The sequence below is a fragment of the Bacillus sp. CCB-MMP212 genome (genome assembly GCF_022748145.1).
GTDB classification, from domain to species: Bacteria; Bacillota; Bacilli; order Bacillales; family Bacillaceae_G; genus Bacillus_A; species Bacillus_A cereus.
The window spans coordinates 632310-685483 of the sequence record NZ_JALDQE010000002.1 but is presented as its reverse complement, the minus strand read 5'-3'; the positions used below and the strand labels follow the sequence as shown (position 1 = coordinate 685483).

Genomic DNA, 53174 nt, shown 5'->3' with positions numbered 1-53174 from the left:
CCTCAAGGCGTTCAAGGTAACACAGGTGCTACCGGCGCTACTGGACCTCAAGGTGTTCAAGGTAACACAGGTGCTACCGGTGCTACTGGACCTCAGGGCGTTCAAGGTGACACAGGTGCTACTGGCGCTACTGGACCTCAAGGCGCTCAAGGTAACACGGGTGCTACCGGCGCTACTGGACCTCAAGGCGTTCAAGGTAACACAGGTGCTACTGGACCTCAAGGTGTTCAAGGTAACACGGGTGCTACTGGACCTCAGGGTGCTCAAGGTAACACAGGTGCTACCGGTGCCACTGGACCTCAAGGCGTTCAAGGTAACACGGGTGCTACTGGACCTCAAGGTGCTCAAGGTAACACAGGTGCTACTGGTGCTACCGGCGCTACTGGACCTCAAGGTGTTCAAGGTAACACAGGCGCTACCGGCGCTACTGGACCTCAAGGTGTTCAAGGTAACACAGGTGCTACTGGACCTCAGGGCGTTCAAGGTAACACAGGTGCTACTGGCGCTACTGGACCTCAAGGCGCTCAAGGTAACACGGGTGCTACCGGCGCTACTGGACCTCAAGGCGTTCAAGGTAACACGGGTGCTACTGGACCTCAAGGTGCTCAAGGTAACACAGGTGCTACTGGTGCTACCGGCGCTACTGGACCTCAAGGTGTTCAAGGTAACACAGGCGCTACCGGACCTCAAGGCATTCAAGGACCAACGGGTGCTACCGGCGCTACTGGTATAGGAGTTACTGGACCTACTGGACCTTCTGGTGGACCTACCGGACCTACTGGGCCAACTGGACCTAGCTTCCCTATAGCAACAATTGTTGTAACAAACAATATTCAGCAAACAGTACTGCAATTTAATAACTTTATTTTTAGTACTGCAATTAACGTAAACAATATTATCTTCAACGGCACAGATACAGTTACTGTTATTAACGGTGGTATTTATGTAATTAGCGTATCCATTTCTACAACTGCGCCAGGATGCGCTCCACTCGGAGTAGGAATTTCAATTAATGGAGCAGTCGCAACTGATAATTTCTCTTCAAATTTAATAGGCGACTCACTTTCATTTACTACAATCGAAACATTAGCAGCTGGTGCAAGAATTTCTGTTCAATCTACTCTTAATGAGATTACGATCCCTGCGACAGGAAATACTAACATCCGCCTTACTGTATTTAGAATCGCTTAAATTTCATCATATATTGTTTATGACAAATAAAAAAAGAGCGAGGAAACTCGCTCTTTTTTTGTTATGTACAATAATTCATTACTATTCTAATTCAATTGAAACATTTTTTTGTGGTACAAATGTAGAAATTGCATGTTTATAAATAAGCTGTTGCTTACCTTCTGTTTCCAGCAGGACTGTAAAATTATCAAATCCTTTAATTAGTCCACGAAGCTGGAAACCATTTAATAAGTACAGCGTAACAAACGTATTTTCTTTACGGAGTTGATTTAAAAACTGATCTTGAATATTGATTGATTGCTTCATGTCGAATCCTCCTCTTTTTCTCTACTTACTATTATTCGACTTTACTTGTAACTTTCCTTCTATGTATCGTAAAATTTCTGACGTTTTTTCACCGTCTGTAACATCAAACCACGTGACATCCATTTTATTACGGAACCACGTTAATTGACGCTTTGCATAACGACGCGAATTCGTCTTTAATTGTGATACCGCATCTTCTAAAGGGGCTCGATTCTCAAAATAATCATAGATTTCTTTATATCCAATCGCTTGAATAGATTGACAATCTCGTATCCCTCTATTATACAGACCTTCTACTTCCTCTAATAGGCCTTGTTCCATCATCAAATCCACTCGTAAGTTAATGCGATCGTATAGCATTTCTCGATCCATTGTCAAGCCAATTAATGAAACATCATAGAGTAACTCTTTTTCTTGTTTCTCAATTTGGTCACTCATTTTTTCACCCGTCGTGTGGAAAATTTCTAACGCCCGAATGACACGTCGTACATTATTTGCATGAATACGCTCCGCACTTTCCGGATCTACTTCTTGCAATTTTTTATGTACATATTCCACACCGCGTTCTAAAGCTAACTTTTCCATTTGCTCTCGGTATATCACATCACCAGCATCATCTGTAAACTGATAATCGAATAAAACAGATTGTATATAAAGACCGGTCCCACCAACTATAATTGGTAATTTACCACGTTCTGTAATTTCTCGAATATGTTTGCGAACACGTTCTTGAAATTCCGCGACAGAAAATGAATCTTCCGGATTTTTTATATCGACCATATAATGTGGAATTCCGTCCATCTCTGCTTGTGTTACCTTTGCAGTTCCAATATCCATCGTTCGATAGATTTGCATGGAATCACCACTAATAATTTCACCGTTCAACGCTTTGGCAAGATCGATACTTAACTTCGTCTTTCCAACAGCTGTTGGTCCAATGATGACAGCAACTTTTTCACGTTGCACTTCTCCCATAGCATTCAACTCTCTTTATGTAATATACTCCATCTATTGATTATACCCAATCTTACCAATTTTAACGTCATGATTGCAAGTTCTTTCATTTCGGTACATGAAATTACATATAAAAAAGAACATAGTTTGTCCAATTCTGCATATACATGATAAAAATAGTTTCGAGAGGATGAGTTAACTATGAAACAATCCACCATCAATTTTTCATCTTTGACAAAAGACCTCATTTTAGCTACTTCTACAAAAGAACAAAATTGTTCACAAGAGGAATTATACTTCGCCCTAAATTGTTTACTACGGGCTTTTCATTCTACTCTCCATGAAACAACATCACATCCAGAAAATAAAAATACAGAATATATACAAACACAATTTTGCAGTGCATATAAAATTATTACAGGTAAAACTATTTATCCCTTTCAATAATCCATAAAAAGCGGCTGCTTACATAATTTCAAGCAACCGCTTTTTATATTAATATCGATAACCTATTGTATAACTTTCACTTTTACAGATTTGCGCCCCCAGCTATTAGCACTACCATCTGAACCAACTAATACATCAATACGATTTCCTTTAATCGCACCACCAGTGTCTCCAGCAATCGCTTCTCCATATCCTTCTACCCATACTTTTGATCCAAGCGGAATTACTTTCGGATCAACAGCAATTACTTTCATATTTGGATTTGCTGTTAAATCATGCCCCATTGCAGTTAATACACGACCACCATACGAACCATTCTCACTCGGATCTGCTGTATATGCCGTCGCTTCTACTGTAATTTCACGACCACCAGTAGGCGCACTTGTTTCAGTAGATTTCGCAACTGGTTTTGCAGCCGGCTTTTCTTTTACCACAGGTTTACTTGATTCTACATTCTTAATAGAATCGTTACTCTTAACAGACTCTTTATTCTTAACTGCTGTATTATTTTTAACCGGCGCTTCTTCTTGAGCTACAACCTCTTTCTTTTCAATTACAGGTGCCGTTCCTGTTAAAAATGGCACGTGAACATATCCGACTTTTCCATTGTAGTCGAATTGTAACCATTCATTTTGAACTTGATTCGTCGTTTCAATCACATCATTTTTATTAAGTTTACCTAAAATTTCAGAATCAGTATTCGCTCCAGCACGAACATTTAATACGCCCGCCGTTACATAATATGTGCTCTTTGTAAAATCAGCACTTACAAACGCTTCCTTACCGTTTAACTTAATTTTTGTCCATCCATTCTCTGTATTTATAACATCTAGTGTATTCCCACTTAACACTTTACCTACAAGCTTTGACTCTACATTTGGGTTTTCTCTAACATTTAATACGTCTGTTGTTACAATTGTTTCCGCTTTAGCAGAACCCGCAAAAATTCCAAGACCAAAAACTGCTGCTGTTGCTATACTTAATAATTTTTTCATGAATAGCCTCCATTTGCTTTGTTTTCGTATTTTCATTATAGCAACAGATTTTTAGAATTTTTAGAAATCATACAATTACAAAGCATTCGTAATATACAATTAACGAGTTGTAACATAAATTTCCATATTAATAAAATGTATTTCTCATACAATCTCCAGTGGTTTTCATATATTTTTCATATACGAGCACAAGAACTTTTTTCCAGAAAAAATTACAGTGTTACTTTTTTGTTACAAAAAATTCACAATTCGTTACATCTTTTACCAAAAAACATCAATATTCCATTGTTAACTTATTTTTTTGTAATAAAAAGAGAGCAGCTACTAAAAGCTACTCTCTTTTTATTTGTTATTGAACTTTCTTTTTCCAAACACCTAGCATAATAGCCGAGACAATTGTTCCAATTAATATAGAGAAAATATATAGTAACGGTTTATTTACTAACGCTATTACAAATAATCCACCATGCGGTGCCGGTAATGTAATTTGGAATAACATAGATAACGCACCTGCAATACTAGAACCAACAACACAACTTACGATTACTCGAACCGGATCTGCAGCTGCAAACGGAATCGCACCTTCTGTAATGAACGATGCCCCCATAATATAATTTGTTAAACCAGATTTACGTTCCGCTTCTGTAAACTTTGATTTAAAGAATGTAGTTGCGAATGCAATCGCAAGTGGCGGTACCATACCACCAGCCATAACTGCTGAGTGCACTCCAAAATTCTGTGCTTCTATTGCAGCAATACCAAACGTAAATGCCGCTTTATTAATTGGACCACCCATATCAATTGCCATCATACCACCTAAAATAAGACCTAGTAATATAGCATTCGTACCATTTAAACCATTTAACCACCCTGTCAACATTTCATTTAATGCTACTACAGGCGGAATTACTACTTTTTGCATTACAACTCCTGTAATCAATAATCCAAAGACTGGATATAACAAAACAGGTTTAATTCCTTCTAATTGTACTGGTAGTCCTGAAAATAATCTTTTTAACCCTAAAACAACATATCCAGCTAAGAAACCAGCAATTAATCCACCTAAAAATCCAGCATTCGCATTCGCCGCTAAAAATCCACCTACAACACCAGGCATAAAACCAGGACGATCAGCAATAGAGCTTGCAATAAATCCAGCTAAAATTGGTACAAGGAATAAAAATGCACCTGTTTTTCCTCCACCAATTGACATGAACAATTCAGCTAAAGGACCTTCCGCCTTTATACCACCAAACGAAAATGCTAGCGCTATTAAAATCCCGCCACCAACAACGAATGGAAGCATATTACTTACACCGCTCATTAAATGCTTATAAATTCCTAATCCTTTTTCTCTCTCAATACTTTCTGTTTTCCCATCCTCTTTTACACCTTTAAAGATTGGTGCATCTTGTTTGACAGCTCGTTTAAGCAGATTTTCCGTTTTTCTAATCCCATCAGCAACTGGCACTTGAATGACATGTTTACCAGCAAAACGATTCATTTCTACTTGTTTATCTGCCGCAACAATAATAGCTGTTGCACGTTCAATATCCTCTTTCGTTAAACCGTTTTTAATACCTGTTGATCCGTTCGTTTCAACTTTAATCGCTATTCCTAACTCTGTCGCTTTTGCTTTTAAGCTATCCGCCGCCATATATGTGTGAGCGATTCCAGTTGGGCAAGCTGTAACAGCAAGTACGTACGGTTCATTTCCTTCTGGTTTTGCGAATTCAATCTCTTCTTCTTTTTCATTCTCTTTTTCATCAAATAGTTGAAGAAGCTCACTTTCATCCTTCGCTTCTAATAGTTGCTTGCGAAACCCTTCATCCATTAATAATGTCGATAAACGAGACAACGTTTCTAAATGAGTATTATTCGCTCCTTCACTTGCAGCAATCATAAAGAATAAGTGTGCCGGTTGTCCATCAAGCGACTCATAATTGATACCGCTTACACTTCTACCAAAACAAATCGATGGTTGTTTAACAGCCTTTGTCTTCGCATGAGGTATTGCAATACCTTCCCCTATTCCAGTCGTACTTTGGGACTCCCGCTTTAAAATAGCTTCTTTAAATTCCGTTTTACTATTTAAACGATTTGCCCCGTTTAATTTCTCAACTAATTCATCTATGACAGCTTCTTTATTTGAAGCTGTCAAATCCATAATGACTGTATCCCTTTTTAATAGTTCTGTAATTTTCATATGTTGCTTCCCCCTATCGCTTAGCTACAATTACTTGCGACAATAATTCTTCTACTTTTTCCTTCTTACATAAATCAGCTGAAAATGCTGTTGCACTCCCTGTTGCAACGCCGTATTGAAATGCCTTTTCAATATCTTTTGTCTGTTCATATTTGCCTACAAACCCTGCAACAAGAGAATCTCCGGCCCCAACTGAATTAATTACAACACCTTTTGGAACAGTCGCTTCATATATACCTTCTGCCGTAAATAATAAAGCTCCCTCTCCAGCCATCGATACGATAACGTGTTTTACACCTTGTTCAATTAATTTTCTTCCATAAGGTAAAACGTCCTCTACTGTTGAAAGCTCCACTCCAAACAACTCACCAAGTTCATGATGGTTTGGCTTAATTAAAAATGGCTTATTTTTAATTACATGTTGCAGTGCACTTCCACTTGCATCTACTACTACACGAATACCTTTTTCAGCTCCAAACGCAGCAATTGATTCGTAAAAAGTACTTGGAATAGAGATCGGTACACTCCCAGCGAGTACAACACAATCTCCAGGTTGCATACTCTCAATTTTTTTCATTAACTGTTCGAACTGCTCTTTTGTTACAATAGGACCTTGGCCATTTAATTCTGTTTCTTCTTTCCCTTTTATTTTCACATTAATGCGAGTATCTTCATCTACTTGGACGAAGTTTGTTGTTACACCTTCGTCATGTAATAACTCTTTAATAAATTGACCAGTAAATCCACCAGTAAATCCAAGTGCTATATTTTTAACACCTAAACGCTGAAGAACACGAGAAACATTAATTCCTTTTCCTCCAGGAAACTTCATATCTTTCTCCGCTCGATTTATTGTTCCTAAATCAAAAGAAGGAACTTGCACTACATAATCAATAGATGGGTTTAAAGTAACTGTATAGATCATTGTTTATCAGCCTCAATTACATTGGTTTGTTTTTTATATTTTTCTAAATCAATTTCTAAATGGTTTGTAATAATATTTGCATCTTCAACATTTGCAATTTTCGCAAACGCAACTTCTGAAAACTTACTTTCATCAATTAAGAAATATCCTTCGTTTGCTAATGTTAGTGCCATTTGTTTTAGGAGCGCTTCTTCTGGATCTGGCGTTGTAAAGCCAAGCTGTTCATGTACACCATTTGCACCTAAAAAACATTTATCAAAGCGATACTTCTGCATACTTTCCTGTGCCATAGCACCGATTAAAGCTTTCGTCCTACTCTTCATCATTCCGCCTAGTAAATACGCACGAATATTATTTTCAACTAAAGCTTCAATATGCATAAGTCCATTCGTAACGACAGTAACATCTTTATTGATTAAAAATGGAATCATTTCAAATGTTGTACTCCCTGCATCTAAATAAATACAATCACCTTGTTCAACAACGCTAGCCGCATAATTAGCAATTTGTTGTTTTATTTGAATGTTTTTGGATGATTTTTCAACCATCGTTGGTTCTTGCCCTTTTCCTGTTAAAACAGCGGCACCACCATGAACTCTTTTTAATAACCTTTGCTTTTCCAATTGTGCTAAATCACGGCGAATTGTCGACTCAGAGCTTTCTGTTCTTTCAACTAATTGCTGTAATTTTACAACTTTCTGTTCTTTTACAAGTTGCAATATCATTTGATGACGTTCAGGAGTTAACATTTTATTCACCTCTTCTTTGATTACAGTATAATGAAAACGGTCACAAAAATCAACCATAAACAATCAAAAATAATCACAAACATTCATAAACGTTTATAAAAAGCAAAAAAAGAAACCTATTCGATCAAACAATCAAATAGGTTTCTTTTCTAAATTCACTTATAAAGAAGCTTTATATATACTTAGAACATCATCTTTATTTAATTTTTTAAAGTTACCAAATTCACCATACGCCATCGCTTTATTAGCCATTATATCAATTTCATTTTCTCCAATACCGTAATCAGCTAATGTTGCTGGCGCTTCAATCGAAGTCCAAAATTGACGCAGTGCCTCAATTCCTTCTAACGCCACTTCTTTATCTGTTTTTCCATCTGTTTCTATTTCAAATACACGAATAGCGAACTGTTTAAAACGACTTACATTTTCATCTACGACATGCTTCATCCAGTTAGGGAATAGAATTGCTAAGCCGCCTCCATGCGGTATATCATGAACAGCAGAAACTGCATGTTCAATATTATGAGTTGCCCAGTCACCTCTTACTCCCATCGCTAAAATACCATTTAACGCCATCGTTCCGCAATATAAAATTGTTTCCCTATGCTCATAATTTTCTAAATCACTTAAAAGCTTGGGAGCTGTCTCCATTACTGTTTTTAAAACAGATTCACAATAACGATCTTGTAGTTCTGTATTCGTTCCATGATGGAAATATTGTTCTAATACATGTGACATAATATCTACCATACCATAAATCGTTTGATCTCTCGGCACAGATGCAGTATGAACTGGATCTAAAATTGAAAACTGCGGGAATGTAACTGAGCTTCCCCATCCATACTTTTCATTCGTTTCCCAATTTGTAATTACCGAGCCTGCATTCATTTCAGAACCTGTCGCAGCAAGAGTAAGTACAGTACCAAATGGTAATGCCTCACTAGCAAATGCTTTTTTCGTTACAATATCCCATACATCTCCATCATATTTACTACCAGCAGCAATCGCTTTCGTACAGTCGATTACACTTCCTCCACCAACTGCTAAAATAAATTCGACTCCATTATCTTTACAAATTTGAATCCCTTTCTTTACAGTTGATACACGAGGATTCGGTTCAACACCCGTCAATTCAAATACTTCTGCATTAATATCCTTTAAAATAGAAATCACATTATCATAAATACCGTTTCTTTTAATACTGCCTCCTCCATATACGAGAAGAACCTTCTTACCAAACTGTGGAATTTCAGTTTTTAACTGTTCTAATTGATCTTTACCGAAAATAAGTTTCATTGGATTACGAAATACAAAATTTTGCATATTTCTTTACCATCCCTTCTATTTGAAAAGCAACTATACTTTTGTATACCATATTTTTTTCATTTCACAAAAAGATTTGCTTAACAAAAAAGCCCCAGCCTAAAGGCTGAGACTTTTATTGATAATAAGGTGAGATCATTAAGTACACAATAACACCAGATAAACTTACATATAACCAAATTGGCATTGTCCAACGTACAATTTTACGGTGACGTGTTAATTGATTTGTAAAACCAAATACAAGTGCAAACAATGCAAGTGGTACGATAATTGCTGCTAGGATAATATGTGTAATTAAAATGATGAAATACACATATTTAATGAATCCTTCTCCTCCAAAATGTGTTGCCGGTGCTAAGTAATGATACGATAAATACGACACACAAAATAGTAAAGTTGTCATAAATGCTGCAAGGATGAAACCACGATGCATTTTCACATTCTTTTTAATAATAGAGAATAACGCTGCTAATAAAAATACGAACGTAAAGCTATTAAAAATCGCGTTTAACATTGGTAAAATCGTTACATCAAAATGTACTTCTCCTTCATAGCCAACAGGTCCAAAGAACAAAAATAAAATAATCGCATTTACAATTACAGAAAGCGTTATCACAATAGGAGCATAGCTTTTCTGATTTGTTGATTGATCCACCAAAATGGTCACTCCCTCTTCCTTCAAGTATGTATACGTAACCTCACTATTTTAACATATTATTCACAGTGTAAATGTGACAATAGTTTGACACAGCAAGACAAAACAAAGAAAAAAATCCTTCTTAATAAAACTTCTTAAGAAGGATTTTATCGCTTTATTATTCAAATAGCAACGCGATTAATTTTTGTTAAAAAATGTATCGCTATATGCTTGAAAAATTTCAGACACTTGATATCCCATTAATGAAATTGCTGTTAATGAAAAGAAACCAATCATAAGAAATCGAAACCACATATAAATCTCCTCCTTGTATTTAGCTTAAAAAACGTTAGCTACCTTACAAGTTGCGTGGCACTCTTCATCATCACTTTCCTTCTTCTTTACAATTGCTGTAATAAATCGAATCATAAAGAAAACTACAAAAGGAAATTGTTCGTAATTCACATTGGCATAGTTTAGCAACGGCTCGCGCTGCACATCGAACGGAGATGAGAAGGAATAGAACATACCTTGCTCTTCCATATATACAATTACAATTTTCATGCAAAATACTATTCCTAGAAACGAAACAATATCTTGCCATTCTGTCGTATATAACAGGTTATACAGCTCTAATACGTACTCTTCCATCATCATCCCCCCTTCCTTTTTTACCATTTTGCTCGCCTTCGTATAAAAAGTCAAGAAAAAAGTTTATATCCACTATGACAATAGTAATTACTTGTTTCTATGATTATATATGATTCTTTTATAGCAATGACTGGGTGTAACTCTCTTCGAAAATAAGAAAATTAGAATCGAACAGATTCCTCATTCTTACTTTTAGGATTCAAAACTGTGCTATTTTTATTTCTATTAAAAATAAAATAAGAAAGTATGATAAGAACTGTAACAAACATTGTTAAAAGTGCTTGTGAACGTAAAGTATCAATTGCGAACATCGCAACTAAAACTGCTATAATAGCAGCAATTGTAACATACGTAACATACGGAAAAAGCCACATTTTCACTTTCAAATTTTGTTGTTCTACTTTCCCCATTTTTTTACGCATCTTTAAATGAGAAACTGCAATAACGAGATAAACTAGTAACGCAATCCCGCCAGATGCATTCACTAAAAACAAAAAGACTTTATCTGGAGAAATATAACTAAACACAACTCCAATATAAGCGAAGAAAGTTCCAAATAAAACGGCTCGAACAGGAACACCACTACTGTTCAATTTTAAAAATGACTTTGGCGCATCTCCTCTTTCTGCCATTGAAAAAAGCATTCTTGAATTTGTATATAATCCTGAATTTAAGCAAGAAAGTACAGCTGTTAAAACGATAAAATTCATAATTTGTGCTGCCGCTGGTATTCCTATATGTTCAAGTACAGCTACAAATGGACTTTTTAATATGTTTGCTGAATTCCATGGCAGTAGTGTAACAACTACCGCTATAGACCCAATAAAAAATACAAGAATACGCCAAATCACACTGTTTGTTGCTGTTTTTACTGCTTTTACAGGTTCTGCAGATTCACCAGCCGCTACTGCTACAATCTCTGATCCCATAAATGAAAATATAACAACAGTAATTCCAAGCAATACCGAACTTATACCGTTTGGCATAAATCCACCTTGTCCAATTAAATTCGAAGTGCCGGGTGCTTCTGTTCCTGGAACAAATCCTAAAATAACAGCAAGACCTAAGCAAAGGAACAAAACAATACTTATTACTTTAATAAAAGAAAACCAATATTCAAACTCTCCAAATGATTTCACCGAAAAAACGTTCGTCAGCGTTAATAAAATTGTTAATATTAAACTTAATAACCAAAGCGGTATTTGTGGAATCCAATATTGGATAATACCAGCACCTGCTGTGGCTTCTATTGCAATAACAATTACCCAGAAAAACCAGTATAACCAGCCTATTGTATAACCCGCCCATGGACCAATTGCTTCTCTTGCATACGTTGCAAATGAACCACTTGTCGGATTTACAGCTGCCATTTCTCCTAGCATTCTCATGACGAAAATGACTAGAAGTCCTGCTAATGCATATGAAACGATAGAACCAGGTCCTGCCGAATGTACAACGGCACCACTTCCAACAAACAAACCAGCCCCTATTACGCCGCCAATTGAGATCATTGTAATGTGGCGTATTTTGAGATCTTTCTTTAGATTTTTATCCAAATCTTGTACATCCCCTTCCAAACTAAATTTTAAAATTTATGTAAGAGTACTGTGCGAAAGATTTTGTCCTATACTTTAAAATATATCAAAATATTCTGAATTTAACAATTACAATTCAATCTCCTTCAAAGATTATTACATTAGGTTTAATACTTTCCCATACACAATTGTTGAGAAAATTATAGTCCTCTTACAAAAGAAAGAATTTTCAGATATTATTAAATAAACAAGATTATACATCTAGACAACTTTTTGTATAGGAGTGTTGATATGTTAAACAAGTTCAAATTTTTTTGTTGTATTTTAGTACTGTTCTTACTACTACCGCTATCCCCTTTCCAAACACAAGCAGCAAACAATTTAGGTTCAAAATTACTCGTTGGATACTGGCATAACTTTGATAACGGTACTGGCATTATTAAATTAAAAGACGTTTCACCAAAATGGGATGTAATCAATGTATCTTTTGGTGAAACTGGTGGTGATCGTTCCACTGTTGAATTTTCTCCTGTGTATGGTACAGATGCAGACTTCAAATCAGATATTTCTTATTTAAAAAGTAAAGGAAAGAAAGTAGTTCTTTCAATAGGAGGACAAAATGGAGTCGTTTTACTTCCTGACAATGCCGCTAAGCAACGTTTTATTAATTCCATACAATCTCTAATCGATAAATACGGTTTTGATGGAATAGATATTGACCTTGAATCAGGTATTTACTTAAACGGAAATGACATTAATTTCAAAAACCCAACTACTCCCCAAATCGTAAATCTTATATCAGCTATTCGAACAATCTCAGATCATTATGGTCCAGATTTTCTATTAAGCATGGCTCCTGAAACAGCTTATGTTCAAGGCGGTTATAGCGCATACGGAAGTATCTGGGGTGCATATTTACCAATTATTTACGGAGTGAAAGATAAACTAACATACATTCACGTTCAACACTACAACGCTGGCAGCGGGGTTGGAATGGACGGTAATAACTACAATCAAGGTACTGCAGACTACGAAGTCGCTATGGCAGATATGCTCTTACATGGTTTTCCTGTAGGTGGTAATCCAAATAACATTTTCCCAGCTCTTCGCTCAGATCAAGTTATGATTGGGCTTCCAGCAGCACCAGCGGCCGCTCCAAGTGGTGGATACATTTCGCCAACTGAAATGAAAAAAGCTTTAAATTATATCATTAAAGGAGTTCCGTTCGGAGGAAAGTATAAACTTTCTAACCAGAGTGGCTATCCTGCATTCCGCGGCCTAATGTCTTGGTCTATTAATTGGGATGCAAAAAACAACTTTGAATTCTCTAATAATTACAGAACATATTTTGATACTCTTCCCTTGCAAAAATAATAAAAAACAACAATAGGTTATAGGTCCTATTGTTGTTTTTTATTTATGAAAATTACTTTGTCACATCTAAAGTTTTAAGAAACTGTTTTCCATCGACCTACATCGCACGTTCCTTGGAATCATATTGTTAAATATTCTAGTTACTATTTTGCTTCAACACAAAAACTGAAAGTTCAGGTACACTCCAAAATCTAACAGGCATTCGGGTTGTCCCAATACCTCGATTTACATATAAATATAACAGCTTACTCTTCCCCTCTACTTCATACATACCTTCAACATAGCTCTCAGCTAGTTTGGTAGTAATTAATGGACCTACGAAAGGAATTTGGACTTGTCCTCCGTGACTATGTCCTGACAGTTGAAGATCCACTGGGTAACGATTTATTTTGGTTACAACATCCGGCTCATGTACTAATAACATGTTGAAATCATCTTGTTTCAAGTTTTTTAAAGTTGAATCTATTTGCGGCTTCCCTAATAGAAAATCATCCAAACCTGATATTGTAATATATTTGCCGTTTTCCACTTTAATTTTCTGCACTTCATTTACTAATACAGAAAAACCAGCTTCCTCCATATATTTTTTGTAAAATAAACTACCGCCCCCGCCCCTATCATGATTCCCAAACACAGCATATTTCCCTAAGGGAGCGTAAATTTTCTGCAAAATAGCCTTCGCTGCTTCTCTTTCCGCACTATAAGACCCAAATTTATCTATTAAATCTCCGGTAAAAACTACTATATCTGGATGTAATTCATTCATCTTCTCCACTAAATGTTCAAGTTGTTTCAGTGTAAACTCTGGTCCTAAATGTACATCTGAAAACTGCAATATTTTTTTATTATTAAACTCTTTAGGAATTGTAGAAGCTTCTATTTCATTCCACGTAACGGTTACTAGTTTTCGTTCTATTTCTGTCGCATAATAATACAAACTTACTGGTATCATTAATATACTTATAAAACTAATAATAAATATCTTTACGATTGATTTTTTTCGTTCTTTTTTTACATGATTCGTATTCATGTTTTCACCTCTAGAAACACTTTAAATCCTTATTGTTACATTCATGTGACAATATGAACAATGTTATCAATATGTAATTTCCTCTCTATTCACTTTGACAATTTTATACAGAAGTCATAACATATTTTTATAATACATAGATTTTTGAAATTTTTTCTATTCATTCCATCATTTTATTACGGAGGGATTATTCATGTCTGTATTTACACCAGAAGAAATTACGGAACTTGCTGCGAATTCAGGAAGAAAAAAAGCTCATTTATCATTGCTCCCTATGCTAATTCTTGGTTTTTTTGGTGGCGCTTTTATCGCATTAGGGTATTTACTCGATATTCATGTTATTGGGACAATGCCAAAATATTGGGGATCATTTTCTAGTTTTCTAGGCGCTGCTGTATTCCCTGTTGGTCTCATTCTCGTTATTCTTGCAGGCGGTGAACTAGTAACTGGTAACATGATGACAGTTTCTATGGCCTGGCTCCAAAAGAAAATTACTTTATTTTATTTCATACGAAATTTAGTTATTGTTACATTTAGCAATTTCATAGGAGCTGTATTCGTAGCCTATTTTTTCGGTCATATCGTCGGCTTAACTGAAGGAGCTTTTTTAGCGAAAACTATTTCTATCGCTCAAGCGAAACTACAAGATACACCATTGCAAGCATTTATTTCTGCAATCGGATGTAATTGGCTCGTTTGTTTAGCTGTTTGGCTCAGTATGGGAAGTAAAGAATTTACCGGAAAGATTATCGGTATTTGGTTCCCAGTTATGACTTTTGTTGCGATTGGATTTCAACACGTTGTAGCAAATATGTTTGTCATCCCAGCCGCAATTTTTGCCGGTCATTTCACTTGGGCTGAATATTTTCCAAACTTTATTTTTGTTTTCTTTGGAAATTTAGTAGGAGGTATGTTATTTGTAGCACTACCTTACTTCATATCTTATAATAAGAAACTACCTTCTTATCAAGAGAAGACTGAAATGAAGAACAAATCTCTGTCCGCTTAAATGGAATGTCTATAAAATGTCCTAAAAAATATTACAAATTTCATTTTTTTTGCGAATATATGTACGTACACTTGTTCTCGAATGTTTTATACGTTATAATAACAACTTAAATAGCATTATTTACATATGAGGTGAAAAACATGAACAAAACAGAATTAATTAAAAACGTAGCACAAAATGCTGAGATTTCTCAAAAAGAAGCTACTGTAGTTGTACAAACTGTAGTAGAATCAATCACTAACACTTTAGCTGCTGGTGAAAAAGTACAACTTATCGGATTCGGTACATTCGAAGTTCGTGAAAGAGCTGCTCGTACAGGCCGTAACCCACAAACTGGTGAAGAAATGCAAATCGCAGCTTCTAAAGTACCTGCTTTCAAAGCTGGTAAAGAACTAAAAGAAGCTGTAAAATAATGAAAAATATCCTTCTCATTTATGAGAAGGATATTTTTTTCATAACATAATTAATAAAAATCTGACCATTATGCTGTTTCTTTTGTTCCTTTATGCAAATAAAACCTTTACTTTCAAAGAAAGGTTTTGCTGTAATACTCGCTTCTGTATAGATTTCCCTATGCCCTAGGTTCACTGCTTCTTTTTCTAACTTCTGTAATATGGATGAGGCTATCCTTTTCCCCTGATAATATTTATGTGTAAATAAACGATCTACGTAATGATCCTCATTATAATCTCCAAATCCGACTATCACACCGTTATGATCCGCTACATAACTAATATTCTTTTCTAAAGACTTTAACCAGCTTTCTCTATCTAGTCGATCTGGTGCCCATGCTTGTAGCTGTAACTCATTATAATCTTTTGCATTAACCGTATGAACTGTTTCATAGAACAATTGTAATACTTGATTTAAATCTTCTTTCTGAAATGTTCTAATTATAATATCTTTTAACATATATAAGTCTCCTTACCAAACTACCTCTTAACTTTTCTACTATATACGATTCCATAATTCTTCTTTATTATATCGTTTTAATTTCTATACGAACAAAAAAACAATACTTATTCAAAGTATTGTTTTTTTGTTCTATTCAATTACTTAATGTAGCTTTTTAAGATTTTAATTTAACTCTTTGTAATCGTAATGCATTTAATACAACGGATACAGAACTAAATGCCATCGCTGCTCCAGCAACCCAAGGGGCTAAGAAACCTAATGCCGCAATTGGAATTCCTAACGCGTTATAAGCTAATGCCCAAAATAAATTTTGTTTAATATTTCTTATCGTCATTTTACTCATAAAGATCGCATCAGCAATACTATTTAAATCACCGCGGATTAACGTTATATCCGCTGCTTCCATCGCTACATCCGTTCCCGTTCCAATTGCCATACCAATGTTCGCTGTAGCAAGAGCAGGAGCATCATTTATCCCGTCTCCAACCATCGCTACTTTCTTACCATTTGCTTGCAGTTTTTTCACTTCTTCTGCTTTTCCTTCTGGCAATACTTCTGCAATTACGTGATCAATACCAACTTGCTTTGCAATTGCCTGAGCAGTTTGTGTATTATCCCCTGTAATCATCACAACGTCTAGACCCATTTTTTTCAGTCTTGCGATAGCTGCTTTTGAAGTATCTTTCACAGTATCTGCAACGGCAACTATACCAGCATATTCTTTATCGATTGCAATAAGCATTGCTGTTTTTCCTTCTCGTTCTAGCTCTTCCATTGATTTTGAAACTTCTTCAATATCAATATTGAATTTCTTCATTAATCGACGTGTGCCAATTAATAATTGTTTTCCTTCTACGACTGATTCGATACCAAATCCAGGAATCGCTTCAAACGTTTCTGAACTTGGAATATCAATTTTCTTTTCTCTAATTCCTTCCACAATCGCTTCTGCAAGTGGGTGTTCAGAATTTTTTTCTGCCGCACCTACTAAACGTAGTATTTCTTCTTCATGGAATCCATCTGCTACAATTATATCTGCTAACACAGGCTTTCCGTTTGTCACAGTACCTGTTTTATCTAGAATAACTGTATCTAATCGGTGCGTTGCTTCTAAATGCTCTCCACCTTTAAATAAAATACCATACTCAGCCGATCTTCCTGATCCTGCCATAATAGATGTAGGCGTTGCAAGACCTAATGCACATGGACAAGCGATAACAAGTACTGCTATCATTTTCTCAAGTGCTCCGCCAAAATCACCAGGTGTAACAAATATCATCCATACTGCAAATGTGATAATCGCAATCACAACTACAACCGGTACAAAAATACCTGAAATTTGATCCGCTACCCTTTGAATAGGAGCTTTTGAACCTTGTGCCTCTTCTACTACTTTAATGATTTGAGCTAATGCAGTATCTCTGCCTACTTTAGTTGCTTTCACTTTTAAAAAACCATTTTTATTTATTGTCGAACCTATTACTACATCCCCAATTGACTTATCAACAGGAATACTTTCACCCGTTAACATCGATTCATCAATCGCTGATTTTCCTTCTACAATCTCACCATCTACTGGTATTTTTTCACCAGGCTTTACATAGACGATATCACCAGCTACTACTTCTTCAATCAAAATTTTTATTTCTGTTCCATCTCGCACAACTGTAGCTGTCTTCGCTTGTAAACCCATCAATTTTTTAATTGCTTCTGATGAGCGCCCTTTTGCTTTCGCTTCAAATAATTTACCTAAAATAATTAATGTAATAAGTACCGCACTCGTTTCAAAATATAAATCTGTCATATGTTCCGAAGAACCAATAGATTGAATACTTAAATATACACTATAGAAATACGCGGCCGACGTTCCAAGTGCCACGAGAACATCCATATTAGCACTTTTATTGCGTAACGCTTTATAAGCCCCAACATAAAACTGTCCACCAATGATAAATTGAACAGGAGTTGCAAGTGCTAGTTGCACCCAAGGGTTCATTAACATATCTGGTAAATAAATAAATGACGTAAATGAGAAATGACTAACCATTGCCCATAATAATGGGAAAGATAAAATAAACGAAATAATAAACTTCTTCTTTTGTCTTTCAATTTCTTGTAATCGATGATCAGTTGATGCATCTTGATCATCTGGTTTCACTTCTAATTTATATCCTAGCTTCGTAATCGCGCTCTTCATTTCATTTACATTAACTTCATCAGGGTTAAAGTCTACTGTGGCTGATTCTAAAGCAAAATTTACTGTCGCCTTGTTCACACCATCTAACTTATTTAAACGCTTTTCAACTCTATTTGCACATGCTGCACATGTCATTCCTGAAACAGTAAATTCAGCTTTATCACTTACAATTCCATATCCTAATAATTCAACTTTTTCTTTAAATTGTTGCGGATTTGTTTTAGTTGGATCGTACATTATTTTTGTTTTTTCAAGCGCAAAATTTACATTTGCCTCATGAACACCTTCTACTTTTTTTAGACCTTTTTCAATTCTATTTGCACATGCCGCACATGTCATTCCTGATATTTGAAGATTGGCCTCTTTTTTTTCATTCATGTCTCTCACCTCTATATACCCTTATGAGGTATAATTATTAGCAAAATAAATCGTACTTCATTTAAAGTACGATTTATTTCCATATCTAAAAATAATTATTGAACATCGTATCCTTGATCTTCGATTACAGCAACGATATCTTTTAATGTTACAGCAGACGAGTCGATAGTAACTTCAACAGTTCCTTCTGCTAATTGAACCTTCACTTGTTCAACACCGTTTAGCTCTTTCACGCTGCTTTCGATAGCATTTACACAATGTCCACAAGACATACCTTCAACTTGTAATGTTAACTGTTCCATTTAAAATCCTCCTCTTGTTTATTCATTGTTTGTTAATCACAATTACATCTTACCATACCCCCCTAAGGTAATCAATGGTTTTGTATCATGATTTTTCAATTATTTTCTAAAAGTTTATTTTACACACACTTTTTCACTACAATACACCCAAATCCAATATGAGGGTAAACAAAAAAACAAGCCAGTTAAATACTAGCTTGTTTTTACGCTTTTGAAAAACGTTCAAATACTGTCATTAATTCTTCAATTGCTTCGTCACCATTTCCATTTTTAATAGCTCCTGAAACACAATGACTCGTATGATTTTTGAGAACGCCCATTCCTACTTTTTTCATCGCTGCATTAATCGCTGAAATTTGCACTAAAATATCTACGCAATAACGATCATTTTCAATCATGTTTTGAATACCGCGGACCTGTCCTTCAATTCTCTTTAATCTATTTATAATCTGTTCTTTTTCTTTTTCTGATCTATGTGTTACTGCTTCATGCTCTTTATGATCCATATTATCACCTTCTTAAAGTTTCTCTTCATCCAATAAAATAATTGTTTTTTATGAGTATACCAATTATAGCATTAAATATCTACGCATGATACCCCATAAGAGTATATTTTCACTTTATGATTATTCTTAACAACTCATTAGCTTCTTAATCTCAATTTTCAGTATACCCTTTCCTTTTTGTCAAAAAATCATTATATCTCTCATCAAAATTCAATAAAGTGAAACAAGAATAAGCGGGGATTACCCGCCCCCGCTTATTCTTCGTCTATAATGTTTTAATTTTAATTTTCAGATATTTAACCCTAGAATTTTTCTTTCCATATATAATTATTGCTGATCACATACTTTTGTATCATTCACTACTGAAGTTCCTTCAACGGTTACCGTATGAAAACAATCATTCACTCGAACTGTCACAACATTATCTTGCCGATCAATGATATGATATTCATTAAAATTTTTATTCAGAGCAATGCGAATTTGTTCTCCTTCATAAATTGGGATGCCATGCGATAGAACCCAAATAAGTCCAGCGATAGCAAGAATTGTTTTCATACGATCTACCTCCTTGGGAATATAGTGAACTTTTAATCCATACTTTTTCAGCTCTACGAATCCTGATTGTAATAAACCAAGCCTTTTGGAAATAAGTTCATTTCGTCTATTTTATGTTTATGCTAATTGTGACCGAATTGTGACAACTTTTTGTCTCTTTAGACGAAAAGTTGAAACAAAACTTTCAAAAAGGACAATTCTACATATTAAAAAGGTTATGGAATGTCTCATCCATAACCTTTTTAAGCTCAATTCTACAACTCATCCACCATACTTCATGTGATCTTTGTAGACTTGTTTTATTTTCATTCAGTGGCATCAAAGCAAAACTTCGAAAATACTTCCCACACAAGTTCATTTCTGCTACTTACCCCAGTCTTTTCAAAAATGGATTTTAAATGATCTTGTACCGTGTATATAGATATACAAAATTCTTGGGCTAATTCCTTTGTCGACATACCTGTAAGAATTTTACGTATTACTTGCTTCTCACGCATTGTAAAACTATAAGTTTCCATAATAAGTGGAAAAATCTCTTCCGGTCTTGCTCTTTCGAATAGAACAATATAACCATCTTGAAAACTACTTGTATGTTCTAACTTACTAGCCCGAATGATTAAAAAATGGCCATAGGCTAAAGGTAGACAAACTTTTTCTTCTCTATTCATACACCCTACATTATACTCGTTAGCCTTTACTTTTGAACAAACTGCACGTATTGGTCTTGGTATTTCTTTTATATTTAACTGTTCATACTTTCTAAGATTTGAAAGCCACTCGCTGCCATCTTGATTCCAATATAATACATTAAATTCCTCACTTACTATAATCGTGCCTGTGCCTATCACCTTCTCTTCTGAAAAAGGTATAGGAACTGCCTTCTTTAAAGCCTCTCCAGCAATTGGGACTATCGTTGCTAAGTACTTACAATCATCGATATGAAACGCGGGACTTGTACTTCCTCGAAATAAACTAAGATGGCCATAACATTTTCCCTTACTCATACAAACGCCCCTTAATTCATCTCCAAAATTTGCTGGTTTTAAAATATTTCGGTATCTCGAACTTTTCTTTTGTTCACCATTTGTCGCCATACTTAGAGAAGCAACATGAGGAGAGTGTTCTGTTAAACATTTAAATTTATTAAAATCATCTTCTAAAAATTCATTCATAAACAATTGTGGATGAATCTTTTCAACACTCTCATCGGTAAATGCCCCAGTAGATAAAAAAGAAATCGGGTCTATAGTTGTAAAACAAGCGGCGTCAAATTCAATGACTTTACGTATCAAGTGGAGAAATGAATCTTGAAATGACCTTATAGAACTTATATGATTCGCCACCATTGTAATTTCTTTCATTGTTTTTTCATGCATCCTCTTCCCCCCAGATTTACGGGATTGTTCCCCTTCATAATTTCATTTCATAATAAACCTATAAAACACATACTTAGGAGGTTTAAAATGAATTGGAATGATACTACCGTAAATTCATATGAACAAAGAATTCCATGTAAAATCCCAGGCTACTACCACTTATATGAAATGATGAATCATTTCTTGTTTACTACACTCCCTAAAGAAAATATCAATCCCAATTTGCTAGTTATAGGTGCTGGTGGCGGACAAGAAATTCTCTCAATAGGCAAACAAAATAGTAATTTATATTTTACAGGTGTCGATCCATCTGAAAGCATGCTACAGTTAGCTAAAAAAAGAATTAACAACGAAGGCATACAAAATCATGTTCATCTTGTACATGGAACTATCCACACATTATTACCAAATCAGTTATTTGACGCTGCCACCTGTATGCTTGTCCTGCACTTCATTCCAACTAATAAGGAGAAAAAAGAACTTATTAATGACATCAGTAGTCGCCTAAAGCCTGGTGCGCCATTCTTTCTCTCTTCAATAAATGGTGTGCCCCATACGAGTATGTTTTCTACACAATTACATGCTTGGCGCAACCATATGATGCAAAATCAAATTCCATTAGAAGATTGGGACCGATTTGAAAATTCTTTTGAAACAGAAATATTCCCTATTTCCGAAGCTAATTTATTAACTATCATGAAGGAATGTGACTTTACTCAAATGACTCGCTTTTTCACTAGTTTTTTAATTGATGGATACATTGCCTTTAAACAATAAGGAAAAAAGGTAAGCAATTGCTTACCTTTTTTCCTATACGTAACTAATAAACCTCAATCCTTTACTTAAAGACGTCGGCACAACAGATGCATGATTCTCCCCTTCAGCTTCATAAAACTTAAATTTAAGTTTATCGTGGTTTACTTGGAGAAGGCGCTCTGATAATTCATTTGCACCTACAACCATATGCTCTCGTTCAAGTGATCCAACTGTAAGGAACACTCCTGTTTCAAACTTAGCATTGTTTAATTCAATTATAAGGTTCTCTTCTTTTTCAAGAACGGATTTATTATTCCACCATATAGATGGACTACTAATAAAATAATTTTGAAAAGCATTCAAGTTTGTAAATAGTATATGCAAAGCGAATAGGCCACCTAAAGAATGCCCAAATAACGTTTGCTTACTTTTATCAATCTCAAAATTCTTTTCAATTTGTGGTTTCAGTTCTTCTTCAATAAAAGTAAAGAAATTATGTGCTCCTCCTGTTTTAGGCCACGGTTTACCGTCTGGTTTTAAAGGGGCATCTTTTGAAATTACGCTAGGCGTAAAATCATAGCACCTTTCTTCCCCTGAAAATGCGCCTTCAATCGGATAACCCACTCCAACTATAACAGCTGGTGAAACACCAGTTTTTTCCGCTCTTACTGATTGTATTTTAACTGCTTCATGAAATGTTTGAAAAAAGGCATTGCCATCTAATACGTAAATGACAGGATATCCTGAATCCGGTGCTGGTTGCCTCGGCTTTGAAATATGAATTTGATATTCCTTACCTTCTAATTTTGAATACATTTTCCACTGCTCTGTATTAGATGTTATAATCTGCTGTTTTTCAATTGTAGTATTCACCCTATCCCCCCCTTTTAACTTGTTACATATATTTCAATTTTTTCTTCTTGAGATACAACGCTATCATAACCGAAACAAACAGGAGCCCCGTTATACGGATCAATCATGACACGTGCATCAATATGAAATACTTCTTTTAACACTTCATTTGTAATGATTTCTTCTGGGCTACCAGTTGTAACAATTTCTCCTTCCTTCATTGCAATAATTTCATCTGAAAACCTTGCTGCATGGTTAATATCATGTAATACCATAACAACCGTACAATTATGTTCTTTATTTAACTTCTCCACAATTTGTAATACATCTAATTGATGAGACATATCAAGGTATGTAGTTGGCTCATCTAATAGCAACACTTCTGTCTCTTGTGCTAATGCCATCGCTAGCCATACCTTTTGTCTTTGACCACCTGATAAATTTGCAATTTGTCTCGTTCGAAATTCAGAAGTTTTCGTTATATCTAATGCCCAATCAATCATTTCTTTATCTTTTGTTGTTAACTTATTTACGTTATTTCGATGTGGATAGCGTCCATAAGAAATTAATTCTTCCACTTTAAGCTCACCTGGTGCAATTGGAGTTTGCGGGAGTAAAGCTAACTGCTTCGCAATTTCTTTCGTTGGAATTGTATGTAAATCCTGTCCTTGCAAATATACTTTACCGCTTTTTTGTTTTAAAATTCTTCCCATTGTTTTTAACAATGTCGATTTACCGCAACCGTTTGGACCTATAATTGTCGTTACTTTTCCTTCTTGTATTTCCACATTTAAATCGCGAAACACTGTAAGCTTTTCATAACTTGTTTCTAAATTTTTTGCACTTAAAATACTCACTTTTATTCCTCCTCTTACGCTTTCGCCTTATAAAGTAAATATAAGAAATACGGTACACCGACAATAGAAATAACGATTCCAACTGGTAGCTCTACAGGTGTAAAAACTGTTTTCGCAATAAAGTCTGAAGCAATTACAAGAAACATTCCGATTACGCCGCACGTAGGAATTATATACTTATGTTGAATACCGACAAGCCTTTTCGCTATATGCGGTGCCATTAAGCCAATAAAACCGATACTCCCTGAAACAGCAACACATGCGCTCACAAGCCCGATACTACTTAATAGTAAAATCGATTTCTCTCTTTCTACTGAAACACCTAAACTTGTAATACTCGTTTCTTCCAATTGAAATAAATCTAATAAATAAGCTTTCTTTTGTATAAACGGAATTAAGATAATAAGCCATGGTAACATAGCCACAATATACTTCCAGTTCGCACTATATATGCTTCCAGACACCCACACTGCGGCCATTTCAAAATCAGTTGACTTCATTTTGAGTGATAAGTACATAGAAAAGGCTCCAAATCCTGATCCAATTGCAATCCCTGTTAATAAAAGTCGCTGCGAATCTAATTTACTGTTTTTCCAAGAAAACAGATAAATGATGATAGCTGCACCTAATCCGCCTACTAAACCAAACATTGGCATCATCATAATAGAAACCCAGTCTGTGCTTTTTAATTGCCCTTGAAAGAAAAACATAAAAATGACAATCGCTGTTCCTGCTCCGGCATTTACGCCTAAAATACCTGGGTCCGCCAACCCATTTCTCGTAATCCCTTGAATAACGGCACCCGCAACACCAAGGCCTAATCCTACTAATCCAGCAATTACGATGCGCGGAAGGCGAAACTCAAAAATAACTAAATCATGTTCTGGTACTGGATCAATTCTAAACAGTGTTTTAAATACATCTGTAATCGTAATATCGAACGTACCATTTGTTAAACTAATATAAATAGCACATAGTATTAAAAATATAATAATCCCCATCGTCATTCCGAAACGTTGACTTGAACCTTTAGGCATGTCGCTCTCCTCCTCTAGTACGGATTAAATAAAGGAAGAAAGGAATTCCAATTAAAGAGGTAACGACTCCAATAGGTGTTTCAAATGGATAGTTTACAAATCTACTCAAAACGTCACATAACGCTAAGAAAACGCCACCAATAACACCTGCACATGGCAAAATCCACTTATAATCTACCCCAATTATAAAGCGGGTAATGTGCGGAATAATTAAACCTACAAAACCAACTTTCCCCACTAAAGCAACTGCTGTTCCTGTTAAGAAAATTACCGATAAAATTGCCATCGCTTTAACTAGTTTTGTACGTTGCCCTAAATTAATAGAAACCTCTTCGCCTAATGAAAGAATGGTAATAGATTTTGATATTAACAGTGCTAAAATTATTCCAATTATCCCAAACGGTATCGTGATTTTAATGATATTAGGATCTACTTGATCTAACTTTGCATTAAACCAAAAACTAACATTTTGAGAAATTTGGAAATACGAAGCCATTGCAGCCGATACACTACTTAAAAATGTTCCAATAACTGTTCCTATAATCGCTAACCTAACTGGTGATAAGCCATTTTGAAGGAGCGAACCAAAACCAAACACGATACCGGCTCCTAGTGCAGAACCAATCATTGAACATAAAACCATACCAATTGATGACATTCCCGGAAGAAAAATCATGCTAAGTGTAATAACAAAGGCAGCGCCATCCGTCACACCCATAATAGAAGGGGATGCAAGATAGTTTCTTGTCATCCCCTGCATAAGTGCTCCTGATATGGCTAGAAATGCTCCGACTAAAAGAGCTGCAACTACCCTTGGTAAACGTGAAGTAATAATAATATTATGATTTACATCGCTTGAATCAAAATGAAATAATGCGTTCCACACTGTTTCAGCGTCAATACTTTTTGCCCCATACAAAATCGAAAGTATAACTGTAAATAAGATGAGTATGGGTGCTATACATAATATAGTTACTGGTACTGCATTTGTTTTCTGCATATCATTCAACGCACCTTACTTATTGTATTATTTAGATAAATTTTTCACTGCTTCTTTTAAGAATGCTGTTTTACTCCAAGCTGTACCACCTTGTGCCATTGGGTCTACAACATTTACAAATACTTTCTTTTCTTTCGCAGCGTTCATACTTTGCCAAATTGGATTATTTTCAATATCTTCTAGCACTTTCGGTTTATTATTTTCACTTGCTTCGTATTGCAAGAAAATATAATCAGGATTAACTTCAGCTAATTTTTCTAAAGAAATTTTTTCTTGTGCTTTTACCGTTTTGAGTTGTTCTGGAGCAGTTAGTCCAAGATCTTTATAAATTACAGGGTTAAAGTATACTCCTTCTGGGTATAGGAATAAGTCATTTGCTCTTAGTCTAATGACAAGTACTTTTTTATCTTTTAACTTATCTCCTAGTTTTGCTTTTGCTTTTTCAGCGTCCGAATTGTAGTCTTTAATAATTTTTTCTGCTTTATCTTTTTTACCAGTTAATTCTCCCATTAACTTTAAGTTATCTTCCCAATTTGTTGAAACGTGTGATACCGGGAATGTAGGAGCTACTTTCGTAAACTTTTCAGCTGTTTCTGCTGGGAATTTCGTACTTGATGTAATAACGTCTGGTTTTAATTGAAGTAATGTTTCGAAATTTGGTTCCATTTTCTCACCAACAGATTTCGCACCTTCTAAATCTTTCTCAAGATACTTCGGTAATTTACCACCAACAGTAATGGCACCAACTGGTTTAATTCCAAGTACTGCCGCATCTTCCATTGACTCTAAACTAGCTGTCGCAATTTTATCTACTTTTGCTGGCACTGTATATTCCTTACCTAAATATGTAATTTTACGTTTTTCATCTTTTTTCGTTTCCGTAGCTTTTGTCTGTTGTTTTTGCTCGCCTGAAGTTTTATCCGCACTATTACATGCCGCTAAACCTACACTTAAAACTGTAACCATCCCTAATGTAAATAACTTCTTATTCATCTTTATATATCTCCTCTCGAATTTTCCAAACTATATTCTCAATAAAATTTAACTATATGAAACTTGTCTTACATATATATTTCATTAGATTAATAATTCTATCCAGAACTCATTCTCGTTCACTTCCCCTAAGCTATAATTCTTTTATACCTCATCCATTGATAATATTTTTCATTGATAATGATTATCGTTACTAAGTATATATTTAATATGCAATTATTTCAAGAAAGATTTGAAAAATTTTAACAAACTGAATTAAAAAAGAAGTATCCGCCTAATGTTAGATGGATACTTCTTTTTTTAGAAATTTATATGTAATTCAACTGGACAATGGTCAGATCCCATTACTTCACTATTAATTTTCGCTTCTGTTATTTGGTCTTTCATTCTTTCCGAAACAACAAAATAATCTAAACGCCATCCGATATTTTTCGCTCTCGCGCCCATACGATACGACCACCACGAATATGCACCTTCTTGATTAGGATAAAGATAACGATACGTATCAACAAATCCTTCTTCTAAAATACATGTGAATTTCTCTCGTTCCTCATCAGAGAATCCAGGGTTTTTACGATTACTTTTTGGATTTTTTAAATCGATTTCTTTATGAGCAACATTTAAGTCTCCACAAAAAATTACTGGTTTTTTCTCATCTAATCGTTTGATATAGGACCTGAAATCATCTTCCCATTTCATTCTGTAATCTAATCGTTCTAATCCACGTTTTGAATTTGGTGTATATAACGTTATCATGTAAAAATCTTCGAATTCTAAAGTAATAAGTCGCCCTTCTTGGTCATGCTCTTCAATGCCTAAACCATATGTAACTGAAAGCGGTTCTTTTTTCGAAAAAATAGCAGTTCCTGAATATCCTTTTTTCACAGCATAGTTCCAGTATGTATAATATCCCTCTAGATTTAAATCAATTTGCCCTTCTTGTAATTTAATCTCTTGTAGACAAAATATATCAGCACTTGATTCCTCAAGATATTCCAAAAATCCACCTTTCGCGATAACTGCTCGCAAACCATTTACATTCCATGAAATTAACTTCACTTTTAGCCCTCCTCTTGATGTTTATTTCCAAATTTCATGCTATCACAAAATAGAAAAACAATCATATTTTCACCTTTGTAATCTTGCTCTTACATTTATGAATACATACATACGGACTTTATTCAGGTTATACTAATTTCTGAGGTGATGTTCTTTGCACAATGAAGGAGTTATATTAACAAATGAGTATTGGCAAGCAATTATTCATAATGATTCTTCCTATGATAGCAAATTCTTTTATGCTGTGAAATCAACTGGAATCTTTTGCAGGCCATCATGCAAATCAAGAATACCGAATAGAAACAATGTACGAATTTTTCATCATGCAGAACAAGCATTAAGTGAAAACTTTCGCCCGTGCAAACGTTGTAAGCCAAACGGGATCACTTTACCTAATGAAGAGTGGATAGAACAAATTAAAGACTATATCGAAAAGCATTATGATGAACCCTTAACTCTCGACATGCTTGCGGAAATGTGTCACGGTAGCCCTTTTCATTTACAGCGTACTTTCAAAAGAATAATAGGGATAACTCCTATAGAATATATACAACAATTCAGGGTTCTTAAAGCAACCGAATACCTTTTACACACAAATCAATCAATTAAAGAAATTAGTACTGCTGTCGGGATAGAAAACCCAGAGTATTTCGCAACTTTATTTAAAAAGAAAACCGGATTTACTCCTACTGAATATCGAAAAAAGAACGAAATGAAAGAGGGATACGATAATGAATTCCGACAAAAATAATTATATATATTGGACGCTACTTACACATAAAAATTGGCGATTTCATATTGCTGCAACTGAAAATGGACTATGCTTCATCGGATCACAAGAAGAAAACTTTGAAGAATTAAATATATGGGCTAGAAAAAAACTGCCCCACCATATATTGATCCATAGTCCAGATTACTTGCAAATATATACGCAAGAAGTTATCGAGTATTTAGAAAACAAGCGAGAAACTTTCACATTTCCTATCGATGCTTATGGAACTAATTTTCAATTATCTGTTTGGAATACGGTACGTGAAATTCCTTATGGAAAGACATATTCTTATACAGAAATTGCTGAAAGAATTCAAAAACCTAAAGCTGTGCGCGCCGTTGCTTCTGCTATTGCTGCTAACCCTCTTCTTATTACAATTCCTTGTCACCGCGTTATTGGGAAGAATGGGAAACTAACCGGATTTAGGGGCGGATTAGAAATGAAGAAAAAATTGCTTACATTAGAAAAGGTGCAGGTGGAATTCATATGACAACAGAATATAATAGCGCATTATCTATAGCAGTTCCAAAAGAATTTTGTTTCCAAGAAAATTTACGTTATCTATCACGTTCGAACAATGAATGTATGTTCCATATTGAAGATAACAAAATTTATAAAGTTATCCCTGTTCAAGATGTAAATCCTTTAGTTGAAATTAGTGTGAATACAGATGGAAATATTCAAATACGTTGTTTAGAAGAATCATATACATCTGAAAAATCGATACGTGAAGCTGTAGTTAACTATGTAAAAGAATGGTTTGATTTAACTACTGATTTAGCCCCATTTTATACATTAGCTAAACATGATTTACTCCTTCAAGGACCAATTGAACAATATTATGGCCTTCGTACTTTAGGCATTCCAGACTTATTTGAGGCACTTTCCTGGGGAATTATCGGTCAACAAATTAACCTAACATATGCTTATACGCTAAAAAGAAGATTAGTTGAGAAATTTGGAAGTTATGTAGAATGGGACGGTAGAAAACATTGGATATTCCCATCACCTGAAACAATTGCAAATCTACATGTAGAAGATCTCCAACAATTAAAAATGACGACTAGAAAATGTGAATATTTAATCGGTATTGCGAAGCTTATTACAGAGAGAAAACTATCAAAAGAGGATTTACTGCAAACACAAGATGTAAAGGTTGCTGAGAAACAATTAACCGCCATCCATGGTATAGGCCCCTGGACTGCCAACTATGTTTTAATGCGTTGTTTAAGATTTCCTTCAGCTTTTCCAATTGATGATGTCGGTCTCCATAATGCAATTAAATTTATAACAGGTTCCGAAAATAAACCGAATAAAAATGAAATAAAAGATTTCGCGGCAAACTGGGCTAATTGGGAGTCTTATGCGACTTTTTATTTATGGCGAGTACTATATTAAAAGAACCAAGTAGCACATTTGTACTACTTGGTTCTTTTTTACGCTTGCTCCTCAAAACGTCTTGCAATTTCCACAATAACTTGAACGGCTTTTTCCATAGTATCTACCGAAACATACTCAAATTTACCGTGATAGTTTTCACCACCAGTGAAAATATTCGGCGTCGGTAATCCCATATATGATAATTGTGATCCATCTGTGCCTCCGCGAATCGGATGAATATTTGGTTCAATGTCTAAACTTTTCATTGCTTCATATGCAATATCAACAATTTCTCTTACCGGTTCAATTTTTTCAAGCATGTTATAGTATTGATCATTCATTTCTAAAACGACTGCATCTTTCCCATACTTCTCTTGCATTTGTTTCACAATATTTTCAATGGTATTTTTACGTGTTTCAAAATTTTCACGATCAAAGTCTCGAACAATATAATACGCTTTACTTTGCTCAACATCACCATTTAAAGAGAGTAAATGATAGAACCCTTCGTATCCTTCAGTATACTCTGGTGCCTCTTCTACTGGTAAATGCCCGTTAAACTCCATAGCCAGTTTAGTTGCATTGCGCATTTTATTTTTCGCTGTTCCAGGATGTGTATTCGTTCCGTTAAACGTTAACTTAGCACCTGCAGCATTAAAACTTTCATACTCTAAACCACCTAATGGACCTCCATCCATCGTATAAGCGAATGATGCACCAAACGCTTCTACATCAAAATGCGCTGGCCCACGACCAATTTCTTCATCCGGTGTAAATGCTACTCTTATTTTCCCGTGCTTAATTTGCGGATTATGTATTAAATGGTTCATTGCAACCATAATTTCGGTAAGACCAGCTTTATCATCTGCTCCTAGCAGTGTTGTACCATCAGTTGTAATAATCGTATGTCCTTTATATGATGGTAATTCTGGGAACTGCTCTGGTGTTAACACAACATTTAGCTCTTCATTTAACGTAATTGCATTACCATCAAAATTTTCATGAATTTGTGGTTTGACGTTTTTCCCCGTAAAGTCTGTTGCCGTATCTAAATGAGCTAAAAATCCGATTACAGGAACATCCTTGTCCGTATTAGCTGGAAGTGTTGCCATTACATAGCCATTATCATCCATCGTTACTTCTGTTAACCCAATCTCTTTTAGCTCTTCCACTAATAACTTACCAAACTCAATTTGTCCTGGTGTTGTTGGTACTGTATGGCTTTCTTCATTCGATTGCGTATCAATTTTTACATATCTCGTAAATCTTTCAATAAGTTCTTGCTTCAAGTTCATTCACTCCCTTTTATGTTTCTCTCTCCATTATAATCCTTAAAACGAAATATTTTAACTTTTTTGACTGTGAAGATGTATATTTCATTTACATTGTTAACATTTTTAAACGAATGATAAAAAGACATAATATTTGTACATTAAAACCGTAACAGGTAACATACATAATTATAAAATATGGGAGGTTGTAAAGATGAGGCTAACTCTCTTTCGCTATTTTCTTTTTTTCTTAGGATTAATTTTCTTTGGCCTTGGAAACGCTCTTGCAGTCAAAGTTAAATTTCTCGGCTTGCACCCTTGGGAAGTTTTAAATATGGCTCTCTACCAAAAGTTTGGATGGACCATCGGTACGTGGAGTGTCATATGTGGGTTATGTCTCGTTCTAATATCTTTACTAGTAGATCGAAAATATATAAATGTGGGGACATTTTTGAATGCACTACTTATCGGTCCCATTATGGACTTTTTCTTACAATCAAACATGCTTCCAGACGCTAGTAATTATTTATGGATAAACTTACTCATTTTATTTTCTGGTATTGCCATTACAGGTATCGGGGGAGGTATGTACGTTGCGGCTGGGATTGGCGCTGGACCCCGTGATGGATTCATGCTTACTATTTCAGACAAAACAGGACTTTCTATTAGCCGTGCTAGAATCATAGTAGAATGTATTGTACTAGTTATTGGATTTATGCTAGGAGGTCCTGTTTTCATCGTAACTTTTCTGTACACCTTTATTCAAAGTCCAATCTTTCAGCAATCATTTAAGATGTTTCAAACACTTTTACATACTTTACATGGCAAAAAGAAAATTAGTGAGCATATTTAAAGTACAGCTTAATACAAATAAATTCACCCTATTTACGACTCTCATCGCAAATAGGGTGTTTCTGTTTTTATCTCGCAATTTAAGAATATATACTACTCATTCACAATAAAAGTATATACATCATCATGAATACAGCCATTTACTTTAATCACATACTTCCCAGGTTTATTAAAACTAATTGTGTATTTATTTAACTGAATTGCTTCTTTATCTCCAGAAAGAATATCAATGCTTCTGCCACTTAATACATACAATTCATTTAGATTCATCGATACATCAATTGTATTGAAATTTTCCACTTTCACTTGCTGTGCTTCCGCAACGCTTACACTTGGTTCTAAAAACAGTAGTCCACTTAATCCAATCGTCCCCGCTAAAGCAACTCCCGCAAACTTTTTAATCTGTTTCATTACAATGACCTCCTTATAGATTTTGCGTAAAGGTAATGTCCTCCCTTACACCACAAAGCCTATATGTAATGAAATGAAAAGTAAACGGGGACTGTAAGACAAAATTCTACATCTTTTTCTCCTATTGAATATAAATCCAACGTTTGGAGTTTTGACACATTTAAAATTGTTTCCCTAAACCAATTTCCCAATAATTTATTCAAATACTGAATAATTACTTATTGATTTAACATTCTAAAAATAGTTGATAAAGATGCTTTCTATTCAAAAAAAGACTTTGCTATAAAAGTAACTTTTACAACAAAATCCATGCAACTAATTTTATTCCGCTTTCCATAATCTCTTTACATTCATTAATTGTTCTTCTTTAAACTCCATCTTATATATATCCGGTTTTGACGTATTCATTAAAAATTCAAAACCATATTGTTTATCAAAATAGTTCATCATTAATGTCATGACAAGCCCATGTGTACCAATTACAATTTTGCATCCTCGAAAATCCATTAAGATTTCTTTTAATACTTTCACTACTCTTCTCTGGCAATCTGCATATGACTCTCCTTCCGTTCGTGCAAAGTCCGGATTAGAGAACATCTTCTGTACAAGTGGATACACCTCTTTGTCTGATATAACCTGATCCTCACTTGAAAACATACACTCTTTAAGATTTTCATATACTACTATTTCTTTTTCATGGAAATTAGCTGACTCCTCTATCGTTAGCATAGCCCGATTATAAGGACTGGAAATAAAAGTATCAATCCTCTCCGCTTTTAATATGTCAGTTACTCCACGGGCATCCATATGTCCCCTCTCAGTTAATCCACGCATTCTTTCATTTCCTTCTAGTTTTGGTGATTCACCATGTCTAACCATATAAATATATGTGCTCATAATTTCTCCTTAAAATTTTTTATAAAGTGAAACTTTAATCAGCCCTCACTAATCGGGCTGCCCGGCAAATAGCGAGATAAGTTAATAAATCACGTTCATTTATCCCATTTCAACACTTAGGGGTAATACTAAAATACTTTATAAACTGTGCTGATTTGTTCGTCTAATCCATTCTCCTACTAAACTCTCAAATAATTCAGGCTGCTCAATTTGTAAATTATGCCCTGCCATATCTAACACTGCTAATGTTGCCCTTGGATATTCTTCAATAATTTCTATAATATTTTGATAACCTACTGATATATCTTGTCTTCCAGTCAGTAAAAGAACGGGATTTCCATATTTTTCATGCTGAAAATCCATAGTAAGAGAGTAATTCTTTTGCAACCTTTCAATAAATTCATAATTAGCAACATCTAACCCAGGCTTAATTTCTTCTTTAAATCGCGTATATGTATATTCATTTGCTATTACAGCTAACTCACAAAACTCCTCTCTTTCTGTGGAAGTGAGCGTATTTAAAAATTCCTCATCTTGTACAATTATCTGTTTACCTGGAAGAATCCTTTTTTCTGGCTCCGCTACAACAACAGGACATACTAATAGTAATCCGCTAACTCTCTCAAACATCTTTGCAAGTATACCTTTGGCTAAATAGCCTCCATATGATTCTCCTACCAATAAAAATTTTTCAGTACAAATGATTTCCTCAATAAATGTGATAAGCACATCTACTATACGATCTGAACTATTTATCCAATTTGGAGCATTCGATTTTCCCATTCCAGGTAAATCAATATATATTCGCTTATAACCTTCATATTTCTGAAATACTGATTCCATACATTTCATCATTAACCTATGGTCAGGAGCGCAGCCATGTATGATAATGACCGGTTTACCCTCCCCCACAATTTCATAGTATATTTCTGCATCTTTAATTCGATATATCATAAAAAAACCTCCCTATTTAGTGGCAATACTATTCCACTCTGTAAGAATACACGTTCTTATTTTATATCTTTTCCTAACATTTCTACAAATATTAATTTTCAGACTAAAAATAAAAATCCCCATCATTTTATATGCAATTTTGCATCTCCACTTACAAATCACTAAAAAAACTTTACAATTCAAAGGATGACTAAATATACAATTTCTATTTAAAGTCTTGATACCGTCTATACTATCCACCGCAATATTTTTTCAACTTTGAGAATACTTATACTCTTTAACACTTTCCTTATAAACATGATTTTTATAAGGAAATCTGATACAATTCTTAAATAATATTATTATGTATAGATATAACGAACATAGTGCATAATTAAAGAAGGTGATTTCATTGAAATTAAATAAAAATTTACAATTATGTATATTAATCGGAACATTAATATGCTATTCAATCTATTTTATGTTTTTCTATCTGTTCCCTACTCATTTTTCAAATTCAGATGTACGCTTCGCTTCACTTGTCGTTGAAGCCATTACATTTGTATCACTGATTTACTCTATATATTCTAAAAAAGTCAGTTCAAATCCGTTTTGGATATGTATTACAATAGCAATTGGTAGTTTTTTATTAGGGAAAATAGTATATACATATCAAGATAGCTTCTTCGAAATTCCAATACATCGTTTTACTATTTCTGATGTATTTTACATGGTTTTTCTACTTTTCTGTCTTATCGCTTTCTCCTATAAAATCTTAAAGGAATGCAATAAATGGGAAAAAGCGTTCTTTATTTGTGATATATGCATAGTGCTTACTTCCATATTTACATTAGAATGGTATTTATTTAATCAACCAAATTTAAATATATTCGCTCTTTCACTAGGAGATGTTTTCCTTTCATTTTTATATCCAATTGCAGATTTATTATTTCTACTGCTAGGTGTTAGTCTCTTTTTCCGTCCAACAATTTTTAATTCCAAACGGAAAATTTATATATTTATTTTTGTATTAATAAGTTCTGCAACTTTTAACTATATTTATTTTTACTTAAATAACCACTTATCAACAGAAACGATAACATTATTACGTCTTTTATATAGAATACCTATATTACTTATTGCAATAGCTGGCTCTATTTCAGAAGATCATAATAGCCATAAAAATTATTTCATTGTAAACCCTATAATAGGAAAAAAAGCTTTAGTTGTATTTCCCTATCTTGCTGTTGCAATACTAATCGGGTTTACATTAAAAGAACAAACATCATCTTCAACTCTCATTACAGGGAATTGTATTACTTTTATTTTCGTACTCATTCGGCATTCTATCGTACGTATGCAAAACAATTCCTTAACAAAACGTTTACAGGCATTTAATGCCCAACTAGAAGAAAAAGTTACTGTACGGACGTCTGATTTAGTTCATAAATCAGAGGCTCTTTCTCAAAAACAACAAAAGTTTAAATCATTATATGAATATCATCCTGACCCTATTTTCACCATTGATTTAAATGGAACATTCTTAAATGTAAATAAGGCTGGGAGTGTACTACTTGGGGCACCAACGGATGAGTTACTAGGCGAAACTTGTTTTTCGATCATTTTAGATGAAGATAAGCATAAGCTAGCATTGGCATTAGAAAAAGTGAAACAACAAGAATCGGCATTCTTACAACTTAGTTCTCAATATAAAGATGGCTTTACTTATTTTTTATACGTTACAATCATTCCTATTATAATAGACGGACAAATTTCAGGAAGCTATATTATGGTGAAAGATATTACTGCACTAAAAAAACAGCAAGAAGAAATAAAATATTTAGCATTCCATGACACTGTAACGAAAATTGGGAACCGTGCCTTTTTCCATAAGAAATTAAAGAGAGTTATAAAAAATGCTAAAATAACAGAAAACGAGTTTGCATTATTATATTTAGATTTAGATCGCTTTAAAGCAATTAACGATACACTTGGACATTCGTCAGGAGATTACATATTAGAAGAAGTAGCAAAGCGATTCCAATCATGTCTTCCATCACATACTCATCTTTCAAGAATCGGTGGCGATGAATTTACAATCATAATTGAAAACTATACTGACGAAGATTACTTATTCCAATTATGTAACCAATTATTTGAATGCATGAAAAAATCATTTATCATACATGAGCATAAATTAACTTTATCACTGAGTATCGGTATCGCTATTTATCCACATTCCGGAATCGATACCGCTACACTTCTGAAAAACGCTAATGTTGCAATGTATGATGCAAAAGCAAAAGAGCTTAATTCTGTCTCTATTTATGACGATGTAATCGCTAAAAAAATTGAAAGACGATTACGATTAGAAAAAGATTTACCAAACGCACTACAAAATGAAGAATTGTTCCTTTTGTATCAACCTCAAGTTGATAGTGAATCTAATAAAATTATCGGTGCAGAAGCTTTAATTAGGTGGAATCATCCTGAATTAGGTATTATTTCTCCATACGAGTTTATTCCGATTGCAGAAGAAACACTACAAATTATTTCAATAGGAAAATGGACATTAGAGCAGGCTTGTAAGCAAATGAAACGTTGGCACGCACTCGGATATTCACATTTAAAAATAGGTGTAAATTTATCTGCTAAAGAATTTGAACAAGAGGATTTTGTAAAATCTATTTCTTCTACTTTAACAAATACAGGTTTACCAGCAAGCTCTCTTGATCTTGAATTAACAGAGCGAATTGCAATGATGGATGAGCGAGAAACATTGATAAAACTGCGTACACTAAAAAGTTTAGGGATTCACATCTCAATCGACGACTTTGGTACAGGTTATTCTTCGCTAGCCTACTTACCTTTATATCCAATTGATACGTTAAAAATCCCGAGAGAATTTATTACAATGTCTGAAACATGTGATGATGGAATGGAAATTATTAAAACGATCATCACATTAGCAAATACATTAGGAATGTCTGTCATTGCTGAAGGTGTAGAAACAAAAGAGCACGTAAATTTCCTTCAAAAAAATAAATGTCAGTTTATTCAAGGTTATTATTACAGTAAACCTATTCATATTCATGCATTTACTGAGCTATTAGAAAACGGCATTCACCGATAGTACATAACTAATTAGAATAAATAATAATGAATTTGAACAAATATAGTAAAAAGGAAAGAAGATACCTTCTTTCCTTTTGTTTTTCTATTTACATTTCTATTACTTCACCACTTCATTTATTATATCTATTATTTGATGAATTCCCTCATCATTTGTTTTCTTATATCCATTCATGTTTTGAATATATTTCTCCTTATTTGTATACAACTTATTTACTGCATGTATAAATGTATTCGTACTTACTCTGTCTTGGAGTATAACTTCAGCATATCCTTGCCGTGAAAAATATTCAGCATTTAAAACTTGATCTCCCCTACTGGAACTGTTAGTTAACGGGATAAGCAACATCGGTTTCTTCAAAAATAACAATTCAGAAATAGCAGTAGAACCCGCTCTGGAAACTACAACACTTGCCATATTTAGTATATGCGGCAACTCGTCGCCTATATATTCAAATTGCATATACCCCTCCATGCCAATAGATGGGTCTACCTTTCCTTTACCACATATATGAATAATATTAAAGTTTAATAGTATTGTATCTAAACATTCCCTTACCATATCATTTATCCACTTAGCACCTTGACTCCCACCCATAATTAATAATACTGGTTTATCTTGCTGAAATTCACAATATCTTCTTCCTCGTAATACGTTACCCTTCTCAATTTCTTCCCTTACAATTGGTCCTACATAAACCTTCTTCTCATTACTTACATTTTCTCCTGTCTGAGGAAATGTTGTGCATAGCTTTGTAGCAAAAGGTAATGCTATTTTATTAGCAAGTCCTAATGTGCTATCTGGTTCACGTATAATTATAGGCACACGATTTAACCATGCTCCTATAGCTACAGGAACTGAAACAAATCCTCCTGCTGAAAAGATAACGTCAGGCTTTGTTTTCTTAATTAATTTATAACTTTGTAAACACCCTCGTATAATTTTAAAAGGATCTTTAAAATTTTCCCAATCCCAATATCTCCTAAGCTTGCCCGTTGAAACACTATTGTATTTAACATTTTGCACTAATGATTTTTCAATTCCATTTTTTGATCCAATATACTCGACTCTCCAGCCTTTCTCTATAAATTTAGGAATTAATACAATATTAATCATAACGTGTCCGGCTGTACCGCCCCCAGTAAAAAGAATCGTTTTGCTCATAACTTATACCCACCTTTATTATTAAAAATCTAGCTATCTCTTTACCTTTTAAATGTAAATAAACTTATTATTTTTTATATAAATCTTTAACTCCACCTCTATATCTTGTAAAAGATCTTTAATGAGTTCATAAAAATCATTTCCATACTCACTACACTCGTATTGAGCAAAGATTTGAATCACATATCTAGTTTCCGTCTCTAATGCTGACTTTATTTGATTAACCCTTTTTTCTTCTACATACGCTTGATATTTATGTATTGCCTCATAAAGACGCAATACATGCGCTTCTTCATCTCTCCAATCCAACGTATCAACAATTGAAAGAAATAGCGTATTTTGATTATCTATTATTTCATAATCATTCATATATTTCTTACACCCTTTTTTGTTTTTCATTGCATGCAGATGTCACTACACTTCGCATACTCAAGTACATCTTTTAATGATTGATGAAATTCAATTTCTGGGATCCAACCTAACTTTTTTATCTCCTCTATTGCTAAACTCTCATTTGAGTCGCTCCCATTTTTCTCTGTTTCCTCTATAAAAAAATTTAGCTGTGTTAATTCTTTATATTGTTCTAGTACATTTAATAAAGATCGTTTTACTCCTGATCCGATATTATATTGTTTTCCATTTATTCCATCTCGTAATAACACATGATACGCTTTAATCGCATCACGTACATCTAGAAAATCTCTACTATCTTTCAAACTGTTTACTTCAATAATGGCTTTACTTCTACCTGATTCTATATCTATCATTTTCTTTGCGAGAATCGAACAAATGCCATTCGATTCCCCTGGACCAATTAAGTTTGAGGGCTTTGCAATGATAATATTTGAATCCATTAATCCTCCCCAAGCCTCTGCAATAATGACTTGCATCGTTTTACTTAAACTATATGGATTTGAAATTTTTATTTCGTTCATACTATCTGCTTGCAAAGCAGATCCTATAACTAATGTTCTACAATGCGAGGCTTCTTGCTTAATTGCTTCTAATAAATATAACGTTCCTATTACATTAATCTCTATATACTCAAGAGCAGCTGTCCAAGATTCTATAACCGAATTCCTTCCTGCTAAATGCAATACGTAGTCTGGCTTTATTTGTTTCATTACCTTCATTACTTCGCTCTTATTAGTTAAATTACAAGTAATACCATTTCTAATTTTTTCTCTATGTGCACGATTTTGAAACATAGGAATTACATGAAAGCCCTGCTCTAAAAAATATTGGCAAGCATGGCGTCCTGTGAAACCATTTGCACCAGTTATTAAAAGGCTCGCATTTTTTTTCATCGCAAAAACCCTCCTTTTAATAGCATTTGTTTCACCTCATGTTTTGCAAGCAAGTCTTGTTGAGAACTAAAACTCTTCACATCCACTAGCGGATAGCTAGAATAATATTCTTGAAGTCCTTCGATAGGAATCGTCGGTAGTACCACAAAATAATTTTGATCAAAGCTTATACTTGTTTTACTCTCTACCTCAGATAGAAGCATTTCACTTAATTTTTCACCCGGTCTTATCCCTACCTCTTTCACCTTAATGTTTTCTTTTTTTGAATCTTCAATTAATATTTCTGCTAAATCTGTTATTTTACATGCCGGCATTTTCATAACAAAGATTTCCCCGCCTCTACCTTGATATACTGCTTTAAATAACAATCCAACAGCATCTTCAACTGTTAAGAAAAATCTAGTCATATTCGCATCGGTAATCCCTACTTGTGAAGATCTTTTAATTTGTTGTTTAAAAAGCGGTACTACACTTCCACTCGTTCCTAAAACATTTCCACCACGAACACAAATGAATTTTGTTTTCTTCGTTTGTATATTCGCATGAACCATTAATTTTTCACCAATTGCTTTTGTCATCCCATACGTATTTGATGGATCAGCTGCTTTATCCGTTGAAACATATATAACTTTTTCAACTTGCGTCTGTGTAGAGGCTTCAATTACATTTTGCGTACCATGTATGTTAGTTTTTATAGCTTCATAAGGATAATACTCACATACTGGAACGTGTTTTAAAGCTGCAAGATGGAATACATAATGTACACCTTGGCATGCATAGACTAGTTGATCTTTATCACGAATATCTCCAATAATAAATTTTAGCCTATCATCATTTATAAACTGTTGCTGCATTTCAAACTGGACCGTTTCATTTCTTGAAAAAACTCTAATTTCTTTCGGTGATTTTTCTAATAGTTGTTTTATAAGTTCATGCCCCCACGAACCTGTACCACCAGTAATTAAAATTATTTTATTTAACATTCCTTTTCCTCCTACGAAACATCTCAATTTAAATAATATTTATTGAATTATTTTCAATTGATTCAAATCATAATCGTCGTTTGTTACATTTAATTGACAAAATAAAAAAACAGAAACTATTAAACTTAGTTTCTGTTTTTCATTTCACCTCACAACAGTAAGATTTTTTATACTGTTTGCATGATAAATAAATTCCTTGTAAAAAACACCGCTCATTTATTTCTTATACTCGTAATAAAATAAATAGAATGATTCATAGCCAATAATCATGTTTAAATTTATGAAAAAGGGAGGTAACGGAATGGACCGAAACAATTCATATCATACATATAACGGACCTTCCAAAGCACTGCCTCTCTCCCTATTCGATGTAAAAAATGAATTGAAACAAAAAAGCAAACTTATTCCTTCTGATACCATGTATAAATTAACGAAAGAAGAGCAACTCATCATCAACAAAATAAAAATACAAACAGAACAGCTAAATAAAAATAATGTTACAAGAACACGTGCATACTACCAATTTTACATTCAATATCCAGAAATACATTGGGCACTGCTTGGGCATATGGTATCACGTAACGGCGGTTGGAATATGACTGATTTAAAGGGCGATTTATATACGAGAATTTTATCAGAGAAAGATCAATTCATATTTTTTTCTTTTTTAGAAAGAGGGAATTGGCTTATTTTCCAAGATGTATACCCTCAATTTTTACTTTACGAACAAAGTGTAAAGAGATCACAAAAGTTATTTCACCTTCTCCCTCACCTAAATGTTTCTACATTTATGGAAACGATGTGGAACGATTTTTGGAAAACAGGCAACAAAAAAACATTAGCGATTGCAACTATTGTTAATGAACAAAACTACTTAGAAAAAAGAGTGATTCAAAATGTACAATTTAAAAAGACTGTACTAAATAGTATTGGATTTAAACTCTTTGATTTCTTTCAGTTTAATCATATCCTTTTCCCATTCTACGAAAATGATAAAAAACAAAAAGTATTACTATTTGGTGATACAATGAAACATTTCACTTCCTTACATGAACGCATATTAATTGGAAAAAGATTGTATTCATTATTATTTCGAGATACACATGTTTTATCTCAAATAATAAGCTGGGCCCAACATCATCCGCATACAGGATCAAGGAAAGATTACTGGCCCCATTTATTTTCAAGTGTAAATGAATCTTTTTCCCGTGAGTTTTATAAGCGCCGAATAAAGAAATGCCAGTTGCGAAGTGGCGCTTATCGTATATACAGTCCTTCACTCATCTATGCATGGCGAGATATGAAGCATGAAGAAGTTGACAGTGAAGATTGGTTTACCGATTGGCAAGTTGTAAATTACTTAGTTGATAAGGAGGAAAATATAAATGGACAAATTACAGAAGACTACTGCAAAACACTCGAAAAAATTGAACTCGCAATTCTCGCAAAGAAAAATGTCCTCCTCCGAGAAGAAGAATGAGTTTCTAGCATTAGTAGTTACAATCTTTCTCTCTTCTATTATTGGAACTTGTTTAGATGCTTTTTTTGTTCATAAACAAATATATTCCTTTCCAGCTAGACCCTTCTCATCCACATTTTCAGTTAATATAGCTTTTACATTGTTCATACTGCCGATTTTAACAGTTATCTTTATACACATTTCAAAAAAATTATCTAAAGTTTCTAGAATTCTATTTATTATTTCGATCGGTATTTGCGCTAGCCTTTTTGAACAGATTGCTGAAAGTTTAGGTTTATTTGTACATAGTGCGAATTGGAACCATACATATTCTTTATTTGGTTATATGATTTTTTATTCTTTTATTTGGAACGTATATAATTGGATAAAAAAATAAAGAGACCATTATAGGTCCCTTCTTAAGCATACTCTTCCATTATTGCTAATGGTGCCAGTGTTTGAAGGCTTTTAGAGCGTAAACGATAGGCAACGACTTTCTTCTTATATTGCTTAATGACATCAACATGTTCCTCATAGCTATATAGAGAAAACCTAATCTCTTTATTCCCTTTCTTCGTATCAATGACTATTGGTGTCCCTTCTCCGTGCGGCGGGAAATAATGTTTATCTAAAAACAAAGCCTCATTAAATTCATGAATAACTTGTAGTTTCATTTCTCCCTCTATATTTTTTCCATCTATCGATATAGAAGTATTTTCCGCCTCAAGCTTTTGATGCAATTCAAATTTACTAATAATTGATTCTACAACAGAAGTGGGCATGCTAGAAACTAATACTTTAATAGCTCCAAAAACAAATAATGTAACTATAAACCATGTTGTCATTGTTATCATCTCCATTACATTTAAAAAATAAATTTCGTTCCATACGGTATTAGTATACTAATGAGTATTCCAGTTACAATCATCGTTACCGAACCGATAGTCGCTTCTTTCTCGCCTTCCTTCACTAAACGGCTCACACCGATAATATGTGATGCACAGCCCATTCCAACTCCTTTTCCAATCGTACTTGTTATACTGAAAAGCTTAAGTACTGTTGGTCCGATAATAGCACCTGTTATTCCTGCAACAACTACAAAACTAGAAGTCATAGATGGAATACCACCAATTTGATCCGCTAATGATAGGGCAATAGGCATCGTTGCTAACTGTGGTAAAGTAGTTAATATAAGTTCCTTATCTATATTTAAAATTCCGCCAATCACTACATTCATACTCGTTACAGCCACTATACCTATCACTACTCCAATAAGTATCGATAAAAAATTTTTCATAAGTATCTTTCGCTCTTTAAATAGAGGTATGGCTAATGCTACAATTGCAGGGCTCAATAAGCTTGAAAGAATGTCTCCTCCATTTTCCCTATACTCATGATGAGAAATATCAAAAATCAAAAATAAACAAATCATAATTGCCGTAACTGTTAACACCGGTAACGTAAATGCAAACGTAAATTTTTTATATAGCTTTGTCGCCAAGAAATAAATTGCTACAGTAATAATAATTAAGACCATTTGAATCGTGCACCTTGTCGATTTTATTTTTTTGTTGTTATTAATAATTGACTTATATACCCTGAAACAATCAAAGTTACTACAGTACTTGCAACTACTAAAAGGAATATAATACTCCCCTTACTTAAAAGAAAAGACTCGTATTCCATCAGCCCTGTTGTCGAAGGGATTAAAAATAACGGTAAAAATACGATTAACTTTTCCGCACCTAACTCAAACCATTTTAACGGTAAAATGCGAGTGGAAAGGAGCAGGAACAGCATTAACATCCCTATTAAACTTCCCGGTATTGATAGATGGAATATTTCCTGAATCCACGTACCCACTAAGCTAAATATATATAGCACGCCTACTTGAAGTAAAAGCATCACGTACTTCATTTCTTTCCCTCATTTCACTATCACACATCCATATTATGAAATTTCATTTAGCGTGTCGGCAAACCGTTTAATTCCAAGTTGAATTTGTTCTATATTCGCTCTACCAAACGTAAATCGTATATATTCATTTTTCGAACCTAAAACACTGCCCGGAACAAATGCGACACCATTCCGTATAGATTCACCTAATAAGTGATATTCATCAAACTTTCCTTTCACTTTACACCATACATGTATTCCACCCTCTGGCACGAAACATTCAACTCGGTCTCCCAATGTTCCTTCAAGCTCTGCAATTAATTCATCTCTTCTTTGCTTCAATTGTCCACGAAGTATCGTAATATGTGTATGAAAATCCTTTGATTCTAAAAATTGATTTGCTACCCACTGCGTAAATACACTATGGCCAAAATCAACTTGTTGCTTTGCATCTGCTAAACGCTCAATTACGCGTGTAGGACCAATTATCCATCCAATACGTAATCCTGATGCAACAATTTTTGATAATGAACTTATATAAAGAACATTTCCATTTTGGTCCATTGATTTTAATGTCGGGTTCACTTCTCCATTAAAAGAAATTAAACTATACGGATCATCTTCTACAATTGGTATACCGAACTCAGAAGACAGTTCTAAAATCTTTTTACGTCTCGCTAATGAAAGCACAGTACCTGTTGGATTTTGATAATCTGGATTCAAAAAGACCATACGAATACGATGCTTTTTGTGCAAATCGATTAAGTCATCTGGATTCATTCCATGCTCATCAACAGGTAAATGAAATATGTTTAAACCGGCCGATTTAAACATTGGAAGTGAAAAACAATATGAAGGATCTTCAATCGCAATCGCATCGCCAGGTTTTAATAAACATTGAACGATAAGATTAAGCGCCTGTTGTGCTCCAGACGTAATAAGAATAGAGCTTGAATCTGCTTCAATTTGTTTATATTGCTGAACATGTGCTGCAATTGTTTTTCTCAACATCTCATTTCCAAGTGGATGGTCATAGCCGAGATTTTCCATAAATGTTTTCTCCGCCAAAATTGTTCGAAATCTATCACTCGGAATTAATTCTGGTGACAGTTCACCACTCGCTAAATTAATTAAATCATCTTTTTGTGTTTCCGTTCGAATTTGTTGAACGAGTGGTACGTTAGGTAAGAACGATCCATCCTCCACGTACCTACCCCAGTTCGGTATTCGTTTATGTGAGACACCCCATATGTCTGTATTAACCCGTGTTCCGCTTCCCTTTTGCCGTTCTACTACTCCAAGTGATTTTAATTCTTCATACGCAGCTACTATTGTACTCCGGTTCACCTGTAATTCCTTTGCCAATATACGCTCAGAAGGTAACTTACTATCAGAAGGAAATTCACCTGAAGAAATGCCTCTTTCAATATAATCAGCAATTTGTTTATATACAGGTGTCTTATCTGCACGATTTGGTTTCCATTCCATCTAGTTTCCTCCTTTCAAAACGAACTATCCTCATTTTTTACTAACAGTATTCACCGTAAAAATAGTATTAATTAGTCACATTTTCTTATCCGTAAATGGATATATCCAAAATGGTTCTCTTTCTGATTACTCAATAGCTTCTGAAATTCCAACTTCATACTCTCATTTCAGTTCTTTTACAAACTATTAAATCATTACCGCGTACCATGTTACCCCGGCCAGTAGAACAAAAAGAAGAAGAATATAGATTGCAGATAAGTTTTTCACATTTCTTTTTGTAGACTTACCGTAATTCTCCTCCACGTTTCTTGCAACTAGTACAGTCCCAAATAGCGATACAATTACAATAATAACGACTAGTGAAATTGCAAAACTCATTGTCTTTTCACCTCTCTAAGACCCATCTATTTTAATTAAAGAACTTACATAAAAACCTTCCTCTTTAAAACGTTGATAACATACTACCTTTCTTCTCTTATCATAATAGATGTTTGCAAAAAGCGGACCAACCACTTTCGTGTTTTTTTGCTCATCCACTTAAAAAATAAAAAGCAACTGATCACTTAGGACCAGTTGCTTTTTTCACACGATAATTTTTCATTTAAAATTAATTCGATTTAAAAGTTTCGCCTTTTCATAATGAAACATCGACTGAGATAACTCAAAAATTGTTCCATTTACAAGATACACTGTATTTTCAATAAGAAGCGCCGGATCACCTTCATTTAATTCTAAAAGCTGTGCATTTTCTTTATTTACTTTTTCACAACTAATAACTTTATCAGCAAAACCAATATTTAATCGTAAATCTTCAATGAAATAACTGTATACAGAGCTTAATGCTATTTCTTCGTTCAAATATGGAATAATATCCTTTTTGAAATAACTTACTTCAATAGAGAATGGTTTAGCATCTACAATTCTTAAGCGCTTCAAAAAATACAACCTAGTTCCAGCTTCGCATTGCATCCGCTTTGCTATCTCTTCGTCCGCATCTATTACTTCCAGCTCTAACACTTTCGTTTCAATATTTTGTGAAACAAGATTTTTCGTTAATCCACGTAAACTTCCTAAATTAATGTAATCTGTTACAGAAGTTTCGCGTAAAAACATGCCACTACCTTGCACTTGAAAAATATAACCTCTATTCACAAGCTGACTAATTACTTTACGTATCGTATTACGGCTTACTTCAAATCGATTCATCAACGCTTCTTCTGTAGGTAGTTTTTTCGTTTCATTAAAAAGCCCATCTCGAATGTTTTGCTCTAACACATCTGCAATTTGTTTATACTTTGCACTCATACACTTTCTCCTAAAATACTCTTTTATCTGTTATAACTCTTCCCCTCTCGTTTCGATCACACGTTTATACCAATGAAACGAAAGTTTCTTCTTACGTTTTAAGTTATCATTATGATCGACAAAAATAAAGCCATATTGCTTTTTATATCCATTTAACCAACTTAAAAGATCAATCACTGACCATGCATAATAACCTTTTAAGTTAATTCCCTCTTCAATTGCACGCTTCATTACTTTTAAATGCGCTTCAATAAATTTAATTCTCGGAACATCTACAATTTCTCCGTCAATGATTGGATCTTCATCACCAAGTCCATTTTCCGTTACATACATCTTTATGTCACCGTAACGCGCTTTCAACATATGCAATCCCTCTAAGAAACCTTCGGGAGATATTTCCCATCCCCATTTTGTATATGTTTTATCATCCATTTTAACTGTTCGATAAAAACCATCAAAAGAAGGGTTACCTGGAGCAAGCGTTGAGTTTTCTCGAGAATGTTCCTCACTCTTTATATCCATATCGTATCTTTCTACTCGTATTGGTTGATAATAATTCAAGCCAATAAAATCATTTTCTTCTGCATTTTGTTTAATGATTTCTAATTCTTCAACCGTCCAATTAGGAGTCCATCCTTTTTCCTTTAATTGTTGTACAACATAAGACGGATACTCGCCCTTTAAAATTGGATCATAATACCAATACGTTTCATATTCATTCGCATGATTTGCTGCTTGTATATTTTCTTTTTGATCATCCACACTATAAGCAGGTAAGAAAACATGTGTAATCCCAATCTCACCATATTGTTTCAGCTGCTTGTACACCGCAACTGTTTTCGCATGTGCATAAAATACATAATGAGTCGCTTGAAAATACTTTGGAACATCATTTTGGATTCCTGGTGGATGTGCACCTTTTAAATAACCTAATCCACAAAACATTACTGTCTCATTAAAAGTAATCCAATGCTTAACTCTGTCACCAAATGCCTTAAAACAAGTTTCTGCATATTTTACGAAAGCCTCTGCTGTTCTTTTATTCGTCCATCCACCATCTTTTTCTAACGGTAATGGTAAATCCCAATGATATAAAGTGACAAACGGCACAATCCCGTATTTTAAACATTCATCAATTAAGTTGTTATAAAATTCAATCCCTTTTTCATTTACCTTTCCATCTCCAGTCGGCAATATTCTCGCCCAAGAAATAGAAAAACGATACGATTCTAATCCCATCTCAGCCATTAAGCGAACATCTTCCTTATATCGATGATAATGATCAACAGCTACATCACCATTTGTTCCATTGTATGTTTTGCCAGGAATTTTTGAAAACTCGTCCCAATTCGTAACACCTTTTCCATCTTCATTCCATGCACCTTCTACTTGATAAGAAGCTGAAGCAGCTCCGAATAAAAAATCATGTGGAAACTTCATAGTATATACCTCCATTTCATTACAACAAATCAAATTCATTCACATATATAAAATTTATAGGTACAAATTTTATATGTATGATTATATCTTATGTTTTTATTTTTTTCTATTATAAAAGTACAATTTCTATTGTTGGTTATTGGAAAAGAAATAAGAAGCGATATATTTTATCGCTTCTTACTCTCATCATCTTTATTCTTTTATTAATGACTTATTCGCTCTTATAACTTCTTGATACAATAATGGTGACCACTTTTCATTTATGTAGTCTTGAATTACCCAGCCCACTCTCAAAGGATTCTTTTGTTTTATATAGTTTGCAATTTCAGGATTTATATAAGAGGCATAGTAATACGGACTATTCCATGCTGTACCACCAGAAGACAAGCTTGTAAAATTAATATATAGATGATTTAAATCCTCGCTATTGTTCATCGTTTCATCCATCGTATCTTTAATAGATTTTACTTTCTCATCATAATTCACTTTATATTTATCTTGTACTGTTACATTTACATTTTGGTTTACAGTTGTGGTAAACGTCTCATTATCTGGCCAATAAAAATTATTATATCCTCCAGATTCATTACTACCACTATATCTTTTTAGTAGTACAATTTTCCCACGAGCATCTCCAAGTTTTATATTTCCTTCTGTTTTTAAAAAGATAGGATCAACAAAATAATTTTTTTCAAACGTACTACTAAATGAACCTTCTGCCCCTTTCATATCCTCATACTCTTTTTTTAAAGACATAATAATTGTTTCACTCGGGTTATCTTTTAAAAATTGTTTCGCTTCATTTATGAATTCATGCAGTGTTACGTAAAGATATAATGGCCCATGATGAAGAACTATCGTATTATCATCTGTTAAACGTCCTCTTATATCAAAAATGCGAGCTCCATGGTCCATTTGATAGCGAAAATCATATTCTTGCGTCATTCCCCACACTTGCTTAATCGGATTTTGCAACTTGAACGTCCCACTATCGTGTGTTCCTGGAATTGAAATTCGTGCTAACGGGATATTATCAGGTATAGGTTGCATCCATTTTGACCAATTTTCAAGCTCATTAACAGAGCTAGCTGCAACTACTCTCTTATCATGTAAAGCAAATACAAATGTGATAAATATTGTACTACATATGAATAATTTCAAAATTAACTTCTTATTGCTCATTATTATCCCTCACTTTTTCTGTTTTTACATCAAACTTATTGAATATAATATAAGCTAGTTCATAAAAAATAAATAACATTTCATCAATATGAAATATTGCATAGAAGTAAAGTTAAAAAATCATTCACATATACTAAATTAGAAAAATTTAAAGGAACTTCATCTGAAGTTCCTTTTGCTTATTTTATGTTCAATACATATGAACCATCTTTATTCTCATATTTATAGACGTATAAATAATATTTCCCTGGCTTTGCATTATAAGTTCCTTTAACTACATTTCCTTCATTTTCACCATATGCTACATAGTTATTTAAATCTGATTCATGATGAAGTACCCATGTCATTCCGATATTTTGTTCATTTAGTAGAGAAATATTAATATTTTCCGGTGAGTCAATTTGGAAAGTAAATACATCTACTCTATCACTATTATGTAGCGTTCCTTTCACCGGTGTATGAAAGTTAACTTTATTTGCCTGTCTAGGCTCATTGTTTGGTTCATTTTCTGTTACTTGTAACTCATTCCCACCGTTTGGTTTTCTTTGTTCATAACCTAAGTTTACTAGTATAGACTTCAAATCTGGTAAAACACCAATTTTATCTGCATATGGATCTTTAGATTTTGTTCCTGTGCTCTGGTTGCTTAATATTGCTCTTAGTTCACTTGGTCTATATGGTTGTCCTAAATTTTCTTTAGCAATGCTTTGTACTAAAGTCGCTGCCCCAGCAATAATTGGCGAGGCACTAGATGTTCCGCTAAAGCTTGAAGTATAAAGATTTACAGCACTTCTACTTTGCTCGGCTGTAGTTGTATCTACATTTTCTCCCCATCCGTACACATCAATACGGCTTCCATAATTCGAAAACCACATACGTTCATGAGGGAAAGCTGAAGAGCCAGCTCCTACCATAATTGCACCCGAATCTTTAAAATCTTTACTATTACGATTTAAGACTTGCTTACCTTTTCTATCTTTGAACTGATCTAAATCATTCCACCCATTTGCTCCAGCCTCTATAATTACAATTCCCTTATCTGTACCAGCACGAATTGCATCAAAAATATCTGGTTGTACTTCAACAGGTAAATATTTATCACCATATCCATCAAAGGATGCTTGCGCCTCTAATAATAAAACATCCCCAGCTTCTAACTGATTTACAGCGCTTAATATTGCATCAGCCGTATTATACTGTCCGTTATCTCTTATTTGAGAGATAACCTTTGCTTTCGCTTTTGGCGCAATCCCAATATTCCCGACTTCATTGTCCTCAGAGGATACAATTCCTAGTACAGACGTCCCATGACCGACATGCTGATTTATATTTCTTCCAGACATTAATTCAATATTTTGATGTAATAAATCCTCATGATTTAATAGCCATCCGTATTCCATATCAACAAAAGTAATACCATTTCCATTACCGCCTTGAATTCCCCAGGCGAAAGGCGCATTAATACCGTATGGGGCTGCTTCAAGATAACCTTGTTTTTTAAATCTAGGATTGTTATTAGGATTAAGAGCTACACTTGATGATTGCACTTCAGGTGGCATTATTTTCTCTTGTTTCTTCATATACGCATCTTCTATTAAAGAAGATGCCTTTAACTTATCTACTATTTCTTCTTCATACCCACTATTTTGATTTTGAAGAATATAGTAGTTTAATAGACTTGTAGATACATGATTAGGTGCTTTCACTTCAAGGTTTTGTATTTGTTCCGGGCTTACAGATGTGAATAAACGAGTAAATGTTACATCTGGATATTCTGTCAAAAGATCTTTTATTACTTTATCATTCGTTTGAGATTGTATTTGTTTTTCAATACCATCTTCATATGGCAAATCCAAATCCGCTTTAAATTTTACAATGATTTGCTTATCTGTTTCTTGTTCTATCCCTAATTTACTCTGCTGTTCTATAGAATCAGCATATACACTATTGATAGTGCCTCCTGTTCCTAAAAGTGTTGTAATGATTACAGTTGACGCACACATTTTTTGAAATATTTTCATTACATCAATCCTCCTATTAATAATTATTAATCATTATATTAATCTATGATGATTAATTCTATAACGTATTCCCTTTCTACTAAATAGATTATAGTAATCAGAAATATGAACTTCAATGTATTTTCATATGCAATATTTCATATTCTGACTCTACACTAAACGAATATGAAACTTATAGTGATTATTTATTTTATATGTGCTAATATACTTACATTAATATATTACGCATATACACATTTCAAACTACATTACTTAATCGTTTCACCTTAATTTTTTCTTAGGAGGATTTACAATGAAATTACTAAAAATAAAACATATAATTCCTTTATCTGCGGCCGCAATTACATTCGTATGTAGTCAAAGTACAGCTGAAGCTTCTACCATTCATACAGTAAAAAAGAACGATACACTTTGGGGCATTAGTAAACAATACGGAGTTTCAATACAATCCATTAAACAGGCTAATAATAAAGGAAACGATAAAACCTTTATTGGCGAACAGTTACATATTCCAGGGTCCGTGAAATCAAATGAAATCACTGTTCCTCAAAACGCCAAGCCTGCGAACATTTCTGAACAAATTATTTATCAAGTACAACCGGGAGATTCATTAGAAACGATAGCAAAGCGTTACAATGTCACTGTCCAATCTATAAAACAAATGAACAATACAGTCGGAAACAAGCTTTATACAGGACAACATTTAAAAATCAACTCAAGTATTTCACAAAAAGAAAAAGACTTAATGGCACGCTTAGTTACCGCTGAAGCAGGTGGCGAATCCTATAAAGGAAAAGTAGCAGTAGCCAAAGTTATACTAAATCGTGTAAATGCAAAAGGTTTTCCAAATACAATAACAGGCGTTATTTATGAACCTATTAAATACGGATATGCATTTACTCCTATTACAGATGGAAGAATTAATCAACCTGCAAGTGCAGAAGCAAAAATGGCTGTAGAAGAGGCTATCTCCACAAATGGAGTAGATTCAGACTGGATTTATTTCTACAATCCAAAAACATCAACGGACAAGTGGATTACGACACGTCAAACAGTAGCAGTAATTGGTAATCATGTGTTTGCTAAATAAGATTTAAAATCATTAACAGGCCTCTTCACTTAAAAGGTCTGTTTTTTTATATGTAAGATGTTATTAATCATATGA

General features: G+C 34.1%; 54 protein-coding genes. 14 read left to right on the top strand and 40 right to left on the bottom strand.

What is annotated here, in order from left to right:
• The coding region (locus MRP26_RS08315; RefSeq protein ID WP_242806102.1) for a Gly-Xaa-Xaa repeat protein at positions 1-1191 on the top strand (1191 nt) is incomplete at its 5' end.
• Between the two features lie 81 nt (positions 1192-1272).
• Here MRP26_RS08315 and hfq read toward each other — a convergent pair.
• Together hfq and miaA are read right to left on the bottom strand one after the other, a co-directional pair.
• Positions 1273-1497: an RNA chaperone Hfq gene (gene hfq / locus MRP26_RS08310; RefSeq protein ID WP_000813896.1), complete on the bottom strand. Its 225-nt coding sequence runs from the start codon at positions 1495-1497 to the stop codon at positions 1273-1275.
• A 21-nt stretch (positions 1498-1518) separates the two neighbouring features.
• Complete coding sequence (miaA, locus tag MRP26_RS08305) at positions 1519-2472, bottom strand: tRNA (adenosine(37)-N6)-dimethylallyltransferase MiaA (RefSeq protein ID WP_000504953.1); 954 nt, start codon at positions 2470-2472, stop codon at positions 1519-1521.
• A gap of 180 nt (positions 2473-2652) precedes the next feature.
• Here miaA and MRP26_RS08300 point away from each other — a divergent pair, with 180 nt between their 5' ends.
• Complete coding sequence (locus MRP26_RS08300) at positions 2653-2898, top strand: hypothetical protein (RefSeq protein ID WP_000814431.1); 246 nt, start codon at positions 2653-2655, stop codon at positions 2896-2898.
• Positions 2899-2960: 62 nt separating this feature from the next.
• On the opposite strand, the gene entD is transcribed toward MRP26_RS08300, so the two are convergent.
• From entD to gabP, 8 genes are all read right to left on the bottom strand, one after another.
• A complete protein-coding gene (gene entD, locus MRP26_RS08295; RefSeq protein ID WP_023522798.1) occupies positions 2961-3893 on the bottom strand; it encodes a cell wall-binding protein EntD in 933 nt (310 codons plus the stop codon).
• Positions 3894-4242: 349 nt separating this feature from the next.
• A complete protein-coding gene (locus MRP26_RS08290; protein ID WP_053563795.1) occupies positions 4243-6099 on the bottom strand; it encodes a PTS fructose transporter subunit IIABC in 1857 nt (618 codons plus the stop codon).
• A 13-nt stretch (positions 6100-6112) separates the two neighbouring features.
• Positions 6113-7024, bottom strand: a complete 912-nt coding sequence (gene pfkB, locus MRP26_RS08285; RefSeq protein WP_242806101.1) for a 1-phosphofructokinase — start codon at positions 7022-7024, stop codon at positions 6113-6115.
• A complete protein-coding gene (locus MRP26_RS08280) occupies positions 7021-7773 on the bottom strand; it encodes a DeoR/GlpR family DNA-binding transcription regulator (RefSeq protein WP_000957288.1) in 753 nt (250 codons plus the stop codon). Before MRP26_RS08280 ends, pfkB begins: the two co-directional genes overlap by 4 nt.
• A gap of 159 nt (positions 7774-7932) precedes the next feature.
• Positions 7933-9096: an iron-containing alcohol dehydrogenase gene (locus tag MRP26_RS08275; protein ID WP_242806100.1), complete on the bottom strand. Its 1164-nt coding sequence runs from the start codon at positions 9094-9096 to the stop codon at positions 7933-7935.
• 115 nt (positions 9097-9211) lie between these two features.
• The gene (locus MRP26_RS08270; protein WP_242806099.1) at positions 9212-9754 is read right to left on the bottom strand and encodes a DUF420 domain-containing protein; all 543 of its coding nucleotides are present in this window, start codon (positions 9752-9754) and stop codon (positions 9212-9214) included.
• A 318-nt stretch (positions 9755-10072) separates the two neighbouring features.
• Positions 10073-10411, bottom strand: a complete 339-nt coding sequence (locus MRP26_RS08265) for a hypothetical protein (protein WP_003271231.1) — start codon at positions 10409-10411, stop codon at positions 10073-10075.
• A 134-nt stretch (positions 10412-10545) separates the two neighbouring features.
• The gene (gene gabP, locus MRP26_RS08260) at positions 10546-11940 is read right to left on the bottom strand and encodes a GABA permease (protein WP_000360113.1); all 1395 of its coding nucleotides are present in this window, start codon (positions 11938-11940) and stop codon (positions 10546-10548) included.
• Between the two features lie 270 nt (positions 11941-12210).
• On the opposite strand from gabP, the gene MRP26_RS08255 reads away from it, so the two are divergent.
• Positions 12211-13293, top strand: coding sequence for a chitinase (locus MRP26_RS08255; protein ID WP_053563792.1), 1083 nt, complete (start codon positions 12211-12213; stop codon positions 13291-13293).
• Positions 13294-13429: 136 nt separating this feature from the next.
• Here MRP26_RS08255 and MRP26_RS08250 read toward each other — a convergent pair whose 3' ends face one another.
• On the bottom strand, positions 13430-14323 hold the full coding sequence (locus MRP26_RS08250) for a metallophosphoesterase (RefSeq protein ID WP_075718845.1): 894 nt from the start codon (positions 14321-14323) through the stop codon (positions 13430-13432).
• Between the two features lie 193 nt (positions 14324-14516).
• Between MRP26_RS08250 and MRP26_RS08245 the strand changes: the two genes are divergently transcribed.
• Together MRP26_RS08245 and MRP26_RS08240 are read left to right on the top strand one after the other, a co-directional pair.
• A complete protein-coding gene (locus tag MRP26_RS08245) occupies positions 14517-15332 on the top strand; it encodes a formate/nitrite transporter family protein (RefSeq protein ID WP_197242662.1) in 816 nt (271 codons plus the stop codon).
• 140 nt (positions 15333-15472) lie between these two features.
• Positions 15473-15745 (top strand): HU family DNA-binding protein, encoded by a 273-nt coding sequence (locus MRP26_RS08240; RefSeq protein ID WP_001043904.1) that lies wholly within the window; start codon positions 15473-15475, stop codon positions 15743-15745.
• Positions 15746-15764: 19 nt separating this feature from the next.
• Here MRP26_RS08240 and MRP26_RS08235 read toward each other — a convergent pair whose 3' ends face one another.
• From MRP26_RS08235 to MRP26_RS08210, 6 genes are all read right to left on the bottom strand, one after another.
• Positions 15765-16244: a GNAT family N-acetyltransferase gene (locus MRP26_RS08235; protein WP_000910164.1), complete on the bottom strand. Its 480-nt coding sequence runs from the start codon at positions 16242-16244 to the stop codon at positions 15765-15767.
• A 157-nt stretch (positions 16245-16401) separates the two neighbouring features.
• Positions 16402-18822 (bottom strand): heavy metal translocating P-type ATPase, encoded by a 2421-nt coding sequence (locus tag MRP26_RS08230; RefSeq protein WP_197242663.1) that lies wholly within the window; start codon positions 18820-18822, stop codon positions 16402-16404.
• A gap of 95 nt (positions 18823-18917) precedes the next feature.
• The gene (copZ, locus tag MRP26_RS08225; RefSeq protein ID WP_000436973.1) at positions 18918-19124 is read right to left on the bottom strand and encodes a copper chaperone CopZ; all 207 of its coding nucleotides are present in this window, start codon (positions 19122-19124) and stop codon (positions 18918-18920) included.
• A gap of 203 nt (positions 19125-19327) precedes the next feature.
• Positions 19328-19630, bottom strand: a complete 303-nt coding sequence (locus MRP26_RS08220) for a metal-sensing transcriptional repressor (RefSeq protein ID WP_000349637.1) — start codon at positions 19628-19630, stop codon at positions 19328-19330.
• Positions 19631-19957: 327 nt separating this feature from the next.
• A complete protein-coding gene (locus MRP26_RS08215; RefSeq protein ID WP_078420767.1) occupies positions 19958-20185 on the bottom strand; it encodes a hypothetical protein in 228 nt (75 codons plus the stop codon).
• Positions 20186-20490: 305 nt separating this feature from the next.
• Positions 20491-21561 carry a helix-turn-helix transcriptional regulator gene (locus tag MRP26_RS08210; protein ID WP_098138529.1) on the bottom strand — a complete coding sequence of 357 codons (1071 nt, stop codon included), beginning with the start codon at positions 21559-21561 and terminating at the stop codon, positions 20491-20493.
• Between the two features lie 87 nt (positions 21562-21648).
• Between MRP26_RS08210 and MRP26_RS08205 the strand changes: the two genes are divergently transcribed.
• A complete protein-coding gene (locus tag MRP26_RS08205) occupies positions 21649-22338 on the top strand; it encodes a class I SAM-dependent methyltransferase (protein WP_001104345.1) in 690 nt (229 codons plus the stop codon).
• Between the two features lie 33 nt (positions 22339-22371).
• Here the strand turns inward: MRP26_RS08205 and MRP26_RS08200 are convergent, their stop codons facing one another.
• The 6 genes from MRP26_RS08200 to MRP26_RS08175 form a co-directional block, all read right to left on the bottom strand.
• On the bottom strand, positions 22372-23190 hold the full coding sequence (locus MRP26_RS08200; RefSeq protein WP_088025045.1) for an alpha/beta hydrolase: 819 nt from the start codon (positions 23188-23190) through the stop codon (positions 22372-22374).
• 14 nt (positions 23191-23204) lie between these two features.
• Positions 23205-24026: an ABC transporter ATP-binding protein gene (locus tag MRP26_RS08195; protein ID WP_000025764.1), complete on the bottom strand. Its 822-nt coding sequence runs from the start codon at positions 24024-24026 to the stop codon at positions 23205-23207.
• A gap of 14 nt (positions 24027-24040) precedes the next feature.
• Positions 24041-25063 (bottom strand): FecCD family ABC transporter permease, encoded by a 1023-nt coding sequence (locus MRP26_RS08190; RefSeq protein WP_197242664.1) that lies wholly within the window; start codon positions 25061-25063, stop codon positions 24041-24043.
• Entirely contained in the window at positions 25056-26063 is a 1008-nt protein-coding gene (locus tag MRP26_RS08185) for a FecCD family ABC transporter permease (protein WP_001173064.1), read from the bottom strand. The genes MRP26_RS08190 and MRP26_RS08185 overlap by 8 nt, the downstream gene beginning before the upstream one ends.
• A 27-nt stretch (positions 26064-26090) precedes the next feature.
• Positions 26091-27056, bottom strand: coding sequence for an iron-hydroxamate ABC transporter substrate-binding protein (locus MRP26_RS08180; protein WP_001035498.1), 966 nt, complete (start codon positions 27054-27056; stop codon positions 26091-26093).
• A 300-nt stretch (positions 27057-27356) separates the two neighbouring features.
• Positions 27357-28115 (bottom strand): exodeoxyribonuclease III, encoded by a 759-nt coding sequence (locus MRP26_RS08175; protein WP_000767622.1) that lies wholly within the window; start codon positions 28113-28115, stop codon positions 27357-27359.
• A 154-nt stretch (positions 28116-28269) separates the two neighbouring features.
• Between MRP26_RS08175 and MRP26_RS08170 the strand changes: the two genes are divergently transcribed.
• From MRP26_RS08170 to MRP26_RS08160, 3 genes are read left to right on the top strand one after another with little or no spacing between them, the layout of a single operon-like run.
• A complete protein-coding gene (locus tag MRP26_RS08170; protein ID WP_075718835.1) occupies positions 28270-28866 on the top strand; it encodes a bifunctional transcriptional activator/DNA repair enzyme AdaA in 597 nt (198 codons plus the stop codon).
• On the top strand, positions 28847-29377 hold the full coding sequence (locus MRP26_RS08165) for a methylated-DNA--[protein]-cysteine S-methyltransferase (protein WP_098138537.1): 531 nt from the start codon (positions 28847-28849) through the stop codon (positions 29375-29377). Before MRP26_RS08170 ends, MRP26_RS08165 begins: the two co-directional genes overlap by 20 nt.
• The gene (locus tag MRP26_RS08160; RefSeq protein WP_197242665.1) at positions 29374-30285 is read left to right on the top strand and encodes a DNA-3-methyladenine glycosylase 2; all 912 of its coding nucleotides are present in this window, start codon (positions 29374-29376) and stop codon (positions 30283-30285) included. Before MRP26_RS08165 ends, MRP26_RS08160 begins: the two co-directional genes overlap by 4 nt.
• 38 nt (positions 30286-30323) lie before the next feature.
• On the opposite strand, the gene pepT is transcribed toward MRP26_RS08160, so the two are convergent.
• Positions 30324-31556, bottom strand: coding sequence for a peptidase T (gene pepT / locus MRP26_RS08155; RefSeq protein WP_053565479.1), 1233 nt, complete (start codon positions 31554-31556; stop codon positions 30324-30326).
• A gap of 196 nt (positions 31557-31752) precedes the next feature.
• Between pepT and MRP26_RS08150 the strand changes: the two genes are divergently transcribed.
• The gene (locus MRP26_RS08150) at positions 31753-32391 is read left to right on the top strand and encodes a YczE/YyaS/YitT family protein (protein ID WP_001241256.1); all 639 of its coding nucleotides are present in this window, start codon (positions 31753-31755) and stop codon (positions 32389-32391) included.
• Positions 32392-32483: 92 nt separating this feature from the next.
• On the opposite strand, the gene MRP26_RS08145 is transcribed toward MRP26_RS08150, so the two are convergent.
• The 3 genes from MRP26_RS08145 to MRP26_RS08135 all read right to left on the bottom strand — a co-directional run bounded on the left by MRP26_RS08145 (position 32484) and on the right by MRP26_RS08135 (position 34652).
• Positions 32484-32801 carry a hypothetical protein gene (locus MRP26_RS08145; RefSeq protein ID WP_053563781.1) on the bottom strand — a complete coding sequence of 106 codons (318 nt, stop codon included), beginning with the start codon at positions 32799-32801 and terminating at the stop codon, positions 32484-32486.
• Positions 32802-33122: 321 nt separating this feature from the next.
• Complete coding sequence (locus MRP26_RS08140) at positions 33123-33698, bottom strand: histidine phosphatase family protein (protein WP_053563780.1); 576 nt, start codon at positions 33696-33698, stop codon at positions 33123-33125.
• A 138-nt stretch (positions 33699-33836) separates the two neighbouring features.
• Positions 33837-34652, bottom strand: coding sequence for an alpha/beta fold hydrolase (locus tag MRP26_RS08135; RefSeq protein WP_197242667.1), 816 nt, complete (start codon positions 34650-34652; stop codon positions 33837-33839).
• A 391-nt stretch (positions 34653-35043) separates the two neighbouring features.
• On the opposite strand from MRP26_RS08135, the gene MRP26_RS08130 reads away from it, so the two are divergent.
• Positions 35044-37764, top strand: coding sequence for a sensor domain-containing protein (locus MRP26_RS08130; protein ID WP_242806098.1), 2721 nt, complete (start codon positions 35044-35046; stop codon positions 37762-37764).
• 99 nt (positions 37765-37863) lie between these two features.
• Here the strand turns inward: MRP26_RS08130 and MRP26_RS08125 are convergent, their stop codons facing one another.
• The 4 genes from MRP26_RS08125 to MRP26_RS08110 are packed head-to-tail and all read right to left on the bottom strand — an operon-like array spanning position 37864 to position 41218.
• Positions 37864-38928, bottom strand: a complete 1065-nt coding sequence (locus MRP26_RS08125; RefSeq protein ID WP_053563777.1) for an undecaprenyldiphospho-muramoylpentapeptide beta-N-acetylglucosaminyltransferase — start codon at positions 38926-38928, stop codon at positions 37864-37866.
• A gap of 48 nt (positions 38929-38976) precedes the next feature.
• Complete coding sequence (locus MRP26_RS08120; RefSeq protein ID WP_002094117.1) at positions 38977-39327, bottom strand: DUF6572 domain-containing protein; 351 nt, start codon at positions 39325-39327, stop codon at positions 38977-38979.
• Entirely contained in the window at positions 39324-40235 is a 912-nt protein-coding gene (locus tag MRP26_RS08115) for an SDR family oxidoreductase (RefSeq protein ID WP_182811024.1), read from the bottom strand. The genes MRP26_RS08120 and MRP26_RS08115 overlap by 4 nt, the downstream gene beginning before the upstream one ends.
• Entirely contained in the window at positions 40232-41218 is a 987-nt protein-coding gene (locus tag MRP26_RS08110; RefSeq protein ID WP_000932612.1) for a UDP-N-acetylglucosamine 4,6-dehydratase family protein, read from the bottom strand. Before MRP26_RS08110 ends, MRP26_RS08115 begins: the two co-directional genes overlap by 4 nt.
• 301 nt (positions 41219-41519) lie before the next feature.
• Here MRP26_RS08110 and MRP26_RS08105 point away from each other — a divergent pair, with 301 nt between their 5' ends.
• Positions 41520-42698, top strand: a complete 1179-nt coding sequence (locus MRP26_RS08105) for a DUF2515 domain-containing protein (protein WP_000375774.1) — start codon at positions 41520-41522, stop codon at positions 42696-42698.
• The gene (locus MRP26_RS08100; RefSeq protein ID WP_141534597.1) at positions 42673-43074 is read left to right on the top strand and encodes a CBO0543 family protein; all 402 of its coding nucleotides are present in this window, start codon (positions 42673-42675) and stop codon (positions 43072-43074) included. The genes MRP26_RS08105 and MRP26_RS08100 overlap by 26 nt, the downstream gene beginning before the upstream one ends.
• Positions 43075-43096: 22 nt before the next feature.
• Here the strand turns inward: MRP26_RS08100 and MRP26_RS08095 are convergent, their stop codons facing one another.
• The 9 genes from MRP26_RS08095 to MRP26_RS08055 all read right to left on the bottom strand — a co-directional run bounded on the left by MRP26_RS08095 (position 43097) and on the right by MRP26_RS08055 (position 52009).
• Positions 43097-43522 carry a YfmQ family protein gene (locus MRP26_RS08095; RefSeq protein WP_000214633.1) on the bottom strand — a complete coding sequence of 142 codons (426 nt, stop codon included), beginning with the start codon at positions 43520-43522 and terminating at the stop codon, positions 43097-43099.
• Between the two features lie 20 nt (positions 43523-43542).
• Entirely contained in the window at positions 43543-44214 is a 672-nt protein-coding gene (locus MRP26_RS08090) for an LrgB family protein (protein ID WP_242806097.1), read from the bottom strand.
• 23 nt (positions 44215-44237) lie between these two features.
• On the bottom strand, positions 44238-44594 hold the full coding sequence (locus MRP26_RS08085; RefSeq protein WP_197242670.1) for a CidA/LrgA family holin-like protein: 357 nt from the start codon (positions 44592-44594) through the stop codon (positions 44238-44240).
• A 33-nt stretch (positions 44595-44627) separates the two neighbouring features.
• A complete protein-coding gene (pdxR, locus tag MRP26_RS08080; RefSeq protein WP_000454956.1) occupies positions 44628-46061 on the bottom strand; it encodes a MocR-like pyridoxine biosynthesis transcription factor PdxR in 1434 nt (477 codons plus the stop codon).
• Positions 46062-46247: 186 nt separating this feature from the next.
• Positions 46248-46439 (bottom strand): hypothetical protein, encoded by a 192-nt coding sequence (locus tag MRP26_RS08075; protein ID WP_000006458.1) that lies wholly within the window; start codon positions 46437-46439, stop codon positions 46248-46250.
• A 219-nt stretch (positions 46440-46658) separates the two neighbouring features.
• A complete protein-coding gene (locus MRP26_RS08070) occupies positions 46659-47366 on the bottom strand; it encodes a GntR family transcriptional regulator (RefSeq protein WP_001274912.1) in 708 nt (235 codons plus the stop codon).
• A gap of 30 nt (positions 47367-47396) precedes the next feature.
• Positions 47397-48806: a glycoside hydrolase family 1 protein gene (locus MRP26_RS08065; RefSeq protein WP_000671628.1), complete on the bottom strand. Its 1410-nt coding sequence runs from the start codon at positions 48804-48806 to the stop codon at positions 47397-47399.
• A 192-nt stretch (positions 48807-48998) separates the two neighbouring features.
• Positions 48999-49988 (bottom strand): phosphatidylinositol diacylglycerol-lyase, encoded by a 990-nt coding sequence (gene plcA, locus MRP26_RS08060; RefSeq protein WP_000066297.1) that lies wholly within the window; start codon positions 49986-49988, stop codon positions 48999-49001.
• 179 nt (positions 49989-50167) lie between these two features.
• Positions 50168-52009 (bottom strand): S8 family peptidase, encoded by a 1842-nt coding sequence (locus tag MRP26_RS08055; protein WP_242806096.1) that lies wholly within the window; start codon positions 52007-52009, stop codon positions 50168-50170.
• A gap of 292 nt (positions 52010-52301) precedes the next feature.
• Here MRP26_RS08055 and MRP26_RS08050 point away from each other — a divergent pair, with 292 nt between their 5' ends.
• Positions 52302-53099, top strand: a complete 798-nt coding sequence (locus tag MRP26_RS08050; protein WP_090977230.1) for a cell wall hydrolase — start codon at positions 52302-52304, stop codon at positions 53097-53099.
• Positions 53100-53174 lie beyond the last annotated feature (75 nt).

Coding starts and splice junctions, on each gene's coding strand:
- hfq (WP_000813896.1), bottom strand. CDS start 1,497: ATGAAGCAATCAATCAATATTCAAGATCAGTTTTTAAATCAACTCCGT.
- miaA (WP_000504953.1), bottom strand. CDS start 2,472: ATGGGAGAAGTGCAACGTGAAAAAGTTGCTGTCATCATTGGACCAACA.
- MRP26_RS08300 (WP_000814431.1), top strand. CDS start 2,653: ATGAAACAATCCACCATCAATTTTTCATCTTTGACAAAAGACCTCATT.
- entD (WP_023522798.1), bottom strand. CDS start 3,893: ATGAAAAAATTATTAAGTATAGCAACAGCAGCAGTTTTTGGTCTTGGA.
- MRP26_RS08290 (WP_053563795.1), bottom strand. CDS start 6,099: ATGAAAATTACAGAACTATTAAAAAGGGATACAGTCATTATGGATTTG.
- pfkB (WP_242806101.1), bottom strand. CDS start 7,024: ATGATCTATACAGTTACTTTAAACCCATCTATTGATTATGTAGTGCAA.
- MRP26_RS08280 (WP_000957288.1), bottom strand. CDS start 7,773: ATGTTAACTCCTGAACGTCATCAAATGATATTGCAACTTGTAAAAGAA.
- MRP26_RS08275 (WP_242806100.1), bottom strand. CDS start 9,096: ATGCAAAATTTTGTATTTCGTAATCCAATGAAACTTATTTTCGGTAAA.
- MRP26_RS08265 (WP_003271231.1), bottom strand. CDS start 10,411: ATGGTAAAAAAGGAAGGGGGGATGATGATGGAAGAGTACGTATTAGAG.
- MRP26_RS08255 (WP_053563792.1), top strand. CDS start 12,211: ATGTTAAACAAGTTCAAATTTTTTTGTTGTATTTTAGTACTGTTCTTA.
- MRP26_RS08250 (WP_075718845.1), bottom strand. CDS start 14,323: ATGAATACGAATCATGTAAAAAAAGAACGAAAAAAATCAATCGTAAAG.
- MRP26_RS08245 (WP_197242662.1), top strand. CDS start 14,517: ATGTCTGTATTTACACCAGAAGAAATTACGGAACTTGCTGCGAATTCA.
- MRP26_RS08240 (WP_001043904.1), top strand. CDS start 15,473: ATGAACAAAACAGAATTAATTAAAAACGTAGCACAAAATGCTGAGATT.
- MRP26_RS08235 (WP_000910164.1), bottom strand. CDS start 16,244: ATGTTAAAAGATATTATAATTAGAACATTTCAGAAAGAAGATTTAAAT.
- MRP26_RS08230 (WP_197242663.1), bottom strand. CDS start 18,822: ATGAATGAAAAAAAAGAGGCCAATCTTCAAATATCAGGAATGACATGT.
- copZ (WP_000436973.1), bottom strand. CDS start 19,124: ATGGAACAGTTAACATTACAAGTTGAAGGTATGTCTTGTGGACATTGT.
- MRP26_RS08220 (WP_000349637.1), bottom strand. CDS start 19,630: ATGGATCATAAAGAGCATGAAGCAGTAACACATAGATCAGAAAAAGAA.
- MRP26_RS08215 (WP_078420767.1), bottom strand. CDS start 20,185: ATGAAAACAATTCTTGCTATCGCTGGACTTATTTGGGTTCTATCGCAT.
- MRP26_RS08210 (WP_098138529.1), bottom strand. CDS start 21,561: ATGCATGAAAAAACAATGAAAGAAATTACAATGGTGGCGAATCATATA.
- MRP26_RS08205 (WP_001104345.1), top strand. CDS start 21,649: ATGAATTGGAATGATACTACCGTAAATTCATATGAACAAAGAATTCCA.
- MRP26_RS08190 (WP_197242664.1), bottom strand. CDS start 25,063: ATGCCTAAAGGTTCAAGTCAACGTTTCGGAATGACGATGGGGATTATT.
- MRP26_RS08185 (WP_001173064.1), bottom strand. CDS start 26,063: ATGCAGAAAACAAATGCAGTACCAGTAACTATATTATGTATAGCACCC.
- MRP26_RS08180 (WP_001035498.1), bottom strand. CDS start 27,056: ATGAATAAGAAGTTATTTACATTAGGGATGGTTACAGTTTTAAGTGTA.
- MRP26_RS08165 (WP_098138537.1), top strand. CDS start 28,847: ATGAATTCCGACAAAAATAATTATATATATTGGACGCTACTTACACAT.
- MRP26_RS08160 (WP_197242665.1), top strand. CDS start 29,374: ATGACAACAGAATATAATAGCGCATTATCTATAGCAGTTCCAAAAGAA.
- MRP26_RS08150 (WP_001241256.1), top strand. CDS start 31,753: ATGAGGCTAACTCTCTTTCGCTATTTTCTTTTTTTCTTAGGATTAATT.
- MRP26_RS08145 (WP_053563781.1), bottom strand. CDS start 32,801: ATGAAACAGATTAAAAAGTTTGCGGGAGTTGCTTTAGCGGGGACGATT.
- MRP26_RS08140 (WP_053563780.1), bottom strand. CDS start 33,698: ATGAGCACATATATTTATATGGTTAGACATGGTGAATCACCAAAACTA.
- MRP26_RS08135 (WP_197242667.1), bottom strand. CDS start 34,652: ATGATATATCGAATTAAAGATGCAGAAATATACTATGAAATTGTGGGG.
- MRP26_RS08125 (WP_053563777.1), bottom strand. CDS start 38,928: ATGAGCAAAACGATTCTTTTTACTGGGGGCGGTACAGCCGGACACGTT.
- MRP26_RS08120 (WP_002094117.1), bottom strand. CDS start 39,327: ATGAAAAACAAAAAAGGGTGTAAGAAATATATGAATGATTATGAAATA.
- MRP26_RS08115 (WP_182811024.1), bottom strand. CDS start 40,235: ATGAAAAAAAATGCGAGCCTTTTAATAACTGGTGCAAATGGTTTCACA.
- MRP26_RS08110 (WP_000932612.1), bottom strand. CDS start 41,218: ATGTTAAATAAAATAATTTTAATTACTGGTGGTACAGGTTCGTGGGGG.
- MRP26_RS08105 (WP_000375774.1), top strand. CDS start 41,520: ATGGACCGAAACAATTCATATCATACATATAACGGACCTTCCAAAGCA.
- MRP26_RS08100 (WP_141534597.1), top strand. CDS start 42,673: ATGTCCTCCTCCGAGAAGAAGAATGAGTTTCTAGCATTAGTAGTTACA.
- MRP26_RS08095 (WP_000214633.1), bottom strand. CDS start 43,522: ATGACAACATGGTTTATAGTTACATTATTTGTTTTTGGAGCTATTAAA.
- MRP26_RS08090 (WP_242806097.1), bottom strand. CDS start 44,214: ATGGTCTTAATTATTATTACTGTAGCAATTTATTTCTTGGCGACAAAG.
- MRP26_RS08085 (WP_197242670.1), bottom strand. CDS start 44,594: ATGAAGTACGTGATGCTTTTACTTCAAGTAGGCGTGCTATATATATTT.
- pdxR (WP_000454956.1), bottom strand. CDS start 46,061: ATGGAATGGAAACCAAATCGTGCAGATAAGACACCTGTATATAAACAA.
- MRP26_RS08075 (WP_000006458.1), bottom strand. CDS start 46,439: ATGAGTTTTGCAATTTCACTAGTCGTTATTATTGTAATTGTATCGCTA.
- MRP26_RS08070 (WP_001274912.1), bottom strand. CDS start 47,366: ATGAGTGCAAAGTATAAACAAATTGCAGATGTGTTAGAGCAAAACATT.
- MRP26_RS08065 (WP_000671628.1), bottom strand. CDS start 48,806: ATGAAGTTTCCACATGATTTTTTATTCGGAGCTGCTTCAGCTTCTTAT.
- plcA (WP_000066297.1), bottom strand. CDS start 49,988: ATGAGCAATAAGAAGTTAATTTTGAAATTATTCATATGTAGTACAATA.
- MRP26_RS08055 (WP_242806096.1), bottom strand. CDS start 52,009: ATGAAAATATTTCAAAAAATGTGTGCGTCAACTGTAATCATTACAACA.
- MRP26_RS08050 (WP_090977230.1), top strand. CDS start 52,302: ATGAAATTACTAAAAATAAAACATATAATTCCTTTATCTGCGGCCGCA.